Here is a 42,881-nt window from a genome sequence, read left to right on the forward strand (position 1 = left end):
CGACTTTCATGCTTTCGGCAAAAATAACTGGAGCAGATTGCGGTGCAGGGGAGTGCCCGTGAAATAAATCCCTCTTGTCTCCGCAAGCAGTACGGCCTGAATCATATTCATGAAATAAAAGGCCAGCTCTCGCGGATCTCCTTGGATTAATTCACCTTTCTCCTGACCTTCCCGGAAAATACGGGTGAGCAGTTTCAAATTATCGCCGATGCTCGTACGTACGGAAGTTTTCAACTGATCCGACACGGAATCCGAAGTAAGAATCTGATCGGCGACGACCTGGTAGAACACGGCGTCATCCCATCTTTCGCAGTAGACTTGATCCAGCAGCCAAGTCAGCTTCTCGTAGGAAGAAGCATCGGGCAACCTATGCGCCTGTTCGAACAGGGCCGTCAGGATGCACAAATTTTTCTCTACGATTGAAATATAAATTTCTTCTTTGGACTGAAAATAGTTATAAATAAGGCCGTGGCTCATATGGGCTTTTTGGGCGATATCCGAAATCTTCGTGGAGCTGAGCCCGTTTTTGGCAAAGAGCGCGACAGCAGCGGATAGGATCTGGTCACAGCGTTCTTTACGGATTTCCTGGTCTCGTTCTGGATTTCTCGGCAATCTTTTCACCTCGGTTAAGCATTAAATACCAACCTTATCATAGAAATGAGATTGATTCAAAGTCAAGCCTGTCCGGGAAAGTTAATTTATAAAAAAACTTTACAACATTACAAATTGACTAAAAGTTAATCTGTGCGCTATACTTCTGTAATACAAAAAGAAGCAGTTACCCTTACACAAGGATAGCTGAAGGGAGAATCCAAATGAGCACAATGAAAAACCGCCGCTCGCCGTTGGTCATCTTGATGATCAATATGTTTATCGCGATGCTCGGTATCGGACTTATTATTCCGGTCCTGCCTGAATTTTTAAAAGAGTTTGGTCTCGGAGGCAAAACAGCGGGCTACCTCGTCGCGGCCTTCGGCCTTACTCAGTTTATTTTCTCTCCGATCGGGGGAGAGTGGTCGGATAAATACGGCCGCAGAATTATGATCGTGTCCGGTTTGGCGCTGTTCACGGTTTCTAATCTGCTTTTCGCCATGGCTTCCGAAGTCTGGATGCTGTATGCTTCCCGTCTCATCGGCGGGATCGGTGCGGCTGCCATGATTCCATCTATGATGGCTTACATCGCGGACATTACGACCGACGAGAAACGCGGTAAAGGAATGGGGATGCTCGGTGCGGCCATGTCGCTCGGTTTCGTTATCGGACCCGGCATCGGCGGGTTTCTGGCGGAACTCGGCTTGCGGGCTCCGTTCTACGTGTCGTCCGCGGTCGGCGCTTTGGCTATGATCGGTTCCCTGCTTGTTCTGCCGGAATCGCTCACCAAAGAAGAGCTTGCCGCTAACCGTTCGTCTCAGGTGAAGAAGGAAAGCATTTTTATCCAACTGGGACAGTCGTTCAAAGCTCCGTATTTCATCCTGCTGCTGCTTGTGTTCGCCCTGACCTTCGGTCTGGCTAACTTTGAAGCGGTATTCCCGCTGTTCGTGGATAACAAATACGGTTACACAGCGAAGGATATTTCGATTCTGATTACCGTCGGAGCGTTGATCGGCGCCGTCATTCAGGCGATGCTGATCGATAAGCTGATTCGCCGCTTCGGAGAGAAGAAGCTCATTAACTTGACCTTTATCCTGTCGGCGGTATGTCTGATTCTGATGCTCCTCTCGGGCAACTTCTGGTATATTCTAGTGATCACGATGTTGTTCTTTACCTTGACTTCCATCATGCGGCCCGCAATCAATACACTCTTGTCCAAAATGGCGGGAGATGAGCAAGGTTTCGTCGCGGGGATGAACAATGCGTACATGAGCCTCGGAAATATTTTCGGGCCAGCCATCGCGGGTATCCTGTTCGACGTACAAATTAACCTCCCGTATATGTTCGGTGCGGTGATCCTGGTCATTTCTTTCATCATTTCGACCTCCTGGAGCAACAAAAACAAACAGAAGCTGGTTCCGGCCGGCGGATCTAATTAAGAAAACAAACAAAAAAACGCCATTAACGGCGTTTTTTTTGTTTGTCACGAGCAATCTCGGCTTACAGTTTCAAGCTGACGACAAGTACGACCGAAACGATCAGAAACATGAAGACTCCTACCGTGCTGAGGTAGCCGATTAAGCGGACGGAATTCCCGCCCGCCGAGTTCAACCGTTTGTTCATTTTGCTGCCCAGTACGGCTGTAAAAATGACCGCGAGCAGAATGATCGTGCCTCCGCCTTTTTCCATCACTTGAAGCCAGAGCGGCTTCTCGGTTCCGATTCCCATTTGCAGAATAAGATACACTCCGCTGAGGAGAACGAGAATCGAGCTGGGATGTGCGATTCGTCCGAATACACGGATCGTTTTTCCGGCCAGACTGTTTGCATCGGGCGTACCCAGCTGTTTTCTCAGCAAAAGCATGGTGACAAGAATACCGAGCAGAGCACCCAGCCAACCGAGTAAACCCGATATATGAAGAAATATCATTAATCCGAACATGTCAAAAACTCCTCCTGACATTAGTTTTGTTAGCGGGACGCAGTGAAGTCTGTCCCGGCTTCGCGGGTTATCCCGCTGTTCTTGTGATTGCCGGTATACACGAGCAGAGCGGGAAGCAGCATGCCCCGGACCAGGAACGTATCGAGAAGAATGCCGAGGGCCATCGTCAAGCCGAACAGAAAGAGTTCCTGCAGCGGCTGAGTTATGAGCACCGTGAAGGTGGCGGCAAGAATGAGCCCGGCGGATGAGATAACTCCTCCCGTCAGAGCGACGCCGCGGCTTACGGCTTCTTTCCAAGGGAACCTCGATGCCTCTTCTTTGATGCGCGATACGAGCATAATGTTGTAATCGACGCCCAGGGCGATGAGAAATACGAAGGTGTACACAGGCAAACGATAGCTGATGGAATCATAACCCAGCACGAAATGAAAGATCATCCAGCCGAGGCCGAGTGTAGCCGTGTAGGACAGCAGCATCGTTGCGATCATGGTCAGTGCGTGTTTAAGCGATCGGGTCTGAATGAGCAGCATGATCGTAATAAATAGCGTGATCAGAGAGAAAAGAAGAATCGTATCCCGCTTGTTCATGTTCCTGACATCGAGCTGCTCCGCCGTTTGTCCCGCGTAGTGCAGGGTAAATTCGGACGGACTCAGTCCGCTTTTCTCCAGAAGCGCCGGACTGCTGCCGCGAAGCAGACCGATCCGATCGAGAGATACCGGCTCGTACGGATTGCTCTCCAGCGTCAACTGCAGCTTAAAGGCGGTTCCGTCCGCGGATAACACATTTTTCGGAAGCTGCGAACCGCTTGCGGGTGAAGCGGGCATCATTTCCGGCGAGACGGCGTTTATGCCCGGCTGATTTTTTAAGAGGCCGGTCAGGGCGGCGACCTTCTCGTAAAAGGCGGCGTCAAGCGGCAATCTTTTCTCCGAAGTTAAAAGAACCGATACCGGAGCGAGCTGTCCCGGCGGGAATTTGGTTTCAAGAATTTCGAAGCCTTGGCGGGATGAAGTGCTGTCCGGAAAAGATTTCAAGAGATTAAACGAATACTTCATCGAAGTAACGCTAAGCGAAGACGCTAGCAGGGCAATGAGCAGGACACCGGCCGTCAAACCGGGCTTGCGCGTGACGAATCCGCCCATCGAAGCCCAAAACCCCCTTGTCTTACCCGCTGAAGCTTTCGAAAGCTTCGGCACAAAAGGCCAGAACGCTTTCCGGCCCAGCAGGGCAAAGACAGCGGGGATAAGCGTAAGGCCGCCGAGTATAATAACGGCCATAGCTGCCGAGAAAACGGGCGCAAAATGATGGTACGGTTTGAAAACCGCCGTAAACAACGTAAGCATGGCGATAAGGACCGTCCCGCCGCTGAAGAGGATCGGCTCAGCCACCCGGCTTAGGGCATGCCGCATGGCTTCGTATTTGTCCGGGGACGTCTGGAGTTCTTCTCTGTAGCGGGCTAGTACGAACAAGCAGTAATCGGTCAGCACGGCGAAGAGCAGAATCATCATGATGGACAGCGCCTGCTTGTCGATGAGAAACCAGCCGTATTTCCCGGCAAGGCCGAGTATCCGGTCCACGACCATGTAGACGATACCGGAAATGACGAGAGGGATAACGGCGAGAAGCGGTGACCGGTAAATGATCATGAGAATCACCAGAATCAAGCCGACGGTAGCGAACATGAGGACGAAGTCGGCGTTCTTGAAGAGGGAAGTGGTGTCCGCCGCGATGCCGGCCGGGCCCGTGATTTTGAAATCGAGCGAACCTATTCCCGTCTGTTCGACGTGCGTACGGATTTGCTGCAGCCCTTCGTAGAGCTGTCCGGATTCCAAATCCTTGTGGAAAGCGGCGTTTAGCAGGATTGTCGTTCCGTCATCGGAAAACATCTTGTCCTGGACTGCTTTGGGCAGCGTGTGAAAAGGGAGCGCACCGGCAATCTGCGGCGGTTTGCCTGCGGAGGCCAGCCATTCGCTGATACCGGCGATCTTGGCTCGTTCTTCCGCCGTAATCGGATTTTTGCCGTGAAAAACGAGCAGAGCCGTCAAGCCATCCTCGGATGGAAACCGCTCGTCCATTATTTTTTGAGCTGCTTCCGAAGGCGTTTGACTAAAGGCGCTGCCTTCTCCGCTGCTTACGGCAACCTGTTTCGATCCCGGGGCAGCCAGGGAGAGTGCCACGATCGCGATTATCCATACGGCGGCGACGATTTTAGCTCCTCTGGGGGAGCTTATGGCGCGCGCGAGTTTGTTCCACGGGTTGTTTTTGATGCTCATAACCTCCTGTCCTTATTCTCAAATGAATTGTAGGACAGGATTATGAACGGACGATGAACGGAAGATTACAGCTTTGGAAGCCAGATCTGAAATACGGTTCCTTCTCCCGGAAGGCTCTTGGCTTCGATGCTGCCCCGGTGCAAGGCGACGATTTTATGAGCGATGGACAGTCCGAGGCCGCTGCCGGAGCGGGAGCGGTTGCGGGATTTATCCCCTTTGTAGAAGCGGTCAAAAATATGAGGGAGATCTTCGGGAGGGATACCCGGACCGGTATCACCGATTGAGACGAGGATTTCTTGTTGTTCTTGCCGGATTTGAACGGAGATCGTATCTCCCGGCCGGGTAAATTTGATGCTGTTGGCAATGAGATTCAACCACACCTGATGCAAAAGCTGCGAGTCCGCGCGAATGACCATTTCCGGGAGATCGAGCTGAAGCTGAAGCTCCTTCTCCGTCCACTGCCATTCCGTCGTAATGAAAATTTGGCGGATCTGCTCGTCCAGCCGGAAGGAGGAAGGTTTGAGGACACTCGTCTCTTTGTCCAAGGCGGCGAGCGTCAGAAGCTCTTTGCTGAGGGACGACAACCGGCGGCTTTCTTCTTCAATAATCCGGAGGTACCTTTGTTCTTCCTCGGGTGAAGCGCCTTTTTCCAGCATGCTCTGGGCAAAACCTTGAATCGTCGTGAGAGGAGACTGGATTTCATGCGAGACATTGGCGACAAACTCCTGCCGCATCTGATCGAGTTTTTCCAGCGACTGCGCCATTTGCGTAAAATGCCGGGCCAAGTTGCCGATTTCGTCGCGTCGTGTAACGTCCATGCGGATGTTGTAGTCTCCGCCTACGATTTTGTTCGTGGCTTCCGTCAATTTCTGTACGGGCTTAACGATAAAGCGGGTAGAAATAACAATCAGCACCAGACTGAGCAGGAACGTGAAGCCGAGCAAAAGCGCCATTAGAATCCGGACTTCTCCGATCTGCTGCTCCATGTCGGGACGAATGAACAAGGCGATGGTTTTGCCGTCGCTTCGAACCGGAAGACCGATACTGTTGCGGATACTGTTCTCGAAAAAACCCGTGACGAGGAGCAGGTGGCGTTCTTCCATAACTCCGTGGTAAGTTTCGCCGTTTAGCACCCGGACAATCGTGTCCCGTTCGATCTCCTTATGTTTAAAAGGCGACCCGTAAAAAGTTCCCCGCAGGCTGTCGTCTACCGCATAAACCTGAAACCCCATATTGGCGATGCGGGTCAAATACTCGCCCAGCGCAAGTCCCGGAAATTCCTCGTACAGGCCCCGAATTTCCTGAGAAATTCTCATAATCTTCTGTTCGTTATAGTCCCGAAGCTTGGCGGAGTAGTAGCTGTTTGATAAGAGAAGTGCGGCCGCGCTGCTGATCACGGCGATCAAAAGGAAAGTGACGACGATCCGTACATATAAGGTCTTCATGTGGAGCATACCTCTAATTTGTAGCCGAGGCCGCGTACCGTTGTCAGCACGAAGTCGCTCGTTTTGTCGTGAAAACGTTCCCGAAGTCGCTTGATATGCACATCGATTGTCCGGCTTCCTCCTTCATAGTCGGCTCCCCAAACGAGTTTCAGAAGCTGTTCCCTCGTAAAAATGCGTCCCGGCTGGCTGGCCAGTTGAGCGAGCAGTTCAAATTCTTTGAGCGGAATGACATAGGTCTCTCCGTTCATATGTATTTCATAACTCTTGCGGTCTATAACGGTCCGGTTTAGTGTGATAACATCCGAGGAAACGAGTTGATACCTCCGGAGCAGAGCTTTCACTCGGAAAAGTAGTTCTTTAGGCTCGAACGGTTTTACGAGATAATCGTCCGTTCCGGATAAATAGCCTTTTTCTTTGTCCTCAAGTTCACCTTTGGCTGTAAGCAAAATAACCGGGATGTCGTAATAGCTGCGGATTTCTTCGCAAAGCTCCAGTCCGTTTTTACCCGGCATCATAACGTCGATAACCGCGAGATGAATTTGTTCCCGTTCCAGCAGCGCGGCGGCTTCTTCGCCATTGGCGGCCTCGGATACGAGATAATTTTCCTTTTTGAAAATAAATTGCAGAAGCTCGCGGATATGCGCATCGTCATCGGCAATCAAGAGATGAGTTTTCAAGCTAACACCTTCTTAAAGGGAGTGGTTGCTCCATTATTGTACTCGAATCCTGGAGAATGTAAAAATTGACTTAAAATTTGAATAATTCCGTATACCCAGAAAAATAAGGAGAGGAATATGAATTTTTGTGACGAATTAGTTATCTAGGACAAATTTCCTATAACGGTGGCTTTTAGGAGAGGAATTGAAAGCGCTTATCAGACAAGCGTAATAGTTTACCTAATAAATATTATGTAAACAATAGAAAGTTATCCGGTTATGCCAAAAAGGGGGCACTGCTTACGAATGAATCGAAGTCGCTATTGGTGGTTCGGTACGCTTGGAGCTGTTCTGATTTTGGGGAGTCTGACGGGATATATCGCAATAGCCAGAGATACTTTATGGGTCCAGGAGAAAGAAATACAAAGAGGGGATAAGCTGGGGCCGCTCCAATTGGCAAAAACGTGGAAAGTGACTGCGGGGTCTTCGGCGGCGGTTTCGGTCCTATCTCCTCACGAATCGCTGGATTTGACGTTTCCGAAGCTTTCGGGGCTGTTAACCATCAACAAGGAAGAGACGGAACCCGTAGTCGGGACGGTTGCCGCCGACATGACCTCTCTTTATTCGGAAGATCCTGCCTGGAACGCCAAACTGCGGGACTGGTATTTTTTTAACGTAAAAGCTTACCCGGAAGCCTCGTTCCGGATCGTTAAAGTGCGCGGGTTCGAAAGACCGCTGCTGGAAGGGGAACCTCATCCGCTGACGATCGAGGGCGAAATGACCGTTCGGAATATGACCCAACCGATCCGGTTTAAAGGGGAGATCACGCATACCGGCGGCCGGATGGAGCTAAAAGCAAGGTGCAGCGGCCTGGAAACCAAAAATTTCGGTATTCCCGAGCTTTTGGAACCGATCTATACGGGGAAAAATGTGGCTACGCTTGAAGTGACGCTTATTCTGGAACCTGAAGATCCCGATACCTCCAGACACAGGCAAGCCGATTCGCACAATTTCCGCGAGATTGGCGCTTGACCCATGCTAAACTTCCTCTTCTTCCATACGGTAATAGTATCCGGTAAAGGGATAGGGAGCGATGGGTATGAAAATCGATTTGGGATGCGGCCTGCGCAAACATCCCGGTTTTGTCGGCATCGACAAGGAGCCGCTCCCCGGTGTTGATCTCCAGTGCGATTTAAACGAGGGTATCCCTTTAGAAACCGCTACGGTTGATTTCGTCATGGCCAGCCGATCGCTGGAATATGTGCCCGATCTGATGAACGTAATGAAGGAGATTTACCGAGTTTGCCGGCATAAAGCAGTCATCTGTCTGCTTGCTCCATACGCTCATACATCGTATCATGCGGTAAACCCGAAGTTCCGTTCCCGGTTTGACGAACAACTGCCCCGGTTTTTTACGAACGAGTTGTATGTATACGATCCTTTGCGTGAAAACGGCTATATGTCCGACGTGCCGGACGGATGGGATAAGGGGGCTAAGGCCGAGATCGATTTAAGGCTGCTGCGCTGCGAATTCTTTTATATGCCGCAGTATCTGTCTCCCATTTACGATGAAGAAGACCGGCGTATGCTCCGGCAATCCACGCTAAATGTGGTGGACGAAATCTTGTATTATTTCGTAGCCGTTAAGGAGCCGATTTCTCGGCAGGAGTTGGATGAGCTGGCCCAGGGTACTTACGAAGAGCCTCTTGTTCTGGCGGAGCGCAGAAGGGAAGAGGCAATCAGAGAGGAAAGAAGGCAGCCGCCCGAAAGCACATTCCGGCATGAGCCAGGCTCCGTCCTTCCCCAGCGTGATCCGCTGCCGGTTCCCCGCAAACGAAGGAAAGAGAGCAAGAAACCGGTGAAAAAGAAACCCGCTGTGCGCAAATCCGCAAAAGGCCTGTCGGCAAAGGGTCTGCGTAAACGGAAACAGTGAGCCGGACCCAAGCTTATATGCCGGTCAAGGCCGTTAGGCGCATGAAAAAAAGACAGTTCAGGAGAGCTTATGCAAGCTCGTGTGAACTGTCTTTTGTTAGGTTGGAAGTGATCCGGCCGGTAGTTAAGAGCGCGGCCGCTCGTCTTCTTCGAGGATGGCAAACATCACATGATCCTGCCAGACTCCGTTGATTTTCACGTTTTTGCGGGCGATTCCTTCACGCTGAAACCCCGCCTTTTCCAGCACCCGGATAGAGCCGACATTATGAGGCATGACCCCCGCCTCCACCCGGTGAAACCCCGCCTCATCGAAAGCGAAGTCCAGGGCAAGACGTGCCGCTTGCGACATAATTCCTTTGCCCTGGTAAGCATGATCCAGACAGTACCCCATCATGCATTTGTGTGCCGGTTCTCGGGCGACGTGAAACAAGGAAAGTTCACCGATCAGCTCATCGTTTTCTTTGAAAAATAGACCAAAGTTGTAGCTTTTGTCCGCCGATCTGTTCTCGTCCCACGTCCGTATCCGAGCGGTCTGTTCTTCAAGCGTATAAAACGAGTCGGGACGTGTAATCGTAAAGGGTTCAAAATGGGCCCTGTTTCTGTGCATTAAAGAGAGGAGAGCGGGAGCATCCTCCTCAGTTAAATAGCGGAAGTAGATAAGATCAGTAGTTATTGTCATCATGATCACGGCATCCTTTGCGACAGAGTAGAGTGAGTGGAATTGAATTTGACGGAAAAGAAAGATTCATTTATGGCGTTAACTATCTATAATTAACCTCGTTAATTTTCCTGCAAGAGACTTGTTTTTCCTTACCATTCTTGACGCACCTGTCTTAACGATTTTGAATAGAGTCGGATGAAAAATCGAATATGTTTAATGTCATTAATCATTAGCGACACGAATAAAAAAACTATCCTTCTTTTCGCTTATCAATCGCTTCTTCCATCGTTTTATCGGTCAAGTGGGCATAAATTTGCGTGGTATCGGATGACGCGTGTCCAAGCTGTTCCTGTGTCTTGTACAAATCGTTTTGCAAATAATAGTCGGTCGCGAACGAATGCCGCAGCTTATGTACGCTCAGAAAAGGTTTGCCGAAGCGCTTCGCATATTTGATAACCATTTCCTGAATGGCCCGTTTGGACATCAGCTGTCCTTCCTTTTTACCGTTAGGAATCGTAAGAAAAAGCGCTTTTTCCTTCTTGGGGGGATGATACCGGGTTTCTCTAAGCTGCAGGTAACAGGTTAAATCGTCCACGGCCTCCTGCCGGAAGAAAACTCTTGTCTTGAAGGAACCGTCGTTGTTCCCTTTGCGGTAGACGTACACGGTTCTTTTTTTCATATCGAGATCGTCCAGCGTTAAATTAACGACTTCCGACACGCGCAGACCCGAATGAAGAATCAGGCTTACGATGCAGGCATCGCGGATTTTGTTCAGTTCATACGCATACAGGGCCTGTTTATTGTTCGCAATGTCATGCTCGTACCCGCTGCGGATATAGTCGATAAATTCGAAGATTTCATTCTCCTGAAGAAGCTTTCCTTCCAATTTTCCCGCCAGATCTTTGGCCTTGTTCGTCCGCTTGATTTCGATCTTGGCCATCACGTTCCGTTTAAGCAGCGGATAATAATTCTCATCCTCCGCAATCTGACTCAAGTAGTGAAACAAAGAGCGCAAAGATGAAATTTTGCGGTTAATCGTAATCTTCGTGTTGGCTTGATCTTTCTTCGTCGCCAGATAAGCCCGGTAATGATCGACGCTTTCCATATGGAGTTTTTCCAAATCCTCCAGTGGAATGTCCGCCATCCGCTCCGCGGTACTGAGTCCCTCGGCCAGGAGCCAGGAAAAGAACGTTTCATAATCCCGTACATACTCCAGCAGAGTGGAAGGGGAGAGGTCCGGAAGTTTGTGATGGATGAATTTATCCACATACCAAGGCATAGAAGGAATCTTTTTATCGAGTTCTTCACGGTCTTTTTGTTTTTGAATATTCATGGAGTGCACCTCAATACCTTTCTTAATCAAGCGAGCCAGAAACATCGTACGTCGGCAAATCGGAGCACAGCATCATCGGGTGAAATTTGGCATCCAATAAAGTTTACATAATAAAAATTATGTCACTTAATGAAACCTTTCTTCATTTCTTCCTTGTTTATCCGTGATCTCCGTCTTCCTATTATATACCATGCCAGGCTGACGCGGAATTCCTGTTTGCAAACAGGCTTTTCCGGTTATTGAGTACTATCTGAACGCCTTTAGGGCTGTATTCAGGTTACAGATATAACGCAGCCCAGAAAACGTAGACCAGAAAGCGGGGGGGGTTCCAATATGGATTTTATGTACATCGGCATTAAACTGATTACCGGATTCATCGGCTTATGGGGGATGACCCGGCTGCTCGGCAAAAAGGAAATTTCACAGCTCACCCCGTTCGATTTCGTTTCCGCTCTTATGCTGAGTGAACTTGTGGGGAACACCGTGTATGATAAGGAGGTCAAATATCTTGAGCTTCTGTTTGCGCTCGCCTTCTGGACCGTGCTTTCCCTGACCTTCGAAAAAATCACTCAGAAATATAAAAAGCTGCGCCGCGCCTTCGAAGGGAGTCCGGCAGTCGTTATTGAGAAAGGGAAGCTGAACGTAAAAGCTATGCGCTCGAACAGTCTCGATTTGGAACAGCTTCTTATGCTGCTGAGGGAGCAGGGGATTTTTTCCCTTCACGAAGTCGCTTACGGTATTTTCGAAAACAACGGTTCGCTCAGTATTTTGAAAAAATCGCCGTACGATACGGTCGTCCGGGGAGACTTGAACCTGCCGGATGAGCCCGTCGAACTCCCGGTTCCTCTGATTGAAGAAGGAGAAGTCAAATTCAAAGAGCTGGAACGTATCGGCCGCGACGAAGAGTGGCTGAAGGAACTGATGAAGGAGTCGGGGTTCAAGCAGATTAAAGATATTTTCTATGCGGAGTGGCATCGCGAACATGGCTTCTACGCATCGGGATGGGGAAAATAAGAAGAGGAGTAGGTACTTATGTTATGTATGGGATTCGAGCCCGTCATCGCTCCGGACAGCGCTGTTCTGATTCTGGGCTCCATGCCGGGAGAGCTTTCGCTGGAAAGACAAGAATACTACGGAAATCCGCGTAACGATTTCTGGAGGCTGCTGGCTTCGCTGCACGGTGAAGACCATGTGCCGGATACCTACGAAGAACGGCTGCGGTTTGCGCTGGGCCGCAAAATCGCTTTATGGGATGTGCTCGCCTCTTGCGAGCGGGAGGGGAGTCTGGACGCGAATATCCGGGAGCCGGCCGTGAACGATTTTGACGCCTTGTTTGCGGAATATCCGAACCTTCGCACCGTCCTGTTTAACGGCGCGGCTTCCGAGAAACTGTTCCGCAAACATGCCGGGTACCTGCTCGCCGATAGCCGGCTCCGCTTCGTCCGGCTGCCGTCCTCCAGTCCGGCCAACGCGATGGGCTGGGAGCGCAAGCTCGCCGCGTGGCGGGAAGCCTGGCAGGGCGTGACCGGCCGCCGGGAGGCTTAAACCCGGCGCTGAACCATGCCCGGGCAGGACAAGCCTGCTGACACAAAGAAGCCCCGCTTCACTGACAATCGTCAATGAAGCGAGGCTTCTTCTATGTTCAGCAGGAGCTTGGGCTTGGCCCTCTACGCGGCGTGCGCCTTGCGGCAGCGTTGCCGGGTAGGGCCAGGCCGTGCAGCTTCGGACCGTTACAGCGACGCCTTGTAAATGGCCGTCACGTCTTCGCGGTCCAGACGCTTGAAGTAGCCGAACGGACCGTAGACCATCGCACGGTCGACCATGACGTCGAGCTTGCTGTCGTCGATGTCGTAATCCGCCAGACGGCTTGGCGCGCCGATCGAATTCCAGAAGCTGCGCAGCGCTTCAATGCCTTCAAGCGCGACATCGCGGTCGGATTTGCCGTCGGCCGAGATGCCGAATACACGCACCGCGAACTGTTTGAACCGTCCGACGTTCTCATCGAGAACGTGCGTCATCCAGTTCGGGAACAGAATGGCAAGACCTCCGCCGTGTGGAATATCGTAAACGGCAGAAACCGCATGCTCGATATTGTGGGTTGCCCAGTCTCCCTGCACACCCATGGCCAGAAGGCCGTTCAAAGCCATCGTGCCGCTGTAGAGAATGGTTTCCCGGTATTCGTAATTCTCCAGATCGTTAACCAGCTTCGGAGCCGTTTCGATCACAGATTTCAAGATGGTCTCGCAAAAGCCGTCTTGGACAAGCGTGTTCGGCGTATGATGGAAGTACTGCTCGAATACGTGCGACATAATGTCCACCATGCCGTATACCGTCTGATCTTTGGGCACGGTTGCCGTGAAGACCGGATCGAGAATGGAGAATTTCGGGAAAACGAGCGGGGAACCCCAGCCGTATTTCTCTTGGGTTTCCCAGTTGGTGATGACGGAACCGGAGTTCATTTCCGAACCGGTCGCCGCCAGCGTCAGGACGGTTCCGAACGGCAAGGCATCCGCGGGGGATGCTTTGCGGGTCATGAAATCCCACACGTCGCCGTCGTATTTAGCGCCCGCTGCGATTGCTTTCGTGCAGTCGATGACGCTGCCGCCGCCTACGGCAAGAATCACGTCGATCTTTTCTTTCTTGCAGAGATCCGCGCCGCGCTTGACCGTACTCACGCGGGGGTTCGGCTCTACGCCGGCCAGTTCGAAAATTTCGGCACCGGCTTCTTTAAGCAGGGAAACGACCTGATCGTAAAGCCCGCTGCGTTTAATACTGCCGCCGCCGTACACGAGAAGCACTCTTTTGCCGTATGCGGTAAGCTCTTTAGGAAGCTGCTGCAGCTGCCCTTTGCCGAAAATGAGCTTAGTCGGATTATGGAAAGTAAAGTTTTTCATAAGGAGATCTCCTTCTACCGGAAAAATGGACGAAAATATCCGTCTTTTCTATTGTAGCCTATGAGCGGGGCGGCAATCCACTTTATCCAGGTAGGGATTGGAAGAATTAAACCGCTTGAAGATCTACCTCAATATTTCCGCGTGTGGCACGGGAATACGGGCAAACCTGATGAGCTTCTTCAAGCAGCTTTTCAACCTGAGATTTGTCCGCCCCGGGAACGGATAGCTGGAGTTTAGCCGACAATTGCAGGCTGCCGTCCTCGTTTTTGCCGATCGAAACCTCTGCCGTCAGCTTCGCGTTTTCCGTGGAGATGCCTTTTTTCTTAGCGACCAGTTCTACCGCGCTCAAAAAGCAAGCCGAATAGCCGGAAGCGAACAATTGTTCGGGATTCGTTCCTTCGCCACCGTCACCGCCCATTTCTTTGGGCATACTGAGCTGTAAATCCAGTTTGCCGTCCGGGGTAGCCACCCGTCCTTTGCGTCCACCTTGCGCAGTTGCGGAAGTCGTATACATGGTTTTCATGATCGTTTATCTCCTTTCGAATGTGAGGAATGTCAGCCAAATCAAGGATTTGTCCGCTCCTTCTCCTTAAAGCAACGGAGGAAGGATGAAACGGCAAGGGCCGGAAGTAAATTGCTGGATACCGGTGGAATCATCTTAAAGCGAGAAAGAAGGAACCTGCGGATAACGAAATGCGCTTTTTACGGGATGGGGAACAAAAGTTCCATTACGTAAAAAAACAGATGCGAAAAACGAGAAAGTCGGCGTGCGTGTTCGGAGCACCGGAAGATTCCTCCCGTTGGCGATCTTGAGCTCCTTTCAGTGCCGGAAAGGACCAATGCCGTCATTACTTGCAGGGGCAGACGCGAGGAAATGATGAACCTAAACGGCCCGCTTGGGTGGTGGATCGGCGGCAGCGGATAGGAATCGGACAACGAAGAAGGGGGTTACTCTTTTTGAGTAATCCCCTGAAACCGGTCAATCCGTTCCATATTCCGGCGGATGTGAGCGACGCTTTACATTTTGATTTTTACCGAGTCGTCCGGCTCCGGCACTGGCGCGGAGTCAGTTCTTGGCCTGCGCATGATCCGCGCTTCTGCTGTACCAGGACCACACCCGCTGCGCATCCCGCTCTTCGATAAAGGAGACTTCGCATTCGGCTGAGCCCGTGTCTCCCATAATCGAAGCGGAGAGGCTCAGGAGCTGCTTGCGCCGCTGAGTGCGGGTGCCTTTCATCCGCAAGCTCAATATTTGCGGGCGCCGCACGAGCCAAGTCGACCTTGCGATCATCCGGCCGCGAACGGTAAGCTGGTTTCCCTGCAGAGTCATTCCCGAGCTTCTGAAACGGGAGTAAGACCACAGGAAATCCAGCGGAAGCAGCAGCAGTCCCCAGAGGGCGAACGGCCCCCAGAAATAGACGGCGGCTGCCGCAAGTACGGCCACTACGACACCGTCGGTGCGGCTGTAGTACAGCAGCGCTCTAGCCGGCGGACGGCTCTCGATATCCGGCAGGCTAAAACGCGGGAGCAGCTGCGGCAGAAGCTGCGGAATCCGTTTGGCGGACACCAGCGGCATGAGCATGATTTTTTCTCCTTTGGATGAAGAAACGACCCGCAGCTCGATTTGCGCCCGTCCGAGAAGCTGCCGCACCAGCCCTTCTTTAATCAGCACCGCCTGTACGCGCGATTCCTGGAAAGTGTGCTTCTTTTTTTCCAGCAGCCCGTAGGAAACGGTGAGCGTACCCGCCTCGGCCCGGACGGTAAAGCCCGCGTATTTGAGCAGATACAAAAGTCCCGCCAGCAGCCATGCCGCCGCCAAACCGCCCAGGCCCAGCAGGACGTAGACCACCCAGCCCCCGTGCAGCTCGTTACGCGCGTTCCAGAGCCGTGCATACACATTGCCCGGAAGCACGTTGTCGGCAAGAGACGAGACACCGGCCACGCAGGCCGCGATCAACCCGATGTTCAGCGTGGAGAACGCGGCAAGAATCAACGTGCCGGCCGTTGCCCGGTAAGCATACACGCCCGTCTTTTCCGCAGAAGCGGTATGCGGTAGGCGGCTTTTTGTTACGGCAGGCACTGCATCCGTCTCCATTGCCTTCTCCGTGCTACCGTTTCCTTCACTATTCTCTGCGGCAACGGGAGAATAACCGGACGAGGAGAGGAAAGCGTTAATCTCCCGGATAATCCTTGCGGCTTCTTGGGCCGATACGGCGGGCAGAACGCCATCCGCCTCATTTTTGCCGCCGGGCATTTCGAACTTGAGCTGCACGACGCCGAGCAGCCGCTGCACAAAAGGCTGTTCCGTATTCATCGAATGGATTCTGTGATAATACAACATTTTTTCCTCGTGAAAAATAAGACCTTTTTGAATGATCAGACGATCTTCTTCCAGCCGGTAGCGAAACGTGCGCCAGCCGACCGCTCCGAACCCCGCGAACAGCGCGCTGACGCCGAGCAGGATCAGAAAGGGAATCCATCGCCATTCTCCTTCCCGTATCGCCAAAAGCATAAAAATCGGAACCAGAGTTTGAAGCCCCTTCAAGACGGGGAAAAGAATATAAGACTTATGCAGCTTGCGCGGCTCATTCATCTTCGTCCACCGCCCTTGCGAGCACGCCCAGCCGGTGTTTTAAAGCTTCCGCGTCGTCCTCGCTGAGCCCTCTGATCCGATGGGTCGTGGCGGCTGTCACGATTTTCAGTTCGGCGATCCCGTAATGTCTCTGAAGCGGCCCGCGCTCCAGCTCGACATGCTGGACACGTACCATCGGTACCAGAATATTCGTAATCCAGATCCAGCCGCTGCGGATTTCCAGTTCTTCTTCGGTCACTTCGAACGCATAGAGCCGGAATCTCGCCTGCGGAATCACGAACGTGAACAATACAAGCGATACGGCGAAAACGGCAACGGCAATCCAGCCGGGCAATAGGAGCCAGTCACGGCTCTGCGCTGCAGTCAGGTAAGCCAGCGAAGCCAGCAGCAAAATGCCGTTGGTCAGCAGCGCGCTTATCTGAGATACGGTCACAAATCGCCGGTCCAGACGCCGGGTAAGCGGTCTGTTCATTTCTCATCACCCTTTCCTTTACGGTTCTCTCTGTCTAGTTTCCAGCCTTTACCGGAAAGGCCTTTCCCCATTATAAAACATTTTTTCAAAACTGGAAGAAGCGGGGAGGATTTTTGCTATTTTCTTCGATTTCCTTCATAATGACACGAGAGACGCTTGTTTTCGCGCACAAAACATGAATGAGCTCCGAATGGTATACTATAGAAAGAGAACGATTGGAGAATCGTAGAGGATCGCACGGACGGGAGGACTGTTAGAATGGAACAGCGCATTGGAGAGCGGTACGTATTAACCGAACCGATTCATCCTTTGGCGGATGGCGTCATGTATGCAGGGAAAGACCTGTCTTTGCACCGGGATGTATTTCTGCTCATGGTAGAAAAATCAGGGGACGCTTCATCATCCGATTACTTGCGTGTGCTCGGTCAGGCCGCGCAGTTTTCGGACGAACGTTTTTTTCATATTTTAAATGCGGGGCTTGCCGAAAATCACGTCTATACGGTATTGACCGCACAGAAAGGAACACCGCTTCCCGCTCAACTGGGACGCCACCGTATGCGGGGCATAGAAATTGTCTCCGCTGTTTTCGATTTGGGCAAAGGCATGCAGGAAGCGATGGAAGAGGGAATCTCCGGCTTCTCGGTAACGGCCGAGAATATGTGGCTGACGGAGGATAACCGTCTGAAAGTGATGAATTACTGGTCTCCCGGCAAACTGATTTCGCGCGGCTCGCTCGGTTTATGCACGCTGCTCTATCAAATCAGCACGCATTCGAAGCAAGGACCGGCGACGTTCGACCAGTACCAGGAGAATGTGGTGCCGGCCCTGACCGGTCTGACGTCCGGACAGAAAGAGGCGCTGCTTGCTTTGTCGCGCCGCGTTTTCCGCGAAGAAGTTTCGCTGTCTTCTTTTATATTCAGCCTGCGGGAAATCATCGCGCTGGACAAATCGCCGGAGGCTCCGCCTAAGGCGTTCATCCCGCCGGCCGCTCCGGCGGAACCGGTACGGGAGAGCGCACCGCCGCGCATCCAGTACCGGGAAGAAGAAGAACCTGCGCCGGAGCGGGTGCGGCGGACGGATAAGCCCCCTAGGGCTAAGGAGCCGGAAGCGGAAGAAGCCGACACTCGGGAGCGGATGCCGCTCAGACGGACCATCTGGACCTTGGGGATCGCTGCCGTAGTCCTGCTCGGCATCGCTGTCTTTATGTATATGCTGCTGCCGGGCGGACCCAACAAAGGTCCGGGCAGCGGCGGTACGGCAGGCAATACGGCGACTGCCACGCCGGCGCCTACGCCTACGCCGTCGGTTAACACGTCGACACCGGAGCCTACACCGACGCCCACGCCGCCAACCGATGCGGTGCCGGGCCAGATTCCGAACCTGATCGGAATGACCCAGGAAGCCGCGGAGCAGGCGGTGAAAGCGGCTGGAATGCGGTATTCTTACTTCATCGAACCGAATCCGGCCGAGAGCGGCACCGTATTCAGGCAGGAACCACCGCCTAATCAGCCGGCGAACAAAGGCGACCGCGTTACGTTCTATATCAGCAAAGGACAATAACCGGCCGCCGCTAGCCTTGAATCAGCCAAAGAGCCTACACCTTCGGGTGAACGGCTCTTTTTTTTGTATGTCTTACCGATTCGCTGCAAATTTACCCCTTCACAAGACATTTGATAACCTACCTGAAAGACTGGAAATCGTTTACTATTATTCACGGAGACCGTAATAGTAAAAAAGGAGGACGGGGGCGAGTGGAGAAAGAGTGGTCGATGTGGGGCAACGAGCGGTATTTGTTTGACCTGCTTATGCATTCGGAAGGCTCATCCATTAAAATGCTGGAAATCATCCTTCAAGAACAATTGAGCGAGGAAGTCGTCGAACAGGTGCTGATTCCCTCTAAAAGCTTACATAAAAAGCCTCGCGCCGTCTTCGGACAGACAAGCCCGCTGCTGCGCAGAGTCAGTTCTTACCGATATAGGGAAGAGACCATTCTTCATAAGGCGATTTACGCTCATCTTGAGGCGCTTCCGGAAGGTACGCTGGACGGGATGAATTACGAGGAGCTTCAACTGGAGAAGCTGATTGACAGTCTGGAAACGAAGCGGGAAATCCTGTACGCGGGCTATGAGAACAATCGAAGCGCTGACGTCTGTTTCCACCCGGTTAAGCTCAAAGCGGATCTTTTTCCCGTAAAAGAATATCAGCTTACGTGCAGCGGCTCCGTCTGTTTCCTGGTTCACGAGCTATTTGATGCGGAGTTGATTTTACGGCATTCGCGCAGGAAATTAAGAAAAGAGATTTTTATGTAAAATCGTACGGACTTATACAGCTTGTAAAGCTTGAAACGGTTAGCGGCTTCCGGAAATGTTCCGGAAGCTTTTTTATCCTACTGGAAGGTGTGTCGCCCGAAGCCTAGGCCCAAAGCTTACTTGGTACTAACAGAACTCATCTAATCATATTCTTTTAGAAAACACACGAAGAAGGAGCGTACAGTTATTTGATAAAAGTGAAGGCTAGTTTACGTCCCCTTGTAAGCAAGATAAACTTACCGACTGTTTTGAAAACAACTATCCTTCCGGGTGACTCCATTGAACGATTATTTATTGCAACCCAGGTAGGAGAGATCTTTTACATAGGGAACGGGGTTATAAAGACTTTTTTAGACATTCGCTCACGAATCATAAAACTGGGTGTCTCTAGTGGCGGTTATGATGAACGGGGATTGGTAGGGTTGGCATTTCATCCCGAATTTTATTATAACGGCCTGTTTTATCTCCATTATTCCGTAGCGGGAACCCAGGGGCCGGGTGCTCTTCCGGGTGCTTTTGAATCCTTTAAGCCTAACCCGTGTGATCCTAAAACCTTAAACTTAAAGTGGATAAACAGAGAAATTCAATACGATCATATTGATACCGTTGAAGAATGGATTCTACAATCGAATGGTCAACCTCAAAAACGCCGGACATTACTTAACTTAAGAAGACCGTTTTTAAATCACAACGGTGTCAATAGCTTAAACTTTTCACCTGAAACAGGAAAACTTGTTTTGACAACCGGAGATGGCGGATCAGGCTATGATCCCTTTAATTTAAGTCAAGATGATATGGAAATCGCGGGTAAAATAATTGAAATGGATATCGTTAAGCATACATCTATCGTCAATCCGCCCGTAGTTACACGTTTTAATGAGCTGCCCATACCTATTCAGGAAACGCTTACGGTCATTGCCAAAGGAGTCCGTAATATACCAGGCCTTTCATTTCAAAGGTTTAATGATCAGTATATCAAATACGCGGGAATTGTGGGACAGGATCTCGTAGAGTCGATTTTTTCATTTATTCATTATAAACCGATACCGGTTACTCAGCTTGTTCAAGATTTTTTAATGAAATCCGAATCTGACCAAGAAGGATTTATTAACTTTGGCTGGCGAGGGTGGGAAGGCGCTTTTCCTACTTCGATAGTAACAGGCTGTTCTGCAAATTCGGCGTTGGATGAGAAAACAATTGCTTATTTCGATGAAGCCGTAAAAACTTCCGTGCGGCGTCTTCAGCCTTTAACGAGTTATTTTCATAAAGATCCCCGACCCGGCAAGTTTGGAGCAACTGCCCTTACAGGAGTCCAGCCCTATATGGGAAATGAAATCCCCGCTTTAACGGGAAACGTTGTGTTTACCGATCTAGCTCGGGCTAAAGAGTCTCAACTTCCGGTTAGAGGGGTTTTAGCTTATACCACGGTAAGAACGGATTGTCATCTACATGATTTCAGTATCATTGAAACCGAATATAATTTTGGGACTCAATCCGCTTATTATGTTAGTTTGGGTGCGAATCTGAATCAATCCAGACTCTATTTAGGGGTTTATGGCTCTACGAAGGTTGCTGATTTTAACCAAGGTACTGTTTTTGAAATTGTTCCATAACTCATTCGATTCTCACCCAAGCGGAAACAGTGGCGCGGAAAACTATTTTCGCCGTATTCATCGAATCATTTAACAAAACTCCCTCGCTGTTCGTTCGGCGAGGGAGTTTTGTCTGCAATCTTAAGGTTTCTTCCAAATCGGAAGGAACTTAAGCCAAGCTATTTATTTACACGCACGTCTCATTTTCTACTGGATTGCTGTCCATTCTCATACAGCTGATACATATCCATCTCCGCGTCCAGAGACTTGGCGTTTTGGAAGGCTTCCTTGACGCTTCGTTTGTTCTGAATGAGGTCGTAGAAAAGCCTCAAAACAAGCATGAGTGCGTCGTTTCCATCCGGATAATCATTCGGCCCGATATAGACTTCGCAACCACTGTCGAGAAATGCTTGTGCCGTCTCTAGTTTTCCCACTGAGCATCCGGTGCCGATTACGGTTTTCCCTGCCAGCTTAGCAAATCGTCTGATTTCCTCCGGCCCAAAGTTACCCTTGGGTTCTCCCGGTTCATAGACATTTTCACCTAGCTCCGGCATGATAAATTCGCCTTCATCGCCATGGAAGGATAGAATGATCAAATCCGTATTCGGGTACAGGTCCTTACCGGATAGGAGATCAACTAGATCATTCGGTCTGCCAACCCAATATGTAAAAACTCTTGCACCAAAATACTCCAGAGTGCTTCGGATCGCTTGGACTTCCATATCGCAGTCAGGTCCGCATACCAACGCTACGTTCATTACAGGTTTACTCATCTTCTTATTTTCCTTTCGTTAGAATGTTGGCGATACCCTTAAAAGAACAGGCGCAGCATACGCCCGTTCTTTTTTTAGTTAACGGGATTAACTATGATAGCTGCCTGTCGGCGCGTTAAGCACCCATTCCAGCATAAGTGTCATGTCTTCCAGTTTCTCTAGCTGCGCTTTCAGGAAATCGTTCTCCGGGTCGCTGTTCAGTCGTTCCTGCACCGATTGCTTCTGTTTATTTAACTCCGTTAACTTTCTTTGGACCTGATCTTCTGTTCGCATAGCGTTCCGCACCTTTCTACAAAAATGGTGATCTTCGACATGTTATTTTAGCATGTTTACAGGGACGAACGTCAAAAATCCTCCGAAAACGACAATTTATTCGAAAAGAAAGCGGGATAAACTTTTCGATTTCATCCGAAATGATGTATGATCAGGAAAGGGACGGGCATCCCAAATATTCCCCGATCCCTTAGTTAAATGGAGGTACGCATCTTTGGACATCCTGATGAAGCTTTATTCTTTTGTTCCTCTATTGAACTTTTTGTTTGCTCTGGCTGTCGTGTTTATGGAGAAGAGGAACGCCAGCGTTACGTGGGCCTGGGTGATGGTTCTGATTTTTTTGCCGGGGATAGGATTTATCCTTTACTTGATCTTCGGTCAGAACATGAGCCGGCGCAAAATTTACAAGCTGAAGGAATTTAATCAGAAAGATATCGACAATCTGATCGAATCCCAGCGCAGAGGCTTCCGTGAAAGCCAGGTGAGATACAAGGATCCGGTTATGGCCGATTATCAGGATCTCATTTATATGAACTTGACCAGCAGTTCCGCGGTTTATACCCAGGATAACGAAGTCGAGATTTTTACGGACGGCAACGACAAATTCGCCTCTCTGCTGGCCTCGATTAAGGAGGCGCAGAGCCACGTTCACCTGATGTACTACATCGTCAAAGACGACCGGCTCGGGCGCAGAATAATCGAAGCGCTTGCGGAGAAAGCGAAGGAAGGCGTCGAGGTCCGCTTTCTATTCGACGATATCGGCAGCTCTTGGCTGCCCCGTCAGTTTTACAAACCGCTCCTGGACGCGGGCGGAGAAGTGGCGATTTTCTTCCCGTCCCGTATTCCGTACCTGAATTTCCGCGTCAATTACCGGAATCACCGGAAGCTGGCGATCATTGACGGCATGACCGGCTATATCGGCGGATTTAATATCGGCGACGAGTACCTCGGCATCAACGAGCGGTTCGGCGACTGGCGCGATACGCACCTGAAGGTAACGGGCAGCGCCGTTCTGCAAATGCAGGCCCAGTTTTTTATGGACTGGAACTTGGCGTCTTCTCACTATCTCAAGGCGGTATCGCGCTACTATCCTTTGATTAAGCATCCGGGATCGGTAGGCATTCAGATCGTATCAAGCGGTCCCGATAATGAGCTGGAACAAATCCGTAACGGATATTTGAAAATGATTTATGCGGCCAAAGAAAGCATTTTTATCCAAACGCCGTATTTCGTGCCGGACGAGAGTCTTCTGACCGCGTTGAAAATGGCCGCGCTGTCGGGCGTGGATATCCGAATCATGATTCCGTCGATTCCCGATCACAAGATGGTTTACTGGGCCACCAAATCGTATCTGGGAGAACTGCTTGAGCTGGGCGTGAAAGGGTATTTGTACGAGAAAGGATTCCTCCATGCCAAAACCATCGTGATCGACGGCAAAGTCGCTTCGGTCGGGACGGCCAATCTCGATATGCGCAGCTTTAAGCTGAACTTTGAAGTCAATGCTTTCCTGTTTGACACCCGGACCGCTACGCGGCAGAGGCTTATTTTCGAAGAGGACATGATGTACTGCTCGCAGTTTACGCCCGATATGTACAAAGCTCGGTCTCTCGTGAACCGTATCCAGGAATCGGTAGCCCGTCTGGTTTCCCCGATTTTGTAGCGCAAGAGAAAACCCGCTGTTTCGGCGGGTTTTTATGTTTTCAACACAGCGGCGGAGCGGGCTGCAGACGATTTTGAAAGGATTCGAACTTGTTCAAGAGGTCACATTAGATATATAATATACACGTTATAATAGAGGCAGCACTTACTAGGGCGGAAGATCGGCTTCCGACGTTGCCATCCTCGGTAAATACCTTTCTGAAAGTGAGTGGGATCATTAATGGGCCGTAAGTGGAACAATATAAAAGAGAAAAAAGCGTCGAAAGACGCAAGCACCAGCCGGATTTACGCGAAATTCGGCCGCGAGATTTACGTGGCTGCCAAGCAGGGCGAGCCAGATCCGGAATCCAACCGTGCTCTGAAGGTCGTTCTTGAGCGTGCAAAAACATACATGGTGCCGAAAGCCATTATCGACCGCGCGATCGAAAAGGCGAAAGGCGGAGGAGAAGAAAGCTACGACACGCTTCGTTACGAAGGGTTCGGGCCTAACGGCTCCATGGTGATTGTCGATGCGCTGACCAACAACGTAAACCGGACCGCTTCGGAAGTACGTTCCGCTTTTAACAAAAACGGAGGCAGCATGGGCGTCAGCGGATCGGTTACTTATATGTTCGATCCTACGGCTGTTTTCGGCGTGCAGGGCAAGACTTCCGATGAAGTGCTGGAACTGTTGATGGAAGCGGATTTGGATGTCCGCGATATCATTGAGGAAGAGGATACCGTCATTGTTTATGCGGAATCCGACCAGTTCCATGCGGTACAAGAAGCGTTCAAAAACGCGGGAATCACCGAATTCACCGTAGCGGAATTAACGATGCTCGCGCAAAACGATCTGGAACTGCCCGAAGACGCGCAGGCTCAGTTTGAAAAATTGATTGATGTCCTGGAAGACCTGGAAGATGTTCAGCAGGTTTATCACAACGTAGACCTCGGAGAATAACCGTTTATAAGCCGCCTTCGGGCGGTTTTTTTGCGTCTGATTGATTGGATTTTTAAATGGCGTTTTAATTAGTTTACATAATAAATATTATGTATTTTATTTGCGAAAATAACAGGTGCCTATTGACGGGGCACCTTTTCTCTTGTATGGTTAATTACATGAGTAACTAACCAACAAAGTTTGAAATATGAGAGTGGTGATAAAAGTGTCGTTCAGAATTGATGACAGCCGTCCTATATTTATGCAAATCGCGGAAAAGATCGAAAATGACATCATTGAGCAGCGGCTGCCAGAGGAAACCCAGGTTCCCTCAACTAATCAATTCGCATCGTTCTACCAGATTAATCCGGCCACGGCGGCCAAAGGCGTTAACTTGCTGGTGGACCAAGGAATTTTATACAAGAAGCGGGGGATCGGCATGTTCGTTGCTGAGGGAGCACGACAAGGATTGATGGAAAAGCGGAAAACTCAATTTTATGAGCAATTCGTCGTTTCGATGGTTCAAGAAGCAGAGAAACTCGGTATTACAACCGAGCATCTGATCGAGATGATCCGGAAAGGGGATAGAAACGGATGAAAGAAGTTGTAGTGGAAGTCAACGGGCTTACGAAAACGTACAATGAGGTTAAAGCGGTCGACGGAATCAGTTTTTCCATAGAACCGGACAAAATTTACGGTTTGCTTGGAAGAAACGGAGCGGGCAAAACGACAGTCATGCAAATGGTTACCGCGCAAATGTTTCCTACTAGCGGGGAAGTGAAGGTTTTTGGACAGCCTCCTTATGAAAATTACGACGTGATGAAACAGATCTGTTTTATCAAAGAAAGCCAGAAATACCCCGATAACTTCCGGGTAGCGGATGTGTTAAAAGTAGCGGCAGCTATTTTTCCGAATTGGGACGGCGATTACGCGGAGGCGTTGATCCGGGACTTCGGGCTCCCGCTTAAGCGGAACCTCAAAAAACTGTCCAGAGGCATGCTTTCCTCGGTCGGCGTTGTAGTCGGGCTTGCCAGCCGCTCGCCGCTTACTATTTTCGACGAGCCTTATCTAGGCTTGGATGCGGTGGCACGGAGTCTTTTCTACGACCGGTTAATCGAGGACTACACGAGGTATCCGCGTACGATCATTTTATCCACACATCTGATCGACGAGGTAAGCCGGCTGTTGGAGCACGTCATTGTCATTGACAGCGGCAAACTGATCCTGGACGCCGAAACGGAAGAACTGCGCGGAATGGCTTATACCGTGGTCGGTCCGGCTGCCGGCGTTGAATCTTTTGTTAAAGGAAAGGAAGTAATCCACCGGGAACCGTTCGGGTCTATGCTTTCCGTCACGATTATGGGGGATTCCGAATCCAGGGCAAAGCTGCTGGCCGCAGATATGGGACTCGAAATTGCACCGGTGTCCCTGCAGCAGTTGATCATTTACCTGACGAAGACCAATTTGAATGAAAAGGCGGTGAAGGGGTTATGAGTTTGCAGCGTTTGTCCGGAATTATGAGTATACATTATCGGAATAAGGTGTTATGGCTGTACGTTTTCGGCGGGATCCTACTGGGGAATTTTCTCGTTAATTACATCGTGAGCCGGCTTACGGGAGGCGTTGAAATCTATACCGGGGGCATGGCTTCCATCTTTGTCTGTTTGTTTATCGGAGGCATTTTCACCGCCGCGCAGACGTTTCCGTTTGCACTTGGATTCAGTGTACGGCGTACCGACTATTATAATGGTACTCTGCTCATGTTTACGGGTGTGTCCGTGCTGACCGCTCTGCTGATTCTGTTGTTATCCCTGCTGGAGGTAGGAACCGGCAATTGGGGAACCAATCTGCATTTCTTTCATTTGCCTTATGTGACCGACGGATCGATTTTGGCGCAGTTCATGATTTATTTCAGCCTGCTTCTCTACAATTTATTTGCCGGTTTTGTAATCGGGAGCTTTCAGCGCAAGTTCGGAGGAAAAGGTACGTTCATCCTGATGGTGGTTCTTTTCCTAATCCTTACGATATTGGCTTTATTCTGTACCGCCAACGGATGGTGGGGGGCGATTTTCAGCTGGATAGCCGGACATACGGCTCTACAATTAGCGATTTGGCTGTTTCCCTTAACGCTGATATTTGCCGCTTCTTCGTATTTTCTGCTTAGAAGAGCGAGCGCTTGATCCAAGAGCGTTTGCGGGACGTCCGTTATCGGGCGTCTTTTTTTGTGTGCTTAGAAAGGCTTGTGTTAACGTAATAAATAATATGTAAACAATTCATCCGAACTCAAGCAATCCAAGCGGAGTGATAGGAGCGGGGCTGAAAAGTCAAGAACTTAGAATAGCACAGACTATTAGATCCTTGTCTTGGACTAGCCGTAACTGCTTCCGTCCCATCGATAAAATGCAAGCATGTCCAGGTCGATTTCAATTCCGATTCCGGTGCCGGCTGGAAGGGCTATTTCACCATTTGAAGGTTGAATCGAAATCAAACGGTTAAACGGGTTGTCCATAGCATCCCATTCCACAGGTTCGATCATTTCCGTTTCCATTTTGCTCCATGGTTCCAAACAGGCTTGAGCGAATAAAGCGTACAAGCGCGTTAATGCACCGTCATAAGCATGAGGTGCCGCACGAATGCCAAATTTTCTGGCGAGGCTTAATGTTTCCCTATACTCGTCAATTCCGGTAATATGCAAGGGATCGGGAGTGATAAAATCCAGAGCATGCTGGGAAAGCAGGGGAATAAAATCCGATGCCATTTTGTTGTTCTCGCCTCCGGCCAAGGGAACAAAGAGCCGGTTTCTTAACACGATATATTCAGCTATGTATTTCATTTGGAGCGGTTCTTCCAACCACATGAGATTGGACCATTTCTCAAGCAAAGTCTTCCACTGAAGCGCTACCGCCACATCATAACTTTGATTGGCGTCCAGAGCCAAACTAACCTTTCCTTGCAGCAAGTTTTGTACGGACAGGACATGGCGTTGATCCTCCGCGATGGATTTACCGCCTATTTTTATCTTGATCTTATTAAATCCATCGGTAATCGCTCCGTGGATCGCTTCAAGTGAATGTTTGTGCCAATCCGGTTCTGCTGAATAGGATTGAAACGAGGCATAGACGGGTACTTGATCCCGATATTTTCCGCCCCACAGGTCGCATACGGACAGCCCGCTCGATTTGGCCAAAATTTCGGTTAAAGCCATACTAACCGCCGTGGCTGAGCGCGAATGCCACTTTTTCAAAGTCTGGACCAGCTTTTTCCTTTCTACGACCGGTTTACCTGTCAAATAAGGAATGATGCGCTCCTGAAAACCTTTTTGCAAGGTGGGCAGCCAATCCACACACTCCCCCCAGCCTTCGACGCCGGTATCCGAAGTAATCCGGATTAAATAAGTGGTTCTGTAGGATTTAATGCCGTTAGCATCTCCATAGGCGGCGGGAAGACGATAAAAGAGCGGAAACGTTTCGATTGTATGAATTAGCAAGCAAACTAGCCCCCTAAACTGTTGTACCTGCTTAGTGTGTCATGTATTCATCCGTTTTATGTCGGAAAATAGAATGAAAGCGTCCATTATTAACGCAGGTTAAGTTAAAAAATACCGATATATTTTACATAATATATATTATGGTATAAAATCGCGAATTCCTGTCCTTTAGAGGTATGATGGAGTAATTGATTAAAATTTCTTGACTATGACGTTAGGTCATAGTGCATAATTCTCTCTATAAATATATAGATAGGAGTGAGAGATTTGAATATAAAAACGCTGCGTTCCGACCACATTTATCAAAAAGTTGCCCAAGTTTCGCCCGAGGAAAAGCTTGAACTGTTCAGAAACGAAATGATGGCCCCCTTTATGAAACAATGGCAAATTCAACAGATCCCTTTTAGAGCTGAAGAGGCGAACGGTTTTGACGTGATTACGATGAATAATATGATGCATCGAGCCCCTGAACAGATTACCCCTCAGATTTCGGCAGAGATAGAGCTGATTTCGTCCGAAACTTTTTGGTTAGAGTGTGAGCATGCGGTGCGTAAAAGTCTACAATTATTTGTAGAGCATGAAATTAAACTTCCCGTATCCGACTATTTGTTTACCATTCAGTTAGGGAATCCGGAAAGCCGTGCCTTGGTCATAAACGAAGGATACAGCGGCTTTGGGGGCATTCCCGGGTTTATCTGGGGTACAATCTTGCCGAATGCGTACACGATTCCTCGAATGAAGGCTTCGCTGGCGCACGAATGCAACCATAATGTGAGATATCAATTTATTCAGTGGGATCACACCGTTAATTTGGGCGAGCTCATTGTAAGTGAAGGATTAGCTGAAAACTATGCTACATTCATGTTTGGAGAAGAATTGCTCGGCCCTTGGGTAACGAAAACAAACGCAGACACCCTTAACAGGCGCATAAAGCCTGTCCTTAGAGATCAATTGCAATTAACAGGATTTGATCAATTTGCTCCGTATCTATACGGAGACGAGATCGCAAAATTTCAAAACTTTGAACCGGTCAACATGCCTTATAGTGCCGGCTACGCTTGCGGCTATCATTTAATCCAATATTATTTAAGAAAAACAGGAAAAACGATCTTTGAGGCCACAATAACACCAGCTGCTCAAATACTAGACGAAGTAAAAGGATTTTGGGATGAAGAAACCATTATTAGCGGTTAAAGATATTGTCCAGATTACAGGCATTACAAGCCGGACCTTGCATTATTACGATAGGATTGATTTATTTAAACCGACACATCTGACGGAAAAAGGGTATCGCTTATATGATCGAAGCAGTTTGGAAAAACTTCAAACGATTTTGTTCTTAAAGGAATTGGATTTTTCCTTAAAAGAAATTGCGGACATTTTAAAGCTGACCAGGCAAGAACAGAAACAACTATTAAAGAAGCAAAGTCAAACCTTATTATTGAAAAAACAAAGACTAGAAACCATCATGGCAGCTCTCGAAGAATACGTTTCGGGGAAAGATATTAGTCATTTGCAAATCTTCAACCGTTCTTCGGTTTTGCCATTAAAAGAACAATACGCGAATGAGGCAAGATTCATTTATGGTGAAACAGAAGCGTATAAAGTGTTTAATGAAACGATGGATAAACTATCGCAAGATGAAATAGATGAACGTTTTCAATCGATGGAGGAAGTATTCAAGCAAATTGCGTCTTGTGTCGATCAGCCGCCTTCCTCCGATGAAGTTCAGCGATTAATCGGGGAGTGGAAAAAAAATCTCATGCAATTCATGCCATGTGATACGGAGTTACTGGCTTGCATTGCCGATACTTACAAATTCGATGCACGATTCAATAACTACTTTAGCCAATATGGCAATGAGAATTTCGCAGATTTTCTTCACAGTGCTATTAGGCATCATATATCTCAATCGTGAACGGGAAAATTCGGCACGGCAGTCGGTCACGCGATCGGCTGCCGTTTTTACATGGGCATTTTCCTTGTCGGATGACAAGAACATATATCGTTTCCCGTATTTGAGGATCTTTCTCAACGGTTTGAATGACAGACTCATTCTTTAAAATAGGGAGTCATCCCTCTTGAATAGAGGTTCTCCACTAACTTGGAAAATTCTTCTGACGATAAATCTTTTTGACGCTGGATCCAAAGACGAAATAAAGAAAGGGAGGTTGACAGGTAAAACTCAATCAAGTATGGCATTAAGGAATGGTTTTGCTGAACGTTTAATTCTAATTGATCCAGAGTGATTTCTTTTTTTAAGCGTTTTAAAAAACGAGGACTTCCATAATCACCTAAAAGGGCATGGAGAACCGAGAGATGTTCTTTTTTGTCCAGACAATGGAGCGCATCTTGAACCGTATGCATCGATAGCTCTTTATTCGCTAATTCTCTTTTTATGTCATTCAATAACTCATTTTCAACAGAGTCTACCAATTCGTAAATGTCAGTAAAGTATTGATAAAAGGTGCTGCGGTTATATCCTGACTTGTTCGCAATTTCCTGAACCGAAATTTTCTCAATCGGCTTTTGGCTGTATAACTCACAAAAAACTTCTATAAACTTTTGTCTTGTTTTCTCCGTTATTTCAGGCTGCTTTTTCATGTTACCCTCCTACTAGCGAACAAGAATATCATCCGACAAATAATAAAAAACTGATGGTTGATCAAGGAATAATTAAGATCTACAATTACATCATACAACATGTTGTCGGATATTCAAGAGGAAATGTTAATAAGTAGGGGTGGTTTTTATGTCAGCAAAACAAAATAGAATTTTAATTTTTGGTGCAGGTGTTATCGGGAGCATGTACGCAATTAAGCTCATTGAAGCAGGGTTTGACGTTACCCTGTTTGCACGTTCTCATAGATTTAAATCAATAAGAGAAAATGGCCTGCAATATAAGGAAAAAGATACGGTTAAATCGATACAAGTGAATGTCATTGATACGCTCGAAAATGACGATGTATACGATTTTATTTTCGTCACCGTTCGTTATGATCGGTCCGAATCCGCGTTGTTAGCGCTAAAAAATAATCCAAGCAAACATATAGTTACGATGACTAATAATTCAATTGGATTTTCTTCGTGGCTGGATATCGTAGGGGATAGACTTTTACCGGCTTTTCCAGGCTTCGGCGGGCAGATTAAAGATGGAGTATTGCATGCTCGATTTCCATCAAAGATTATAGCGGCAACTGCATTTGGAGAAATTGATGGTGTAGTGACAGAACGGATAGAAAACCTCGCAAAATTATTTAAAACAGCAAAGCTTCCCTACGTTGTTAAAAAGGATATGCAAGCGTATCTAATCACACATTCCGTATTGGACATTGCCATGATGAGCATTTTGCATTCTGAGAATAAGATAATTGACAAAAAAACAGTCAGAACCAGAAAGACGGCACGCAAAATAACAGTCACTTTAAAAGCGTACCTAAGGGCCATACAAAAAGCTGGCGTTTCAATTGATCCACCCATACTTAAAATGGTGCTTAAATTTCCAAACTTATTATTGGATCTTTTCTTTATGACATGGCTACGAACCAAAATGGTTAGGGATATGATGTTGCCGGATTATGCGAATCATGCTAGCAATGAGATTGTGCAGCTGAGTAATGATTTAATGAAATTTTTAAATCAAAATGATATCAAATCGGAACTACATGTTCAGTAATTTTCTGTTAAAACAACAACAGCGGCAGTCTAAGGCTTTAGCAAAGAGCGGAGTGTGCAGATAGAAGAGGGAAAAATGTGTTATAATAAGTGCACCAAATACATATTTGGCGCACTTTCCTTTTGAATCGATTTTTATTTTTATTTACGGCCAAGAGCAGGGATTCTTTTGTCGTGAGCACCTTGTTAACGGAGGGAAAACGCACCTTGAAGGATAACGATGAAATTAAAGAAACATATGCGGAGCAGATCCGTGCATTTTCATTATGGATGAAACATTCCGGATATACCGAAGCAACGCAAAAAGAGTATCTCAGGGAAGTACTGAGCTTTCTTCAATCCTTAGAAGGGAGTCCAATTGAAGAAGCCGGCAAGATAGGCGTTATCAACTTTCTGGTTTCCAAGCAAAAAACAGCCGGTGAGTCCACAAGAAACCGGTCGCTTTCATCCATAAGATCCTTTTATAGCGCTTTAATCGACTTTGAGTTGGCAACGAAGAATCCGGCCTTGGAAGTGAAAAAGTCCAAGACCGAGAAAAATAAGAAGCCCGTATATCTTGAAGAAGAAGAACTGGTACAAAGCCTCGAGTATATCAACGGAAGGTATCGGAATCGAAATATCGCCATATTCCTGCTAATGGGTTATTGCGGATTACGAGTAGGTGAAGTGCACCGATTGAACCTCTTGAATTTTAAAAAGACAAAAGGAACTATCGAAGTGTTTGGGAAGGGAAGAAAATGGAATGAAATCCCTCTGCCTGATGTGCTTAATGACTATTTAAGTAAAGTCTTAGAGGAGCGGCTTACCCCTTATAGCCAAAAAGAAGACGCCTTTTTTGTTTCACAAAAGGGAAGACGACTCTCGATCAGGCAGATCCAGAAGATCGCTAACCAAACTTTTTCAGCTTTTAAGGAGAAAAATCCGAAGGTAACGGAGATGAATTTATCCTGCCATAAGCTGAGGCACTCTTTTGCAACAATGATGCTAAAAAAAGGACACGATATTCGAATCGTGAAGGAGCTTATGGGGCATTCATCCATTGAAACCACCGCGCTCTATACGCATGTAAATGATGAGCAAAAGAAAAATGCGATGGCGTCCGTTAACATACCAATGGAGGCAATTGGATAGTCCTAACCGAATAGAGTCGAAGGAATGAACAGACCGATATAGCGGAAGAAATGGTTCCCTTTTACGAAAAAGTTCTTGGCGCAGAAGTCGTTTTAAAATGAACGTACGATCAAATAAATACAAAAAAAGGGAGACAACCGTGATAAAGGATCGAGCGACTTGGAATAAACAGACTACTGAATGTAAGGAGCAGTTGTTGCGCGAGTTGAATGCACGTCTGCCTGCGGGTTTTACATTTCTGAAAATGGAATGCTTCGAGCGGTTCGGCCTTGGGCTGGAAACGGGCATCTTTATGTATGAAGGCTGCGAGTTCGTATATGTGCCTGGCGACCGGGTCACACTCGGCTGGGGGCAATGGGCAATCGGACCGGATGAAGAGACGAAAAGAGAGTTCGAGAGCGGCCTGGAGGATTTGAACCGAGAGCCTGCGGAGTTGGAGCATGTGCTGCGACAGCAAATGTCGCCTGTGCGAGAGGCTGACATCGGCCCGTTGTTGATCGAACGTCAAACCCGCCCTGTCGCCTGGTATGAGGTAGAACTAGCTGACTTGGATTCGGAAGAAGACGGCGATGTGCTGGAGGCGTTCGAACGCGTCAAGTCCTCGAATTACGGCTCCTACGAACAGCATCAGTCTTTTCGATTGGACAAAGAGGATGGGCGTATCCGCATTTGGTTGTTTGCTGACAGTCCCAGCCAGCAGGCGTGGGCGAAAGATGAACTGCCCGATGGCTTCGATGTGTTAACAGAAGATGAATGGGAATACGTGTACGGCGGAGGTTGTCGAACGTTATTTCCTTGGGGCGACAGCTTTGACTATCGCATGAAGGTTAGGCACTTCGAAGAACTGGATCGGGAGCAGAAAGAGCAGGGCGAACCTAGACCCTTTGATCTGGAGAAGAGTGGCGGCATGGGGCTACAATTCCTTGGCGATCCGTACAAACAGGAGCTGACCGTATCGCCTGAAGGACTCGTGCGCGGTAAAGGCGGGGACGGTGGTTCGCTTATCTGCGGCGGTATGGGCGTCACATGGGGTTATTTACCGGTTGCTACCTATTATCGCGACCCCTATGAGGAAGAGTTGGAGTGGGAGGACCGTGCCGAATACTTGCATTATCGTCGCGTAGTTCATCTGTAATCAACCGTGGAGAATGAAGATGAAAAATGTAGCAAGATAAACCGCTGCGAGGAAAGCTGGCTTCGGGAATGAGATCAGAAAAATTGAAATAAGGAAGTGGCGAAATGTCAAAAGAACTGTTGGACAAGCTGCAAAGCTGGTATGACGATGATCAGCATGACAAAATTGTTGAAGCGATCGAGCAACTACCTGAATCGGAGCGTAACTATGAATTGGTGGGTCATTATGGCAGGGCACTTAACAACTTGGGGCGCTACACGGAAGCTCTGCAGCAGCTGCTGTCGGTAGAACAGCAAGGAAGACAGGATGCAACTTGGAACTGGCGCATCGGCTATTCTTATTTCTACATGCATCAATGGGAAAAGGCGTTGTCCGCATTCGAGCAGTTCAAGCGTCTGGAGCCTGGCGATGCAGACGTGGATAATTACATAGAGGCTTGCCACGATATTATGGAGAGACAAGCTAAGGCGATCAGGGAGATTACTCGTGTGCCTTTTCGCGAACGCGATTTCAGTCAGTTCTGGGAGATGAGCGATTATGCGGACAAGAGTTATGTAGAGGCGCCTCCTACTGCCGAGATGATTGCTTCAATAGAAGAGGAGCTTGGGTACAAGCTTCCGGCAGATTATATTTGGCTGATGCAGCAGCAGAATGGCGGCGTACCGGTCAATACTTGTTTTCCGACTGCCGTCTCGACCTCCTGGGCGGAGGATCATGTAGCCATTACGGGCATTATGGGGATCGGGCGCGAGAAAGCTTATAGTCTGGGCGGCAGTTTGGGCAGCAAGTTTATGCTGGAAGAATGGGGCTACCCGGACATTGGGGTTGTGCTGTGCGATTGCCCGTCTGCAGGGCATGATGTCATTATGCTGGATTATCGCGCATGCGGCCGGGACGGTGAGCCTGCAGTTGTACATGTGGATCAAGAAGCTGGTTATTATGTTACCTTTCTTGCGCCTAACTTTGCGACTTTTATCGCGGGACTGGTCAATGAGGAAGTATTCGACACCTCGGAGCAGGACAAGCTCGATGATTTGGACAAGGTGGAATATGCGCAATTCTCATCTTTATTGCAATCTTTATGCGAGAAAGCCCACGGAATAGATCGGATTGAAGCGGTCATTCGCAATATTTGCACCCAGATTGTAGAGGACAAAGGCTATTTTGCTTTTCATGCGGACGAGTTGTCCATGCTGATGTATGATATCCAGTTCTGGTTGTACACCGGGGCAAACCCGGGAGTGACGCGAGCTCAGTATTTGGCGGAGTACGAAAAAATGATCGCCTTTGGGCAAGGCTTCAGCACCGGAGGATACGCGCCGGGTTTTGTTTCCGGTTGGCTGGATGAACGGATCAAGCAGGGTGATATCGTAAACAAGGGAGGCGTGTTGAGCTTTACGGCCCCTGCAACGGAGCGGTTAGTGGGTAAGCTGATAGCGATCGAATCCGGATTGGGTAATGAAGGGTGAGTACCTACAGATGACAGAAACCAAAAATATTGAAACCTTGCATCATGCTTGTTATAACCAGAATGTGGATATGGTGAGGGAGTATGTAATTAACGCGAAAGCGAATAGTCTAAATAAAAAGCTAACGGATTATTCGAATCCGATAAATGGAACCCCACTGCAAATAGCGTGTAGAGTAGGGAATCTGGATATTGTAAAACTTCTAATTGAAGCAGGGGCAGATAAAGAAATTAAGGATGTCGGAAGACAATCGCCCTTATCAATTGCTATTAGTCACAATTACTTTGAAATAACTCGATATCTAATTGAAGCAGGGGCAGATGTTCATTCGAAAGGTCCGAACAATCTGCAACCGATACATTTTGCATGTGAACGTGGAAGTAAAAAAATGATTGAATTGCTATTATCCCAAGGAATTGATATTAATCGACTGGATAGCCTCAAAAGCTCGTTACTTGACTTCACAACAAATCTGAGTGGAGGAAATCTGGAAGCGACAAAAACGCTTATCGAAAATGGTATCGATCAGAAGTATTTTTCTACAGCGTTTAAATGGGCTTGCTGGAGAAATAATTTGAAAATAGCCGCATATTTGCTTGAAAATGGAGCGGATTATAAGAGTCAAACAACCCCGAAATCAGAATTGTTGTTTTGGATTTGCGGGTTAGGATACAAAGAAATAGTAGAGCTGTTACTTGGAGTTGGTGTCGACTTTACTACACAGGTTAAATTTAAGGGCAAAATGCGGTCATATAGTGGTAGCCCTTTGGAAAGAGCTATTGAAACAAAACAATATGAAATTGTAGAGATAATTAATTCTTTTAAGAGTTAGTCTGGGTATGATCAATTGAAAGCTCGTAGCAAAATATGCTGAAGGCTTTTGGTAAGCCACGCGAACTTAAAGTGAACTTAAAAAGGACTGGACAACACAGTTCTTTCATACATACTTCTTCACAAAATCCGTATTTTATACATATGTATATAAAACCGGGATCATACCTTTCATTGGTGAACTTATTACGTTCTTGATTTAGTGTCGGATGACAAGAACATATATCGTTAAATGACAAGACCATACATCGTTTGCCGTATGCGTTGCTGCTTTCTCATTCTGTTCATGCTGTCTCTAACTGTCTGTTCTTGTTGTTATCCATCATCATCGATAGAGTCACATCGCCACCAGTTGGTAGCGATGTTTTCATTACGTTCTCTTATTCCACTGACAGTTGCCTGACTAATTCTACAAAGTGATGCCCACGCTCTTCAAAGTTTCGGTATTGGTCAAATGCAGTGCAAGCAGGGCTCAACAGCACAGTGTCACCCGGTACGGCCAACTGGTGCGCTTGCTCCACTGCCTCAGCCAAGCCTCCTTCACAAAGGATAATATGTGGGCAATTCGGCACTTTACGCGCCTCAATCTCGATTTGACTGGCTGCTTCGCCGATCAACAGCAAGACCTTGACACGATCGGGCAGCAGCCTGGCCATCTCGTCAAACGGTACCTTCTTATCTCGTCCACCAGCGATCAACAATACTCGGCCTACGTGAGCATGCAGTGTGGAGACAGTACGGGCGGGGCTGGAACCGATGGAATTGTTATAATAATGCACGCCGGCCACAGTTGCAACCCACTGATTTCGATGCTCCACGCCAACGAAAGTACGAACCGTCTCTAGGATTGCCTCGTCCGGCACAATCCCCTGCACAGCGGCCACGGCAGCCATGACATTTTCAACGTTATACCACCCCGGCAAACGAATGTCATTGATTGGGACTAGACCGTCGATCATGCCATCGCGGGTCATGTGTCCTCCGAAATACTTGGTCCGCCCTCGCCCACGCAGTGAGGCTGTCACCGGATTATCACCGTTGAGAACGGCAAGATCTTCTTCACTCTGAAAATTCAACAGGCGGCGCTTTGCGGTGGTATATTCATCCATGTCGCGGTGCCAGTCGAGGTGATTGGGAGAGATATTGGTAATCACCGCTACATGAGGAGAACTCGTCATGTCCATCAACTGGAAGCTGGACAGCTCGACCACGCACGTGTCCAGCGGCGACATTTCTCCCACGCGTGTCAGCAGTGGTGTGCCAATGTTACCGCCCATATGCACCGTATGTCCCCCATTAGCCAGCATGTCTGCGATCAGTGAGGTTGTTGTGGTCTTACCGTCCGAACCGGTCACACCGAAAATGGGACAGGGACACAACGCGAAGAACTCCTCCATCTCACTGGTCACACGGCTGCCGCCGGCGCGGGCTGAGTTCAACGCCGGATGGTCTGGACGTATGCCTGGAGTGCGAAACACTAAATCGCCCCCAACTCGATCTAGGTAACTTTCCCCTAGATGCAACTCGACGCCTAGGTCGTCCCACTCATCCCGTGGCAGGATTGGATTACGGTCGCGTACTATTACGCGCGCCCCAGCTGTGCACAGCATGCGGATCAGCGGTGAGTTGCTGACGCCGGCCCCTATGACGGTCACGTCTCGTCCGGCAAGCGATTGGATATAGGTGTTAAAATTAGAATTCATAAGCACCTCAACTTTGAAAGTATCTACATCAAATATACCACAGGACGTCGTGTTTTCTACGTTTAACTCACACCGTTCTCTATGTGTCTTGAGAAAGATCCTCAATTACGGGAATGATATAAGTTCTTGTCACGGACTTGTGACAAGAACTTATATCGTTAAAACAAAAAAAAGCCGCTGCTACGCGATTTTTAAGCATATATGTTCTTGTCATCCGACATTTTTCTTCTCACTGTGGACCCTCCATTCCTTATTATTACTAGCAGCTTCTTCTGCTAAATAGTTTCTTAGTGATTTTCAAAGCTGCACCAATAGCAATTGCCGGTAGAACCACTGGAGCTGCGGCTACAGCGGCTGCTCCGAGCGCAGCTCCGGCGGCAACAACAGCTCCTCCAACTGCTGTTCCTGCAATTGCGGTACCTGCAGTTGCAATAGCTCCCCCAACCGCTGTACTAGCCACGGTGGATGTCACGGCAGATGCTGCTGCAATGGTTGAAGCAGTAGCGGTTGCTGCCGCACCAGTAACAGCTGTTCCAGCTGCAATCGCTGTTACTCCGACTGTAGTTCCTGCCAGTGCTGCGCTAGCTGCACCCGCAGCACTGGCTACTGCCGCTCCTGCAGTAGTCTGAGCTGCAGCGGTTACAACAGTACTTGTGACATAAGCGGTTCCTGCTGATAAAGCTGTGTCAATTGCCACATGTTTAGCAGCTTCTTTCAGCTCTTTTTCGCCAGTAATAACGTCTATAAGGTTAGACCCAATACTTAGACCAGCTCCCACTTGTGTACCGGATTTAGCCGCCTGAACACCTATACGATGGACATTAGACAGATTCTGTGCAGTGACATACGCTTTGGATGTGATAACTGCATTTTTGTTACCGGTTATTTTTCGTTCCAGTTGCATGGTCTTTCCTAATTGGGTAACTTGCGTATTGCTGATATCTGATTCTATTACTTTCATACCAGATATTCTTGCTCTTTCAGCTAAGACGGAGTTTCCTTTATCCACAATAAGTTTCTGTCCCTTGTACTTCGCGAAATTAATGTTGGCATTAGCTTGCCCAATCTTAGCTTGAGCAAAAAACGTCCTGCCATTTTTTTTTATTACAAAATCAGCGACTCCATTGTCGTTAATAACTATTGTTAAGATGCCATTAGCCGTTTCGTTTGCAGCATGTAGGTGTTCAAACAGGAATCCTTTGAAACCAGATTTGCCGCCACGCATTACATTTAACCTACAGAGCTTCTTTGCCAGTTCTTTATTTACTCGAGCTTTATGTATGATTAGAGACATGGATTTATTGGAAGTCTGTGTTCCTAAGATTACTCCCGCTTTAGAAGGTTTGTTCTTCTTTGACCGAGCAGTAAGATAAGGAATCTTTTTCTGAGCTGTTTGTTCATTTCTATAAGATGAATCATTATATGTGCTGTAGTTGTTTGCGATCATATTTAATGTGTCTCTTAATGCCTGATATCTATTATTTATTTCTAAGCTGCTATTTTTACTAGAATTATCCACAGTATACCAACTTTCTTCTACGATTAAAGAACTTATATCCACATCATAATATATATCATGGGAATATTTTACTGTCTAGTATCGCTTCCAAGGAAATTAGCAGGGATATCGCCCGATCAGTATCGCCAAGCACTTCGAGTTCGTGGCAGAACGAGGCTGCCATGTTATACTGATCGCACGTTCAAAATTAAGCTGGAAGCTTGCCTAGCGAGCTACCAAAAAATTATTAACTAAATATCAGTAGGTACTTCTCTCGCTAATCTAAAAGGTAGGATAATTCACGGTTAACCGTATCCGTCATTGATTTTATTTCCAGAATAGGGTATTTTATAGAAAGCTTAGCTATAAGCAAGTTCCTGACACGAAGGGAGATGTGTTTTAATGGCAACTACTTATATGGTGGTTTGGTCTTAAAAACTGAATAGCTGGCATATGCGAAAAAAGCGGGAAAATCTCCTTACTATTTGGTATGCCTTCCAAAGTAACCTTTCGTGAATATTGCTGTTTGCAGGATACGATGAAGGTCGTATCTTTTTTGCGTCCTGATGCCGCGTAACAGCAGCTTCTTTAGAGGCTGCTGTTACGCGGCATTTTTGCGTCCAAAAATACAAAATTAAAGGAGCTAACAAAAAACCATAATGGATTTGAAACATAGAAATAGATGTAATTCCCGAAGGATTATTGCCCCGCAAGGTCACGGAGCTTCGGCGCGAGCGCTTCAAGGTCATGACCGAGCGCGGCGAAGTAACGGCAGTGCTCAATGGAGCGTTCTATCACAGCACGGAAATGCGCGAAGACTTTTCCGTGCGTCGGTGATTTTGTCTTACTGCACTACAAAGAGAGTGGAAACTCTCTCATCTTTACAGTACTGCTACGCCGCTCCATGTTCCCACGAACGGATTACTCAGGCTGCTGCAGGCTGTGCCAAAACTGTGCTGGAACAAGTCGTTGCAACCAAATTTGGCTATGATTTATCCTTTCTTCTCTGAATTGGGGTTTTAACGTTACCTGCATCTTGCGGTACCAGACACAAGCCAGTCAGAGCGGCGGCCAGCTTTACCGATGTGGAGGAATGGTTCCCTCTATGCCAATTAACGGTCGCCATCAGTCCGAACCGGGATATGCTGTTCTCGCCGCGCTTGCCGACGGTTCGCTAACGCCTGAACGGTGGAATCTTAATGTTGCCCTGCAGCATGAGAACAAGTATGTCCAGAATAAAACGAGCTACCTCATTGACAAGAGGGAGAGAAACAAAACGATCGCCATGTGGAGCAAGCAAACGAAGAAAAACGGAGGTTGGAAAAAATGAGTATTAAATCTGAAACACTGATCTGTGCCTTAAGCATACAGTTCAAGAAGGATATCATCTCGACAGACTCCCAAACCATGCCGTTACAGGGCGGAACTGTGGGAAATGTGTACCTGGTAACGGGGATCGCCGAAACCGCGAATGGCGAAAAATTGCCATACCGTATCGTGCTGAAAATCCAGAAGAAATGGGAGCGTTACGGAGATCCTGGATCATGGCGCCGGGAATATGATCTCTATGCATCTGGCTTGGGAGCGACGTTCTCGGATGCCTTACGCTGGCCGACATGTTATCACGCCGAGATCAATTCTGAAGAAAATGAATCCCAGCTGTGGCTGGAATATATCGATGGCGTTACCGGTTTAGACTTGACCGGTGACATGTATGTAAAGGCTGCGCTGGAGTTAGGACGCTATCAAGGCAAGCTGTATGCGGAGCGACCAGCTGTTCTGCAGAACCTGACCAACCTGAGCCATGCGGATCTCATGAAGAATACGTATCTGCATTACCGGTCATGGCCGGTCGTTTACGATTATATACGCTCTGAGGGCTGCGAATTCCCGCAATACGTGCGGCAAATACTCATCGACATCGATGAGCACGCATACGAGATTTTCGCCCGCATCGAAAAATTGCCCCTCGTGCTATGCCACAGGGACTTCTGGGTGACCAACCTGATCTATGCCGATGGAAAAATCGCGCTCATTGACTGGGATACATCCGGATGGGGTTACTTGGGCGAGGATCTCGCAAGCCTTATTGCGGATGAAGCGGATATCGATCACATGGTCGAATACTACCAGCGATGTGTCCCCGCGTATTACAAAGGCTTTTCAGAGTATGCGGCTGTATCCCCTATCGCCGATCATTGCGTCTACGAGATGATCCTTCTCATATTCGGGTATAGGCTTGTGGAGTTGTATCTCCACACAGATGACGATAACGAGAAAACGAAGGTTGTCCATACGCTCCAAAAAATCTATGAAATGAAGACCATCCCTGCACAGGGTTGATTCTAAAACAAGAACTTCGAAGCCCCTTGAATATAGTGTGTTTTCAGAGTTTCTTTCATACTTCCATTCGATCGCCACTAGCATCGACACTTCTGACACTTTTCTTTCCCCACTTGGAACCTCCCGCCTTATACACATTTAGCATATCAATTAGGAATTAAGTTCAATTACGGGAAAGAATATATGTTCTTGTCCCAATACAGCAAACGATATAAGTTCTTGTCACTGACTTGTGACAAGAACTTATATCGTTAAAATAAAAAAAGCCGCTGCTCCGAGGCTTTTAAGCATATATGTTCTTGTCATCCGACATCTCGTTTTTTAGCTTCGTTATATCTTGACTTTTGTTTTAACGTACGGTTAGGACAATTCATATTCGGTATAGCTTCATTAACTTGGATCCTATAAGCTTCAAGTACAGATAAACGGCCATTTATAATGGTGTATTTAAACGAGAATTTTGATAGACTCGCCTGCTTTAACTTATTTAGCTCATCCCATTTTGGTACGGATTCACTTTGGGCACCATTTTGTGCTATTTGGAGCCAAAACCTAAAACCTTCATTCACATTCAAGGCATAGCCTAATTCAATCAACAACGATGGTATAATGTCTTCCTTGGACTATAGATTCAGCTCAGACCGTTCGGATGTCTCTTCCAAATATTTTGCTCTTGCTTCATTCAGCAACTGCATCAATACCATAATATCTTCCTCTGTTGTATCGTAGTTCGTAATACAAGCCCGCAGTACTGGAGCCTTGTTTGTTTCGTATACTGAAATCCATGCCTGCCCTGAATGTAATATCTCTTGACATATAAATGATGCAAAATCCGATTGACTCTTTGATTGAATATTGGAATCCGTAAAGCATACGACAGGCAATACGGTATCATTCACAACCTTCCAGTTAGAACAAGTAAGCTCCCGTCGCAACCGATTGCCCATCTCTGTCTGGTGCTGTACCATGCTGCGATAGCCTTCCCAACCAGCCGTCACAAGCGATAAATATACTTTCAAACCGATAAACCTTCGCGACCATTGAATCGAATGGGTAAACGGATCAATAACATCCAGATCAGCCCCTTCTTTCGGCATATTATCCGCCGGTCTGGCGAAAGGTCTATGTAAGATGTCCTTATGTCGTGTAATATCAAATCCCCCCCCCATCGGGACTGACATCCACTTGTGCGCGTCGAAGGTAATGGAATCAGCTCGGTCAATACCACGAAGAAGGTCTCGGAGCCTGGGTGCAAACACGGAGCGTCCACCGTACGCAGCATCCACACGCAGCCAC

41 protein-coding genes are annotated in these 42,881 nt (G+C 48.1%); 22 read left to right on the forward strand and 19 right to left on the reverse strand.

The features are described 5' to 3' along the window. Positions 1-6: 6 nt before the first annotated feature. Positions 7-612, reverse strand: a complete 606-nt coding sequence (locus KVT34_RS05080) for a TetR/AcrR family transcriptional regulator (protein ID WP_217557111.1) — start codon at positions 610-612, stop codon at positions 7-9. Positions 613-815: 203 nt separating this feature from the next. Between KVT34_RS05080 and KVT34_RS05085 the strand changes: the two genes are divergently transcribed. Further along, positions 816-2,030, forward strand: a complete 1,215-nt coding sequence (locus KVT34_RS05085) for an MFS transporter (RefSeq protein WP_217557113.1) — start codon at positions 816-818, stop codon at positions 2,028-2,030. Positions 2,031-2,091: 61 nt separating this feature from the next. Here the strand turns inward: KVT34_RS05085 and KVT34_RS05090 are convergent, their stop codons facing one another. From KVT34_RS05090 to KVT34_RS05105, 4 genes are all read right to left on the reverse strand, one after another. Then, positions 2,092-2,532, reverse strand: a complete 441-nt coding sequence (locus KVT34_RS05090; RefSeq protein ID WP_217557115.1) for a hypothetical protein — start codon at positions 2,530-2,532, stop codon at positions 2,092-2,094. A gap of 29 nt (positions 2,533-2,561) precedes the next feature. After that, a complete protein-coding gene (locus KVT34_RS05095) occupies positions 2,562-4,802 on the reverse strand; it encodes an MMPL family transporter (RefSeq protein ID WP_217557117.1) in 2,241 nt (746 codons plus the stop codon). Positions 4,803-4,867: 65 nt separating this feature from the next. Beyond that, complete coding sequence (locus tag KVT34_RS05100; RefSeq protein WP_217557119.1) at positions 4,868-6,247, reverse strand: sensor histidine kinase; 1,380 nt, start codon at positions 6,245-6,247, stop codon at positions 4,868-4,870. Continuing rightward, positions 6,244-6,924 carry a response regulator transcription factor gene (locus tag KVT34_RS05105; protein ID WP_217557121.1) on the reverse strand — a complete coding sequence of 227 codons (681 nt, stop codon included), beginning with the start codon at positions 6,922-6,924 and terminating at the stop codon, positions 6,244-6,246. Before KVT34_RS05105 ends, KVT34_RS05100 begins: the two co-directional genes overlap by 4 nt. A 285-nt stretch (positions 6,925-7,209) precedes the next feature. On the opposite strand from KVT34_RS05105, the gene KVT34_RS05110 reads away from it, so the two are divergent. Continuing rightward, entirely contained in the window at positions 7,210-7,935 is a 726-nt protein-coding gene (locus KVT34_RS05110; protein ID WP_254634534.1) for a YceI family protein, read from the forward strand. A 67-nt stretch (positions 7,936-8,002) separates the two neighbouring features. Beyond that, positions 8,003-8,836 (forward strand): class I SAM-dependent methyltransferase, encoded by an 834-nt coding sequence (locus tag KVT34_RS05115; RefSeq protein WP_217557126.1) that lies wholly within the window; start codon positions 8,003-8,005, stop codon positions 8,834-8,836. Between the two features lie 123 nt (positions 8,837-8,959). On the opposite strand, the gene KVT34_RS05120 is transcribed toward KVT34_RS05115, so the two are convergent. Both KVT34_RS05120 and xerS read right to left on the reverse strand, forming a co-directional pair. Beyond that, entirely contained in the window at positions 8,960-9,514 is a 555-nt protein-coding gene (locus KVT34_RS05120) for a GNAT family N-acetyltransferase (RefSeq protein ID WP_217557296.1), read from the reverse strand. A 232-nt stretch (positions 9,515-9,746) separates the two neighbouring features. Further along, complete coding sequence (gene xerS, locus KVT34_RS05125) at positions 9,747-10,829, reverse strand: tyrosine recombinase XerS (RefSeq protein ID WP_217557129.1); 1,083 nt, start codon at positions 10,827-10,829, stop codon at positions 9,747-9,749. 333 nt (positions 10,830-11,162) lie between these two features. On the opposite strand from xerS, the gene KVT34_RS05130 reads away from it, so the two are divergent. Both KVT34_RS05130 and KVT34_RS05135 read left to right on the forward strand, forming a co-directional pair. After that, on the forward strand, positions 11,163-11,843 hold the full coding sequence (locus KVT34_RS05130) for a DUF421 domain-containing protein (protein ID WP_217557131.1): 681 nt from the start codon (positions 11,163-11,165) through the stop codon (positions 11,841-11,843). Between the two features lie 18 nt (positions 11,844-11,861). Further along, positions 11,862-12,374, forward strand: a complete 513-nt coding sequence (locus tag KVT34_RS05135; RefSeq protein WP_217557133.1) for a DNA-deoxyinosine glycosylase — start codon at positions 11,862-11,864, stop codon at positions 12,372-12,374. A 185-nt stretch (positions 12,375-12,559) separates the two neighbouring features. On the opposite strand, the gene KVT34_RS05140 is transcribed toward KVT34_RS05135, so the two are convergent. The 4 genes from KVT34_RS05140 to KVT34_RS05155 form a co-directional block, all read right to left on the reverse strand. Continuing rightward, positions 12,560-13,723 (reverse strand): iron-containing alcohol dehydrogenase, encoded by a 1,164-nt coding sequence (locus KVT34_RS05140; RefSeq protein ID WP_217557134.1) that lies wholly within the window; start codon positions 13,721-13,723, stop codon positions 12,560-12,562. 106 nt (positions 13,724-13,829) lie between these two features. Next, the gene (locus tag KVT34_RS05145) at positions 13,830-14,246 is read right to left on the reverse strand and encodes an organic hydroperoxide resistance protein (RefSeq protein ID WP_217557135.1); all 417 of its coding nucleotides are present in this window, start codon (positions 14,244-14,246) and stop codon (positions 13,830-13,832) included. Positions 14,247-14,789: 543 nt separating this feature from the next. Next, the gene (locus KVT34_RS05150) at positions 14,790-16,316 is read right to left on the reverse strand and encodes a PH domain-containing protein (protein ID WP_217557136.1); all 1,527 of its coding nucleotides are present in this window, start codon (positions 16,314-16,316) and stop codon (positions 14,790-14,792) included. Continuing rightward, entirely contained in the window at positions 16,309-16,788 is a 480-nt protein-coding gene (locus tag KVT34_RS05155) for a PH domain-containing protein (protein WP_217557139.1), read from the reverse strand. The genes KVT34_RS05150 and KVT34_RS05155 overlap by 8 nt, the downstream gene beginning before the upstream one ends. A gap of 258 nt (positions 16,789-17,046) precedes the next feature. On the opposite strand from KVT34_RS05155, the gene KVT34_RS05160 reads away from it, so the two are divergent. From KVT34_RS05160 to KVT34_RS05170, 3 genes are all read left to right on the forward strand, one after another. Then, positions 17,047-18,348: a Stk1 family PASTA domain-containing Ser/Thr kinase gene (locus KVT34_RS05160; RefSeq protein ID WP_217557140.1), complete on the forward strand. Its 1,302-nt coding sequence runs from the start codon at positions 17,047-17,049 to the stop codon at positions 18,346-18,348. A 191-nt stretch (positions 18,349-18,539) separates the two neighbouring features. Then, the gene (locus KVT34_RS05165; RefSeq protein WP_217557143.1) at positions 18,540-19,097 is read left to right on the forward strand and encodes a hypothetical protein; all 558 of its coding nucleotides are present in this window, start codon (positions 18,540-18,542) and stop codon (positions 19,095-19,097) included. 188 nt (positions 19,098-19,285) lie between these two features. Beyond that, complete coding sequence (locus tag KVT34_RS05170) at positions 19,286-20,710, forward strand: PQQ-dependent sugar dehydrogenase (RefSeq protein ID WP_217557144.1); 1,425 nt, start codon at positions 19,286-19,288, stop codon at positions 20,708-20,710. Between the two features lie 179 nt (positions 20,711-20,889). On the opposite strand, the gene KVT34_RS05175 is transcribed toward KVT34_RS05170, so the two are convergent. Both KVT34_RS05175 and KVT34_RS05180 read right to left on the reverse strand, forming a co-directional pair. Next, positions 20,890-21,462, reverse strand: coding sequence for a delta-aminolevulinic acid dehydratase (locus KVT34_RS05175; protein WP_217557146.1), 573 nt, complete (start codon positions 21,460-21,462; stop codon positions 20,890-20,892). Between the two features lie 87 nt (positions 21,463-21,549). Continuing rightward, positions 21,550-21,735 (reverse strand): hypothetical protein, encoded by a 186-nt coding sequence (locus KVT34_RS05180; RefSeq protein WP_217557148.1) that lies wholly within the window; start codon positions 21,733-21,735, stop codon positions 21,550-21,552. A gap of 214 nt (positions 21,736-21,949) precedes the next feature. Between KVT34_RS05180 and cls the strand changes: the two genes are divergently transcribed. The 5 genes from cls (at position 21,950) to KVT34_RS05205 (ending at position 26,493) form a co-directional block, all read left to right on the forward strand. Then, positions 21,950-23,395 (forward strand): cardiolipin synthase, encoded by a 1,446-nt coding sequence (gene cls / locus KVT34_RS05185; protein WP_217557150.1) that lies wholly within the window; start codon positions 21,950-21,952, stop codon positions 23,393-23,395. Between the two features lie 219 nt (positions 23,396-23,614). Next, the gene (locus KVT34_RS05190) at positions 23,615-24,334 is read left to right on the forward strand and encodes a YebC/PmpR family DNA-binding transcriptional regulator (RefSeq protein ID WP_217557152.1); all 720 of its coding nucleotides are present in this window, start codon (positions 23,615-23,617) and stop codon (positions 24,332-24,334) included. 187 nt (positions 24,335-24,521) lie between these two features. Continuing rightward, positions 24,522-24,911, forward strand: coding sequence for a GntR family transcriptional regulator (locus KVT34_RS05195; RefSeq protein ID WP_217557154.1), 390 nt, complete (start codon positions 24,522-24,524; stop codon positions 24,909-24,911). Continuing rightward, complete coding sequence (locus tag KVT34_RS05200) at positions 24,908-25,807, forward strand: ABC transporter ATP-binding protein (protein ID WP_217557156.1); 900 nt, start codon at positions 24,908-24,910, stop codon at positions 25,805-25,807. The genes KVT34_RS05195 and KVT34_RS05200 overlap by 4 nt, the downstream gene beginning before the upstream one ends. Further along, positions 25,804-26,493, forward strand: coding sequence for a hypothetical protein (locus KVT34_RS05205; protein ID WP_217557158.1), 690 nt, complete (start codon positions 25,804-25,806; stop codon positions 26,491-26,493). The genes KVT34_RS05200 and KVT34_RS05205 overlap by 4 nt, the downstream gene beginning before the upstream one ends. Positions 26,494-26,681: 188 nt before the next feature. Here KVT34_RS05205 and KVT34_RS05210 read toward each other — a convergent pair whose 3' ends face one another. After that, positions 26,682-27,800 carry a mandelate racemase/muconate lactonizing enzyme family protein gene (locus KVT34_RS05210; RefSeq protein ID WP_217557160.1) on the reverse strand — a complete coding sequence of 373 codons (1,119 nt, stop codon included), beginning with the start codon at positions 27,798-27,800 and terminating at the stop codon, positions 26,682-26,684. 267 nt (positions 27,801-28,067) lie between these two features. Between KVT34_RS05210 and KVT34_RS05215 the strand changes: the two genes are divergently transcribed. After that, positions 28,068-28,994 (forward strand): DUF2268 domain-containing putative Zn-dependent protease, encoded by a 927-nt coding sequence (locus KVT34_RS05215; RefSeq protein WP_217557162.1) that lies wholly within the window; start codon positions 28,068-28,070, stop codon positions 28,992-28,994. After that, positions 28,969-29,718, forward strand: coding sequence for a MerR family transcriptional regulator (locus KVT34_RS05220; protein WP_217557164.1), 750 nt, complete (start codon positions 28,969-28,971; stop codon positions 29,716-29,718). The genes KVT34_RS05215 and KVT34_RS05220 overlap by 26 nt, the downstream gene beginning before the upstream one ends. Before the next feature lie 134 nt (positions 29,719-29,852). Here KVT34_RS05220 and KVT34_RS05225 read toward each other — a convergent pair whose 3' ends face one another. Beyond that, complete coding sequence (locus KVT34_RS05225) at positions 29,853-30,404, reverse strand: TetR/AcrR family transcriptional regulator (RefSeq protein ID WP_217557167.1); 552 nt, start codon at positions 30,402-30,404, stop codon at positions 29,853-29,855. Between the two features lie 148 nt (positions 30,405-30,552). On the opposite strand from KVT34_RS05225, the gene KVT34_RS05230 reads away from it, so the two are divergent. The 5 genes from KVT34_RS05230 (at position 30,553) to KVT34_RS05250 (ending at position 36,042) form a co-directional block, all read left to right on the forward strand. Next, positions 30,553-31,476, forward strand: a complete 924-nt coding sequence (locus KVT34_RS05230; protein ID WP_217557170.1) for a ketopantoate reductase family protein — start codon at positions 30,553-30,555, stop codon at positions 31,474-31,476. Between the two features lie 206 nt (positions 31,477-31,682). Further along, entirely contained in the window at positions 31,683-32,606 is a 924-nt protein-coding gene (locus KVT34_RS05235; protein WP_217557172.1) for a tyrosine-type recombinase/integrase, read from the forward strand. A gap of 97 nt (positions 32,607-32,703) precedes the next feature. Then, positions 32,704-33,741, forward strand: coding sequence for a hypothetical protein (locus KVT34_RS05240; RefSeq protein ID WP_217557174.1), 1,038 nt, complete (start codon positions 32,704-32,706; stop codon positions 33,739-33,741). A gap of 104 nt (positions 33,742-33,845) precedes the next feature. After that, positions 33,846-35,210, forward strand: a complete 1,365-nt coding sequence (locus tag KVT34_RS05245) for an SMI1/KNR4 family protein (RefSeq protein ID WP_217557176.1) — start codon at positions 33,846-33,848, stop codon at positions 35,208-35,210. Positions 35,211-35,220: 10 nt separating this feature from the next. Next, positions 35,221-36,042, forward strand: a complete 822-nt coding sequence (locus tag KVT34_RS05250) for an ankyrin repeat domain-containing protein (protein WP_217557178.1) — start codon at positions 35,221-35,223, stop codon at positions 36,040-36,042. A 379-nt stretch (positions 36,043-36,421) separates the two neighbouring features. Here KVT34_RS05250 and murD read toward each other — a convergent pair whose 3' ends face one another. Together murD and KVT34_RS05260 are read right to left on the reverse strand one after the other, a co-directional pair. Beyond that, positions 36,422-37,744, reverse strand: coding sequence for a UDP-N-acetylmuramoyl-L-alanine--D-glutamate ligase (gene murD / locus KVT34_RS05255; RefSeq protein ID WP_217557180.1), 1,323 nt, complete (start codon positions 37,742-37,744; stop codon positions 36,422-36,424). Positions 37,745-38,003: 259 nt separating this feature from the next. Beyond that, positions 38,004-39,305 (reverse strand): hypothetical protein, encoded by a 1,302-nt coding sequence (locus KVT34_RS05260; RefSeq protein WP_217557182.1) that lies wholly within the window; start codon positions 39,303-39,305, stop codon positions 38,004-38,006. Positions 39,306-40,347: 1,042 nt separating this feature from the next. On the opposite strand from KVT34_RS05260, the gene KVT34_RS31700 reads away from it, so the two are divergent. Further along, entirely contained in the window at positions 40,348-40,572 is a 225-nt protein-coding gene (locus KVT34_RS31700) for a hypothetical protein (RefSeq protein WP_254634535.1), read from the forward strand. Then, positions 40,569-41,585, forward strand: coding sequence for an aminoglycoside phosphotransferase family protein (locus tag KVT34_RS05270; protein ID WP_217557184.1), 1,017 nt, complete (start codon positions 40,569-40,571; stop codon positions 41,583-41,585). The genes KVT34_RS31700 and KVT34_RS05270 overlap by 4 nt, the downstream gene beginning before the upstream one ends. Before the next feature lie 302 nt (positions 41,586-41,887). On the opposite strand, the gene KVT34_RS05275 is transcribed toward KVT34_RS05270, so the two are convergent. Then, positions 41,888-42,184, reverse strand: a complete 297-nt coding sequence (locus tag KVT34_RS05275; RefSeq protein WP_217557186.1) for a hypothetical protein — start codon at positions 42,182-42,184, stop codon at positions 41,888-41,890. 24 nt (positions 42,185-42,208) lie between these two features. Continuing rightward, positions 42,209-42,881: pyridoxal phosphate-dependent decarboxylase family protein (locus tag KVT34_RS05280; protein ID WP_217557188.1), on the reverse strand; the 673-nt coding region annotated here is incomplete at its 5' end.

The organism is Paenibacillus sp. GbtcB18 (genome assembly GCF_019091125.1).
In the GTDB taxonomy this organism is placed as follows: domain Bacteria; phylum Bacillota; class Bacilli; order Paenibacillales; family NBRC-103111; genus Paenibacillus_F; species Paenibacillus_F chitinolyticus.

Bases quoted from the DNA above. Each gene is read 5' to 3' on its own strand.
- murD (WP_217557180.1), bottom strand. From the start codon at position 37,744: ATGAATTCTAATTTTAACACCTATATCCAATCGCTTGCCGGACGAGAC.
- KVT34_RS05230 (WP_217557170.1), top strand. From the start codon at position 30,553: ATGTCAGCAAAACAAAATAGAATTTTAATTTTTGGTGCAGGTGTTATC.
- KVT34_RS05190 (WP_217557152.1), top strand. From the start codon at position 23,615: ATGGGCCGTAAGTGGAACAATATAAAAGAGAAAAAAGCGTCGAAAGAC.
- KVT34_RS05140 (WP_217557134.1), bottom strand. From the start codon at position 13,723: ATGAAAAACTTTACTTTCCATAATCCGACTAAGCTCATTTTCGGCAAA.
- KVT34_RS05220 (WP_217557164.1), top strand. From the start codon at position 28,969: ATGAAGAAACCATTATTAGCGGTTAAAGATATTGTCCAGATTACAGGC.
- KVT34_RS05090 (WP_217557115.1), bottom strand. From the start codon at position 2,532: ATGTTCGGATTAATGATATTTCTTCATATATCGGGTTTACTCGGTTGG.
- KVT34_RS05155 (WP_217557139.1), bottom strand. From the start codon at position 16,788: ATGAACAGACCGCTTACCCGGCGTCTGGACCGGCGATTTGTGACCGTA.
- KVT34_RS05195 (WP_217557154.1), top strand. From the start codon at position 24,522: ATGAGAGTGGTGATAAAAGTGTCGTTCAGAATTGATGACAGCCGTCCT.
- KVT34_RS05120 (WP_217557296.1), bottom strand. From the start codon at position 9,514: ATGACAATAACTACTGATCTTATCTACTTCCGCTATTTAACTGAGGAG.
- KVT34_RS05225 (WP_217557167.1), bottom strand. From the start codon at position 30,404: ATGAAAAAGCAGCCTGAAATAACGGAGAAAACAAGACAAAAGTTTATA.
- KVT34_RS05085 (WP_217557113.1), top strand. From the start codon at position 816: ATGAGCACAATGAAAAACCGCCGCTCGCCGTTGGTCATCTTGATGATC.
- KVT34_RS05160 (WP_217557140.1), top strand. From the start codon at position 17,047: ATGGAACAGCGCATTGGAGAGCGGTACGTATTAACCGAACCGATTCAT.
- KVT34_RS05245 (WP_217557176.1), top strand. From the start codon at position 33,846: ATGTCAAAAGAACTGTTGGACAAGCTGCAAAGCTGGTATGACGATGAT.
- KVT34_RS05200 (WP_217557156.1), top strand. From the start codon at position 24,908: ATGAAAGAAGTTGTAGTGGAAGTCAACGGGCTTACGAAAACGTACAAT.
- KVT34_RS05145 (WP_217557135.1), bottom strand. From the start codon at position 14,246: ATGAAAACCATGTATACGACTTCCGCAACTGCGCAAGGTGGACGCAAA.
- KVT34_RS05180 (WP_217557148.1), bottom strand. From the start codon at position 21,735: ATGCGAACAGAAGATCAGGTCCAAAGAAAGTTAACGGAGTTAAATAAA.
- xerS (WP_217557129.1), bottom strand. From the start codon at position 10,829: ATGAATATTCAAAAACAAAAAGACCGTGAAGAACTCGATAAAAAGATT.
- KVT34_RS05135 (WP_217557133.1), top strand. From the start codon at position 11,862: ATGTTATGTATGGGATTCGAGCCCGTCATCGCTCCGGACAGCGCTGTT.
- KVT34_RS05115 (WP_217557126.1), top strand. From the start codon at position 8,003: ATGAAAATCGATTTGGGATGCGGCCTGCGCAAACATCCCGGTTTTGTC.
- KVT34_RS05095 (WP_217557117.1), bottom strand. From the start codon at position 4,802: ATGAGCATCAAAAACAACCCGTGGAACAAACTCGCGCGCGCCATAAGC.
- KVT34_RS05270 (WP_217557184.1), top strand. From the start codon at position 40,569: ATGAGTATTAAATCTGAAACACTGATCTGTGCCTTAAGCATACAGTTC.
- KVT34_RS05100 (WP_217557119.1), bottom strand. From the start codon at position 6,247: ATGAAGACCTTATATGTACGGATCGTCGTCACTTTCCTTTTGATCGCC.
- KVT34_RS05110 (WP_254634534.1), top strand. From the start codon at position 7,210: ATGAATCGAAGTCGCTATTGGTGGTTCGGTACGCTTGGAGCTGTTCTG.
- KVT34_RS05175 (WP_217557146.1), bottom strand. From the start codon at position 21,462: ATGAGTAAACCTGTAATGAACGTAGCGTTGGTATGCGGACCTGACTGC.
- KVT34_RS05130 (WP_217557131.1), top strand. From the start codon at position 11,163: ATGGATTTTATGTACATCGGCATTAAACTGATTACCGGATTCATCGGC.
- KVT34_RS05240 (WP_217557174.1), top strand. From the start codon at position 32,704: ATGAACGTACGATCAAATAAATACAAAAAAAGGGAGACAACCGTGATA.
- KVT34_RS05150 (WP_217557136.1), bottom strand. From the start codon at position 16,316: ATGAATGAGCCGCGCAAGCTGCATAAGTCTTATATTCTTTTCCCCGTC.
- KVT34_RS31700 (WP_254634535.1), top strand. From the start codon at position 40,348: ATGCCAATTAACGGTCGCCATCAGTCCGAACCGGGATATGCTGTTCTC.
- KVT34_RS05250 (WP_217557178.1), top strand. From the start codon at position 35,221: ATGACAGAAACCAAAAATATTGAAACCTTGCATCATGCTTGTTATAAC.
- KVT34_RS05205 (WP_217557158.1), top strand. From the start codon at position 25,804: ATGAGTTTGCAGCGTTTGTCCGGAATTATGAGTATACATTATCGGAAT.